Origin of the sequence: Pseudomonas sp. MH10 (assembly GCF_034353045.1) — a bacterium.
GTDB lineage: Bacteria > Pseudomonadota > Gammaproteobacteria > Pseudomonadales > Pseudomonadaceae > Aquipseudomonas.
The window spans coordinates 3,219,526-3,277,196 of sequence record NZ_CP133783.1 but is presented as its reverse complement, the minus strand read 5'-3'; the positions used below and the strand labels follow the sequence as shown (position 1 = coordinate 3,277,196).

Annotated in this window: 38 protein-coding genes and 1 pseudogene (2 of these 39 only partly in view); 17 read left to right on the top strand and 22 right to left on the bottom strand. The window is 56.6% G+C overall.

Annotated features, from left to right (window positions below; all coding sequences use genetic code 11):
* Window positions 1-2,740 (bottom strand): annotated as a pseudogene (gene mscK / locus RHM59_RS14500) (mechanosensitive channel MscK) (its annotated part extends 527 nt beyond the left edge of the window); the annotation flags it as partial.
* 35 nt (window positions 2,741-2,775) lie between these two features.
* A complete protein-coding gene (locus tag RHM59_RS14495) occupies window positions 2,776-4,518 on the bottom strand; it encodes a potassium/proton antiporter (protein ID WP_322167282.1) in 1,743 nt (580 codons plus the stop codon).
* 271 nt (window positions 4,519-4,789) lie between these two features.
* On the opposite strand from RHM59_RS14495, the gene RHM59_RS14490 reads away from it, so the two are divergent.
* Window positions 4,790-8,062: a glycosyltransferase family 32 protein gene (locus tag RHM59_RS14490; RefSeq protein ID WP_322224502.1), complete on the top strand. Its 3,273-nt coding sequence runs from the start codon at window positions 4,790-4,792 to the stop codon at window positions 8,060-8,062.
* 39 nt (window positions 8,063-8,101) lie between these two features.
* Here RHM59_RS14490 and RHM59_RS14485 read toward each other — a convergent pair whose 3' ends face one another.
* The 3 genes from RHM59_RS14485 to putA all read right to left on the bottom strand — a co-directional run bounded on the left by RHM59_RS14485 (window position 8,102) and on the right by putA (window position 16,729).
* A complete protein-coding gene (locus RHM59_RS14485) occupies window positions 8,102-9,904 on the bottom strand; it encodes an acyl-CoA dehydrogenase (protein ID WP_322167284.1) in 1,803 nt (600 codons plus the stop codon).
* Between the two features lie 329 nt (window positions 9,905-10,233).
* Window positions 10,234-12,198 carry a putative bifunctional diguanylate cyclase/phosphodiesterase gene (locus RHM59_RS14480; protein ID WP_416195096.1) on the bottom strand — a complete coding sequence of 655 codons (1,965 nt, stop codon included), beginning with the start codon at window positions 12,196-12,198 and terminating at the stop codon, window positions 10,234-10,236.
* A gap of 577 nt (window positions 12,199-12,775) precedes the next feature.
* Complete coding sequence (putA, locus tag RHM59_RS14475; protein ID WP_322167286.1) at window positions 12,776-16,729, bottom strand: trifunctional transcriptional regulator/proline dehydrogenase/L-glutamate gamma-semialdehyde dehydrogenase; 3,954 nt, start codon at window positions 16,727-16,729, stop codon at window positions 12,776-12,778.
* A 449-nt stretch (window positions 16,730-17,178) separates the two neighbouring features.
* Here putA and putP point away from each other — a divergent pair, with 449 nt between their 5' ends.
* Window positions 17,179-18,669 carry a sodium/proline symporter PutP gene (putP, locus tag RHM59_RS14470; RefSeq protein WP_322224500.1) on the top strand — a complete coding sequence of 497 codons (1,491 nt, stop codon included), beginning with the start codon at window positions 17,179-17,181 and terminating at the stop codon, window positions 18,667-18,669.
* Between the two features lie 54 nt (window positions 18,670-18,723).
* Here putP and RHM59_RS14465 read toward each other — a convergent pair whose 3' ends face one another.
* On the bottom strand, window positions 18,724-19,395 hold the full coding sequence (locus tag RHM59_RS14465) for a polysaccharide lyase family 7 protein (protein WP_322167288.1): 672 nt from the start codon (window positions 19,393-19,395) through the stop codon (window positions 18,724-18,726).
* Window positions 19,396-19,712: 317 nt separating this feature from the next.
* Between RHM59_RS14465 and RHM59_RS14460 the strand changes: the two genes are divergently transcribed.
* Genes RHM59_RS14460 through RHM59_RS14450 form a run of 3 tightly spaced genes read left to right on the top strand, consistent with a single transcriptional unit; the run spans window position 19,713 to window position 22,720 of the window.
* The gene (locus tag RHM59_RS14460; RefSeq protein WP_322224499.1) at window positions 19,713-21,842 is read left to right on the top strand and encodes a putative bifunctional diguanylate cyclase/phosphodiesterase; all 2,130 of its coding nucleotides are present in this window, start codon (window positions 19,713-19,715) and stop codon (window positions 21,840-21,842) included.
* Window positions 21,843-21,881: 39 nt separating this feature from the next.
* Window positions 21,882-22,403 carry a M48 family metallopeptidase gene (locus RHM59_RS14455; protein WP_322224497.1) on the top strand — a complete coding sequence of 174 codons (522 nt, stop codon included), beginning with the start codon at window positions 21,882-21,884 and terminating at the stop codon, window positions 22,401-22,403.
* Window positions 22,404-22,423: 20 nt separating this feature from the next.
* Complete coding sequence (locus RHM59_RS14450; protein ID WP_322170675.1) at window positions 22,424-22,720, top strand: winged helix-turn-helix domain-containing protein; 297 nt, start codon at window positions 22,424-22,426, stop codon at window positions 22,718-22,720.
* A gap of 7 nt (window positions 22,721-22,727) precedes the next feature.
* On the opposite strand, the gene RHM59_RS14445 is transcribed toward RHM59_RS14450, so the two are convergent.
* The gene (locus RHM59_RS14445; protein WP_322224495.1) at window positions 22,728-23,186 is read right to left on the bottom strand and encodes a GNAT family N-acetyltransferase; all 459 of its coding nucleotides are present in this window, start codon (window positions 23,184-23,186) and stop codon (window positions 22,728-22,730) included.
* Between the two features lie 285 nt (window positions 23,187-23,471).
* Between RHM59_RS14445 and RHM59_RS14440 the strand changes: the two genes are divergently transcribed.
* Window positions 23,472-24,209: a substrate-binding periplasmic protein gene (locus tag RHM59_RS14440; protein ID WP_322224493.1), complete on the top strand. Its 738-nt coding sequence runs from the start codon at window positions 23,472-23,474 to the stop codon at window positions 24,207-24,209.
* 18 nt (window positions 24,210-24,227) lie between these two features.
* Here the strand turns inward: RHM59_RS14440 and yccS are convergent, their stop codons facing one another.
* From yccS to RHM59_RS14405, 7 genes are all read right to left on the bottom strand, one after another.
* Window positions 24,228-26,411, bottom strand: a complete 2,184-nt coding sequence (yccS, locus tag RHM59_RS14435) for a YccS family putative transporter (RefSeq protein ID WP_322167294.1) — start codon at window positions 26,409-26,411, stop codon at window positions 24,228-24,230.
* 255 nt (window positions 26,412-26,666) lie between these two features.
* Complete coding sequence (locus RHM59_RS14430; RefSeq protein ID WP_322167295.1) at window positions 26,667-27,845, bottom strand: NAD(P)/FAD-dependent oxidoreductase; 1,179 nt, start codon at window positions 27,843-27,845, stop codon at window positions 26,667-26,669.
* 107 nt (window positions 27,846-27,952) lie between these two features.
* A complete protein-coding gene (gene dbpA, locus RHM59_RS14425) occupies window positions 27,953-29,332 on the bottom strand; it encodes an ATP-dependent RNA helicase DbpA (RefSeq protein ID WP_322167297.1) in 1,380 nt (459 codons plus the stop codon).
* Between the two features lie 54 nt (window positions 29,333-29,386).
* Entirely contained in the window at window positions 29,387-30,817 is a 1,431-nt protein-coding gene (gene mdtD, locus RHM59_RS14420) for a multidrug transporter subunit MdtD (RefSeq protein ID WP_322224491.1), read from the bottom strand.
* A gap of 7 nt (window positions 30,818-30,824) precedes the next feature.
* Complete coding sequence (locus RHM59_RS14415; RefSeq protein WP_322224490.1) at window positions 30,825-32,159, bottom strand: TldD/PmbA family protein; 1,335 nt, start codon at window positions 32,157-32,159, stop codon at window positions 30,825-30,827.
* A complete protein-coding gene (locus RHM59_RS14410; protein WP_322224489.1) occupies window positions 32,159-33,601 on the bottom strand; it encodes a TldD/PmbA family protein in 1,443 nt (480 codons plus the stop codon). The genes RHM59_RS14415 and RHM59_RS14410 overlap by 1 nt, the downstream gene beginning before the upstream one ends.
* Before the next feature lie 220 nt (window positions 33,602-33,821).
* Window positions 33,822-34,517, bottom strand: coding sequence for an RraA family protein (locus RHM59_RS14405; protein ID WP_322167301.1), 696 nt, complete (start codon window positions 34,515-34,517; stop codon window positions 33,822-33,824).
* Window positions 34,518-34,827: 310 nt separating this feature from the next.
* Here RHM59_RS14405 and RHM59_RS14400 point away from each other — a divergent pair, with 310 nt between their 5' ends.
* The 8 genes from RHM59_RS14400 to RHM59_RS14365 all read left to right on the top strand — a co-directional run bounded on the left by RHM59_RS14400 (window position 34,828) and on the right by RHM59_RS14365 (window position 44,288).
* Complete coding sequence (locus RHM59_RS14400) at window positions 34,828-35,649, top strand: hypothetical protein (RefSeq protein WP_322224487.1); 822 nt, start codon at window positions 34,828-34,830, stop codon at window positions 35,647-35,649.
* The gene (locus RHM59_RS14395; RefSeq protein ID WP_322224485.1) at window positions 35,646-38,960 is read left to right on the top strand and encodes a LysM peptidoglycan-binding domain-containing protein; all 3,315 of its coding nucleotides are present in this window, start codon (window positions 35,646-35,648) and stop codon (window positions 38,958-38,960) included. Before RHM59_RS14400 ends, RHM59_RS14395 begins: the two co-directional genes overlap by 4 nt.
* Window positions 38,945-39,937, top strand: a complete 993-nt coding sequence (locus RHM59_RS14390) for a sel1 repeat family protein (RefSeq protein WP_322224483.1) — start codon at window positions 38,945-38,947, stop codon at window positions 39,935-39,937. Before RHM59_RS14395 ends, RHM59_RS14390 begins: the two co-directional genes overlap by 16 nt.
* 56 nt (window positions 39,938-39,993) lie before the next feature.
* On the top strand, window positions 39,994-40,986 hold the full coding sequence (locus tag RHM59_RS14385) for a sel1 repeat family protein (RefSeq protein WP_322224481.1): 993 nt from the start codon (window positions 39,994-39,996) through the stop codon (window positions 40,984-40,986).
* Between the two features lie 57 nt (window positions 40,987-41,043).
* A complete protein-coding gene (locus tag RHM59_RS14380) occupies window positions 41,044-42,036 on the top strand; it encodes a sel1 repeat family protein (protein WP_322224479.1) in 993 nt (330 codons plus the stop codon).
* A gap of 58 nt (window positions 42,037-42,094) precedes the next feature.
* Entirely contained in the window at window positions 42,095-42,364 is a 270-nt protein-coding gene (locus RHM59_RS14375) for a hypothetical protein (RefSeq protein WP_322224477.1), read from the top strand.
* Window positions 42,365-42,383: 19 nt separating this feature from the next.
* Complete coding sequence (locus RHM59_RS14370) at window positions 42,384-43,376, top strand: IS5 family transposase (protein WP_322165339.1); 993 nt, start codon at window positions 42,384-42,386, stop codon at window positions 43,374-43,376.
* Window positions 43,377-43,589: 213 nt separating this feature from the next.
* The gene (locus RHM59_RS14365) at window positions 43,590-44,288 is read left to right on the top strand and encodes a sel1 repeat family protein (protein ID WP_322224475.1); all 699 of its coding nucleotides are present in this window, start codon (window positions 43,590-43,592) and stop codon (window positions 44,286-44,288) included.
* A gap of 711 nt (window positions 44,289-44,999) precedes the next feature.
* Here RHM59_RS14365 and betA read toward each other — a convergent pair.
* The 6 genes from betA to RHM59_RS14335 form a co-directional block, all read right to left on the bottom strand.
* Window positions 45,000-46,694, bottom strand: coding sequence for a choline dehydrogenase (gene betA / locus RHM59_RS14360; protein ID WP_322224473.1), 1,695 nt, complete (start codon window positions 46,692-46,694; stop codon window positions 45,000-45,002).
* A 63-nt stretch (window positions 46,695-46,757) separates the two neighbouring features.
* On the bottom strand, window positions 46,758-48,230 hold the full coding sequence (gene betB / locus RHM59_RS14355; protein WP_322167308.1) for a betaine-aldehyde dehydrogenase: 1,473 nt from the start codon (window positions 48,228-48,230) through the stop codon (window positions 46,758-46,760).
* 63 nt (window positions 48,231-48,293) lie between these two features.
* The gene (gene betI, locus RHM59_RS14350; protein ID WP_322167309.1) at window positions 48,294-48,887 is read right to left on the bottom strand and encodes a transcriptional regulator BetI; all 594 of its coding nucleotides are present in this window, start codon (window positions 48,885-48,887) and stop codon (window positions 48,294-48,296) included.
* Between the two features lie 273 nt (window positions 48,888-49,160).
* A complete protein-coding gene (choV, locus tag RHM59_RS14345; RefSeq protein WP_322167310.1) occupies window positions 49,161-50,339 on the bottom strand; it encodes a choline ABC transporter ATP-binding protein in 1,179 nt (392 codons plus the stop codon).
* On the bottom strand, window positions 50,336-51,181 hold the full coding sequence (gene choW / locus RHM59_RS14340) for a choline ABC transporter permease subunit (protein WP_322167312.1): 846 nt from the start codon (window positions 51,179-51,181) through the stop codon (window positions 50,336-50,338). Before choW ends, choV begins: the two co-directional genes overlap by 4 nt.
* Window positions 51,182-51,248: 67 nt before the next feature.
* Window positions 51,249-52,196 (bottom strand): choline ABC transporter substrate-binding protein, encoded by a 948-nt coding sequence (locus tag RHM59_RS14335; protein WP_322224471.1) that lies wholly within the window; start codon window positions 52,194-52,196, stop codon window positions 51,249-51,251.
* Between the two features lie 486 nt (window positions 52,197-52,682).
* On the opposite strand from RHM59_RS14335, the gene RHM59_RS14330 reads away from it, so the two are divergent.
* Both RHM59_RS14330 and RHM59_RS14325 read left to right on the top strand, forming a co-directional pair.
* On the top strand, window positions 52,683-54,059 hold the full coding sequence (locus RHM59_RS14330) for an L-serine ammonia-lyase (RefSeq protein WP_322167314.1): 1,377 nt from the start codon (window positions 52,683-52,685) through the stop codon (window positions 54,057-54,059).
* Between the two features lie 476 nt (window positions 54,060-54,535).
* Window positions 54,536-55,645, top strand: coding sequence for a GlxA family transcriptional regulator (locus RHM59_RS14325; RefSeq protein WP_322167315.1), 1,110 nt, complete (start codon window positions 54,536-54,538; stop codon window positions 55,643-55,645).
* 109 nt (window positions 55,646-55,754) lie between these two features.
* Here RHM59_RS14325 and RHM59_RS14320 read toward each other — a convergent pair whose 3' ends face one another.
* On the bottom strand, window positions 55,755-56,015 hold the full coding sequence (locus RHM59_RS14320; protein WP_322167316.1) for a hypothetical protein: 261 nt from the start codon (window positions 56,013-56,015) through the stop codon (window positions 55,755-55,757).
* Window positions 56,016-56,195: 180 nt separating this feature from the next.
* On the opposite strand from RHM59_RS14320, the gene RHM59_RS14315 reads away from it, so the two are divergent.
* Window positions 56,196-57,032 (top strand): 23S rRNA (adenine(2030)-N(6))-methyltransferase RlmJ, encoded by an 837-nt coding sequence (locus RHM59_RS14315; protein WP_322224468.1) that lies wholly within the window; start codon window positions 56,196-56,198, stop codon window positions 57,030-57,032.
* A 118-nt stretch (window positions 57,033-57,150) separates the two neighbouring features.
* Here the strand turns inward: RHM59_RS14315 and msrA are convergent, their stop codons facing one another.
* On the bottom strand, window positions 57,151-57,671 hold the 3' portion of the coding sequence (gene msrA, locus RHM59_RS14310; protein WP_322167318.1) for a peptide-methionine (S)-S-oxide reductase MsrA. Its footprint extends 127 nt past the window's final position; the window shows 521 of its 648 coding nt (coding positions 128-648); the start codon falls outside the window, past its right edge; the stop codon is at window positions 57,151-57,153.

Here is a 57,671-nt window from a genome sequence, read left to right as displayed (position 1 = left end):
CGAAGATTTCCTGCATGCCGAAGCCCAAGCCGACCGACAGAGCAGCCACCAGCCACTGCAACTTGTCCCAACTGACGCCTAGCGCCGACAACGTGGAAACAAAGCCGACGCCTGCAATGGTGTACGAAAGCAACGTGGTGGTCGCGTAGGAGCTACCTTGTGCAAGGTTCAGCCGCGACAGCACCAGCACTTCCAGCAGCCCGGGCAAGTTGCCAGCCAACACTGCCGTGGTGCCGATGATGATCAGCGCACCCATCAGGTCGCCGAGGCTGAGGGGCACCATGCTCATGGTGGCGCCAGTGCCACTGGTGTATTCGTAGAGCGTGATGTTATCCAGGTAAGAAAACACGCTAATCAGGTCCGACCAGACCCAATACAGCGCGCCGATAAAGCCGGCAAGCAGCGCCAGCCGAATCAGACGCAATGATTGGTCGTTGACCTTTTCGATGTCCAGCGCAGGTTCTTCCACCGCGTCGCCATCGCCGTTTTCCTTGGCGGCCTGACGTCTGCTTTGGGCTCGTTGGTAAGCCAGTCGCCGTGCGGCAACGCTTAGCCCGCGAACGAAGGCGGCTTCGATTACCAGCCACAACATCATCAAATACAGGGTGTCGATCAATCGATCACTCAGTTTCAGCGCGGTGTAGTAGTAGCCGAAGCACACCGCGAGGAAGAGCGCGATCGGTAATGCTGTGAACAGCAAGCCAATGGCTTTGCGAAAAAATGAGGCGCTGTGTTGCGTCGGACTGCGGATTAGCAAGCGACTCAGTAGCCACGTCATCAAGGCATAGCAGGTCAATACCACCGCGATGCCCAGCACGTCATCGGCCAGCGCAGCCGGTTGGTGTTCGGCCACGGCCACCACGGCCACCAAGGCCAGCACCACCAGACCCAAGCGACGAATCCAGCCCTGAAGAAATTCAACCTGCGGCTTTTCCCAGCGGAAGTGCAGTTGGGCAACCCCGCCCGGCGCCAGAACGCGATAGGCGGTGTAAAACATTAGCCACGCCAAGGCAATTTGCAGCAAGGCCGAACCGAGGTTGACGTTTTGGCCTCGGGCGTCAATCTGCAGCGCGTACCCACACAGTGCCAACCCGAGTGCAACCGGTACGGCTAGCAAGATATTGATCAGAATCGCCAGCGGCGTATGCCATTGGCTGTCACGCTTGAAGTGGCCGATGTCCGAATGCAGTCGGTTGAGCTTGTCGTACAGCGCTTTACGTTTCCATACCAAAGCACCAATCAGCACCAGCAGTGGCAAGAACAACAGGGGCCGTTGAGTCAGGCCGTCGGTTAGCTCACTGACGCTGGAGGCCCAAGGCAGGGTGGTGATTTGTTTGGTGAGGCGCGGTGGAATGCCTTCTATCCAGTCTAGATCCAGGGGCTTGTTGCTCGGGATCCAGAACATCTGCTCATCAAGGGTGGAGCGTAGGCCGACGGCAGTGCCGACCAATTGCTTTTGATTGAGCTGCAACGTGATGGATTCATTGAGCAGCGAACTCAGTTCGTGATTCAAGCGTTCAAGCAAATCGGTGCGAGTTACTGCGAGATCGAGCAACGTTTTGCGCAGCGCCGGGGTCACGTCTTCGGGCGGTTGGGTGGCGAGGAGTTTGTCGACATAGGCGCCAGGGCTGCTCATCACTTCCCGTTGTTGGTTGACCTCAAATTGATACAAGCGAATGTCAGCAATTTCATCCGCCAGTCCTTTGTCGAGGGTCAGCAACGGCAGGGCCTGTTTCTGTTTATAGAGAATTTTGGACAGCAACAAACTGCCGCGAAGGACGTTGATTTGCTCGTCGAGCGCCTGATCGCTTTGGGTCAGGCTGTCCAGTTGCTGCTTGGTCTTGAGGTTTTGTTGGGTCAGTTCGTTCAGTCGGTCGGTGCCGCGCAACAGATAATCGGAGAGCTTGAGATTGGCCGCGCTCTCTGTGGCCAGCAGGCTGCTGCTGCCGGCTTTCTGGGCTTCCAGGGACAACTGCGTCACAGTCTGTTGCGATTGGGCGCGACGCTTGTCGTTGATCAGCGTTTGCAGGTCCTGGATGTCCTGTTCCTGCCGGCTGACTTTTTCGGTGAGCAAGTCACGCTGGCTATTGCCCAAGTCTTGTAACTGACTGTTGCCTGCCAATTCCTGGCGCCGCAGCAGGGTCAACACATTCAGCGAAGCCAGCTCGGCGTTAAGTTGGTCGCGTTGATCGGCACTGATGCTTTTACCGCTGTCTTTACCGCTTTTCAGCAGGTTATTGATCTGCTGACTGCGCGTCTGATTGGCGCTGATTTCTGCTTGCGCCCGCTCAGGCCGAGTCTGAGCGGTAATAGTCAGGCTGTTGGCATCATTGAGTGTTTTTTGCAGATCCGCTAGCTGAGTGCTGCGCTCAGTGAGCAGTTGCTCCAACTGCGCCACGTCGAGGTTGGCGAAGCGCTGGGCAATGGGAACGACCTTGCTGGCTTTCAATCGCGTCAGTTCGCGTTGATTGTCGGTGGTCTGGCGCGGTGCCTGGCTCAGTTGCTGCTTGAGGTCGACCAGTCGCTTGTCGCTGTCTTCTTTGCTCGAAATAAAAGAAAGGGTCTGCTCCAAGACCTGCTGCAAGGCCTTTTGATCAGCGTCCGGCAGTTTGCGGTCAGCAATTTTAGCCAAGCTTTGCTGCACAGCGGCGCTGGTAGGTGGGTCGGCGGCCTGAACGGCGGAAATGGAGAGGCAAAGTCCAAGGAGGGCGGCAGTAAAAAAAGGTCGCAAGGTCAACATAAATACCGGTCGAACTGATTGAAGAAAAAGGAAGTTTAGAGGAACAACCCAGGACCTGGGCGGCTACCTTCGGGGAATTTGACGCCGACTTTGAGGATCTTGTTCCCGTCCATCACCGCGACGGTCCACAGGGTGCCATTCCACTCGATCTGGTCGCCCACGACGGGCTCGCCACGATTCTTCTGAATGATGAATTGGCTGAGCGGCATATTTGCATCCAGACCGTCGAGTTTCAAACCGTACAAGGCCGCGACAGCACCGAGCTGAGCGTCTCCCTGCAGAACGAAATCGCCAAAAAATCGCAAATCAAGACCACGTTGCGGGGCCTGGCTGAACAGTTTTCCTAGGGCTGACAAGTTGTGTTCATGGCCGATCACGCAGAGTAAATCGTCCACTTCCAGCTTCGTACTACCCGACGGATGGAGCAGTTCCTGGCCACGAAACAGGGCTGCGATTCGAGTGCCCTCGGGCATTTTCAGTTCCCGGAGCGCCGCACCGATGCACCATTTTTCAGCGCCCAGGCGATAAACGAACAGTTCCCACTCACTGGTGACATGCACCTCCAGCGCGGAGCGGGATATCGGCGCGGGCTCGGGAGGGACGGTAACTTTCAGCAGTTTGGCAATCCACGGCAGGCTCGTGCCTTGCACCAGTAGCGACACCAAAACGATAAAGAACGCCAGGTTGAAATACAGCTGCGCATGGGGAAGACCAGCCATGAGCGGGAACACCGCAAGAATGATCGGCACCGCGCCACGCAGCCCGACCCAGGCAATAAAGGCTTTTTCTCGGGTGTGGAACGCCTTGAAAGGCAACAGTCCAACCAGAACCGACAGCGGCCGTGCCACGAGAATCATCCACAGTGCCAAGCCCAGCGCGGGCAACGCGATAGGCAACAAATCATGGGGCGTAACCAGTAGACCCAGCACCAAAAACATGCCGATTTGCGCCAGCCAGGCCATGCCGTCGAGCATGTGCAGAATCCCGTGGCGGCTACGAATGGGTTGGTTACCCAACACGAGCCCGCACAGGTAGACCGCGAGGAAGCCGCTGCCGTGAATGGCGTTGGTCAACGCAAACACCACCAGCCCGCCCGCCACCACCAAAATTGAATACAAGCCGGTCGCCAGGTTAATGCGGTTGACCAGTTGCAGCATGATCCATCCGCCGCCCAAGCCAATAATTGCGCCGATGCCGAACTCTTGAATCAAATGGCCCAGTAGGCTCCAGTGCAAACCGGTCTCGCCGCTGTGCAGCATATCGATCAGGGTCACGGTCAAAAACACCGCCATGGGGTCGTTGCTGCCGGACTCGATTTCCAGGCTGGCGGTGACGCGCTCATTGAGGCCTTTGCCACCCAGCAGTGAGAACACCGCAGCGGCATCGGTGGAACCGACAATGGCGCCAATCAACAAACCTTGAATCAAATTCAGGTTGAACAACCAGGCAGCGACCATGCCGGTCAGCGCCGTGGTGATCAATACGCCAACCGTGGCCAATGACAGTGCAGGCCATAACGCCACCCGAAAACTGGCGACTCGGGTGCGCAACCCGCCGTCGAGCAGGATCACTGCCAGTGCGAGGTTGCCGACCAAATAAGCGGTGGGGTAGTTATCGAAAACGATGCCGGCACCATCAACTCCGGCCGTCATACCGACCGCGAGGATGATTACCAAAATAGGGATGCCGAGGCGCGAGGACAGGGAGCTGACCAGAATACTTGCACTCACCAGCAACGCGCCGATCAAGAACAGGCTGTTGATGGTGTTTGCATCCAAAGGGCGTACTCCAGAATCAAAATCGAAAAGCGAGGCGCTGACTGACCATGCAGTCCGCGTGCCAAGCGATTCTAACCTGTTGAATTGGATGGCTGTCAAAGCTTTGTCTGTTTGTTACGAATTGAAGGCGCCGATTAGGCCCAGCCATTCGGTTGCTTAACCCCGGTAGGTTGCTTACCGCTTTTAAACCTTATGGGGTAATTAATTAAGCTTTTTGCTGTCGTTGATTGATTATTTTCTGCGCTCTTATCATTGACAGGACGTCAGCATCATGGAAATCACGGAAGAACAACGATTGGCCTTCAATAAAAGGGCCGCCGAACTTAGAGCAAAATATCCCGGTTTGGATTTGAGCACGGGTTATGGGTGGGACCCTGGTTCGGCCGCAGACGTGGGCGCCGAGAAACTTTTCGAGGAGTTCCCGGTGACGCAGGAGCCCCTCCAGAAAATCTCCCTTGAGCAGGCACGGGGTATGCCTGATCTCCTTGCTGAAACATTTTTCAAAACCTTGCAAATCAACTATGAATCGCCAGAGCAATACGCGACGGAAACGGTGCGTACCTACGCGCAAAAGAAGTGGGGCATTGATTTAGACCCTAGTGAAATGGTCATCGCCACGCTTTATATCGAAACGGCAGGTAGACACGCCCCGTTCAACGCCAGCGTTGCGTTCTCCATGACGCTCACCCAGGCGATGCTGCGAAACTGGCAGCAAAACGGTAATGGCGATTTTTTTGACCACCTCAGCAGGCTTGAGGGTTACCGGTCAGGGGGCTTTGAAGTCAATGTCGTACACAGTCCGCTACCGCTTTGGAACTGCGCCGCCTATGAGGCTGTTTACCGCAAAACCACTCCGCAGCGGTACGACGCCACCACGCACTTGCACATGCGAGCTGACGAATTCAAACAGTACGTGTGGGACTGCAATCTCCAGGCGCATTATCAAGCGCGACTTGGCGAGTTTTGGAAGGAGCACGGGTCTTATTACAACTTGCTCATCAAAGGTTCGTTTCTAAAGGCCGTCTATAGGCAGGCGGCGGCGGGGTCGTTGACGGCTGAAGACAAGGGGTTTTTGTTGAGCGCGTTGGGGTTGGATGCCAGCCAGCCATGGGAAACCCTAACGTGGGAGCGTTTCGTCAATGCCCCGCTTTTAAGAACCGTCACCTTCCGTGAACTCATTGTTTACCGTTATACCGCCACCGACATCTTGGCTATCAGAAACGAGTTAACGGGCCGGGTCACTCTCTACATTCCGGGTAATTCATCTCCTTTTCATGGTTTTGATTCTGAACCCTTAGCCGCAGAGTGGTTGGGGCAGCAATGCCGGGACCCTCGAAAAAGGAAAGCGTTAGAAAGCCATTTCAGAATGGAAGACGACGGTGACGGCCCCTTTTTAAGTGGGTTGCATGCGGCGCTGGCAGGCTTGGCGGTTTATCCGAAATTCCTGAACCAGGCAACCGGCTACTGGCCCCCTCGCTCCACCATCAAGTTTGGTGCTGCCATTGAATGGCCCTTTACGCATTTTCAACAAGCGCTCAAAGAGCGTTTGGACTCTGACGCCGCACAGACGATACATACCCAGAGCGATTATTGGAAAGCTGCGGCGGCCGAGGGCGTAACGGACGCGATTCTGGTCTTGGGCGCGGTGGTAATGGTCGCGCCAGAAGTCAGCCCATTACTCGCTGCGCTGTCGCTTGCATTAGTAGGTTTGGGTGTAGACGAGACGGTTGAGGGCAAAGATAAGGCGGAAAAAGAGCAAGGGCTTGCACACATCCAGTTTGGGGTGTTGAACGCTTTGCCAATCATTGCCGAGGTCGTTGCTGGCGCAATCGATGCTGGCCGAGTTGTGCGCGAAGATGCTGCATCCTCTACTTGGGAAACTGATACAGGTGTCGAAACTCAGGCGGATGCAACCCCTGAAAGCCTGGCTGCAGAAGAACAACAAGCCCGACTCGCGGAGCAGGCACGGCATAAAAGAATTGACGATACTGAGCGTGGCTTCGGTATTGAGCCTGAGGGTTTGCGCTCGTTGCGTGCGGCCATACGGGCTAAGTTAAGGACGCTTGAGTACACGTCACCGCTGAAGAACGGTGCATGGACATTGGCTAGCGGCGCTAACGAGACCTATCAAGTATTCGACAACCTGACTAACACCTATGAGTCCTTCATTCGGTTGCACTCAAAGGTCTATCGGGTTGAGTGGGTGGAGGCGGCAAGCCAGTTTCGTATTTTTGCGCCATATGAGGCCGGCCCCCCTGGTCCGTTTGTAAAAGAGCTGAGTCTTGGGCGCTGGGACCTGGATTTGAAACCCGGCTTGCGCGGTGGTGAAAGTTTTGATGGCTCCGCATCAGCCCCTATTGATACGGGTGCTGTTCCGGTAGCGCCATACCCGCCTATCGTCCTCCAACCGGACATTCCCAAGATTCAAATTGAAATCCCCATGGATGGGGTTGAAATGGCAGACGACAGTTATTTCATCCATCGGGACGGTAAAAGAACGCGCGTGTACTACGACGCCAATCCTGAGTTGCCGGGCTGGACAAACAGTCGCGGTGACTATGTATGGAGAGACAGGGCTGGTGAGTGGCATAGTGCAGGCGCCGCCGATTACAAAAAAATCGAAAGCAGGATTGCTCAAAGTAAGGACTATCGGATTTACACCTTTCCAAGGTTGCCGGAGCTTCCTGCTAATGCCACGGCCATTCCACGCGAAGTCCACTACATCTGGATGGGGAATCGGATACCCGGAGAGCAGCTGTTAACTAACCTGTCGAAAAATGCAGCGAAAAGCCCTGATCTGGCCTTTACCCTGCATATCGATATTGATAATGAACTGGCCTTTCATGACCTGTCATCGCGGTTCATCAATCACCCCAATGTTCATCTTTCACGGCTAAAAGATGAGGCTTTTTATTCAGATTTTCTGAAAAGTGAAAGTGCACCGATGTTTGATTATTTCCGCTATGGGGATTATCAAAATCTCGCGGCGGCCTCCGATGTTCTTCGCTATCGGTTGATTTATGAATATGGCGGGATTTACATGGATTGTGACGACATCATCATGAGTTCTTTCGAGGGGGTCAGTCTCGACGCGGGGCCTTGCGATGTGTTGATGGGGAACGAAGTCAGCGCACCGTCGTTTAATTATGTCGGCCCGAACACGAGTCATTTCGCCAGCCTTCCTCGAAACCCGGTATTAAAGGAACTGTTGCGGGAGATGCAAAGGCGCTATGTAAGCGAAGATCCTGTGTTTTTCACAACACCGCGTCCTCATTTAGACACCTCAACGCAAGCGCTGAGTGCTGCGTCCAAAGCGGCGATGGCTCCCTACATGATCAAGATCTTTGAATTGACGGGCCCAAGCGTATTTTCTGATGTCATGAGAAAACTGCGTCCTGACTATTTCGATCTGTTGGCGCGAAGCCTTGAACCCGAGGTGATTATTTCTGCCGCTTATACCGAACAAATGGAGGCTGCGCGGGACTTCTACTTCCCCTTCAAGCGAAAAACTCGAATTCTGCCAGGGAGCGCAAACGAATGGTGAATGGTCATTCTATTTGAGCCCCATGTTCAGACTCGCGGGCTAGAACCAGTCGGCCCGCATCGACAAGCAGGTGTCGTCCCGAGCTTCCAGGATCGCTAGTTCATGATGGCAACCCGGTACTTCCCATGTCAGGAAGTACCGGGCGGCCTGCAGCTTGCCTTTATAAAAGCTCTCGTCGGCTTCGTTACCCTTTGCTAACCCTTCCTCTGCACGAATTGCTTGTTCCAGCCAGCGCCAGCCGATGACGGTGTGGCCGAAGACTTTCAGGTACAGCGCTGAATTCGCCAAACTGCTATTTATTTTTCCTTGGGCCAGATCGGTCAGTAAGCCAAGGGTGACGATTTGCAGGCGAGCGATCAGTTGCTCCAGCGGCTGACGGAGCGGGGTCAAACCTTCGTAAGCCTGTGATCGAGCCGCCGTGTCGGTGATCAACCGAATAAGTTGCTTGAGCCCGGCACCGCCGTTTTGTGCGAGCTTGCGCCCCAGCAAGTCCAAAGATTGAATGCCGTGGGTGCCTTCATGAATCGGGTTCAGACGGTTGTCGCGGTAGTACTGTTCCACCGGATATTCACGGGTGTAGCCGTGGCCGCCAAGTATCTGTATCGCCAGTTCGTTGGCCTTGAGGCAAAACTCCGAAGGCCATGACTTGACGATAGGTGTCAGTAAATCCAGCAACTCATGAGCCTGTTTTCGAACCTCTTCGGTTTCGCCGGTGTTCGTGTCGTCGAACAAGCGCGCGGCGTACAGGCCTAGATCAAAGGCGCCTTCGACGTAAGCTTTTTGCGTCAACAGCATGCGTTTGACGTCGGCGTGCTGGATGATCGAAACCGGCGCAGTGTCCGGATTTTTGCTGTCTGGCAGGCGACCCTGCGGTCGTTCGCGGGCGTAGTCCAGTGAATACAAATAACCGGCGTAGCCGAGCATCACAGCGCCCATGCCGACGCCGATTCGGGCCTCGTTCATCATCTGAAACATGTAGCTCAGGCCTTGATGCGGTTTCCCCACCAAGTAACCGATGCACTCACCGTTGTCGCCAAAATTCAGAGCCGTTGACGTTGTACCGCGCCAGCCCATCTTGTGAAATAACCCGGCCAGCAACACGTCATTACGCTTGCCCAGGCTGCCGTCATCGTTGACCAGGAATTTGGGCACGATGAACAAAGAAATACCCTTCACCCCGGACGGCGCATCTGGCAGTTTTGCCAACACCATGTGCACGATGTTTTCAGACAGCGGATGGTCGCCACCCGAGATGAAAATCTTGTTGCCGCGCAGTCGATAAGTGCCGTCAGCGGCAGGTTCTGCTTTGGTGCGAATATCCGACAGTGACGAGCCCGCGTGAGGTTCTGTCAGCGCCATGGTGCCGAAAAAACGGCCGTCGATCATCGGCTGCAGAAAGCGCTGCTTCTGCTCATCGTTGCCGAAGCTTTCAATTAGATTCGCCGCGCCCATGGTCAAAAACGGGTATGACGTCGACGCCGCGTTAGCCGACTGGAAGTGTGCGAAACAGGCTTGTGACAACAACGTCGGCAGCTGCATCCCGCCCGCTTCAAAACTGCGCGCGGCGTTCAGAAAACCCGCCTCAAGAAACGCATCCACCGCCGGTTTTACTTCTGGAATCAACACCGCTTCGCCATTTTCATAACGCGGCTCGTTCTCGTCACCCTTACGGTTATGCGGCGCGAAAAACTTTTCGGCGATGGTCCGTGCAGTTCCGATGGCAGCGTCAAAGGTTTCGCGATTGTGCTCGGCAAAACGCTCGCGCTGGGTCAAGGCTTCGGCGTCCAACACTTCATACAGCTCGAAGGCCAGGTTGCGTGAACTCAGAAGCATCTCGGACATGGCGGCCTACCTTTTTTTGGAATGGCCGAAGTCTAGGCCCAGACGCGAGAGGCTGAATAGCAAGATTGATGTGGGTGATGGAGGGGTAAAACGTGACAGAGCACTGCCTCAGCCATCTGTAGGAGCCAACTTGTTGGCGAAGGTCCTTCGGACTGATCGCAGCCTTCGGCAGCTCCTACAGTTTGTGCAGCGCCAGAAACCCGTGGGACCGAATTCATTCGGGAAGGCTTCCGTCCTGACACGCTGCAACCTCAATCCACACAAAGTGCCACTCAGTTTGCAGCGCGACAGCGCGGTGTAGAGGTGCCGCAGAACGCCGCGCTAAACCCTCAACGCTGCGCAGCCAACAACTCAGCCAGTTGGTCCGGCGGCATCGGGTACGCGAGCAGATAACCTTGAGCCGAAGGGCAGCGCAGTTCTTTCAGGCGTTCCAATTGCTCGGTGGTTTCGATGCCCTCAGCCGTGATGTCGAATCCGAGTTTTCGACCCAGCCACAAGATGCTTTGCACAATGGCCAAGGTCCGGTTGTGGGTCATCATCCGTGAGACAAAAGAACGGTCGATTTTTATTGCATCGATAGGGTAACGGTCGATGTACGCCAATGAGCTGTACCCGGTGCCAAAGTCATCCAGCGCAACGCGAACGCCCATTTCACGCACTTTCTCGAGTATCAGACCGATGGCTTCGGGTTCATGCAGGAAAATGTTCTCGGTGACTTCTATTTGTAGGCGGTCGGCTGGAAAGTGGGTGCTGGTCAGAAAGTGCTCCAGTTGTGCGACGAACCCGGAATACTTGAGCTCTCTTCCGGAGACATTCACGTTCAGCTGTAAATCCATTTCCGGGTATTTGTTTCTCCATTCTTGAAGCTGCCTGCATGCTTCGCTCATGACCCAATAACCGATCTGCTGAATGGCGCCGATTTCTTCGGCGAAGGGGATGAACAGGTCAGGTCTAACCAGGCCGCGCTGGGGGTTATTCCAGCGAATCAGCGCTTCGACCGCTTTCAGGTTGCCTGTTTGCAGGTCATAGATCGGTTGGTAATGCAGCACAAATTCGTTGCGGGCGATGGCTTGTTTGAGCGCGCTCTGTAGCGACAGGGCTTCTATTGCTTTTTCACGCATTGAATGGTCAAAAAGCGCGTACTGGCCACCGCCTTTGGACTTCGCGGTGTACATGGCGACGTCGGCGTCGCGCAGTAGCTCTTCAGGTGTTTCGTGACTTTTATTGATGCTAACGATGCCGATGCTGCACGCGGTAAAGATATCCTGTCCGCTGACGTGGAGAGGCGCTTGTAATTGGTCGATGATGCGCATCGCCAGTGCGGCAGCATCTGCGGCGGCTAATTCGCCCTCGACTAGCAAAACGAACTCATCGCCGCCAAATCTCGAGAGGATTTCGGATGGCCTCAAGCACTGCTCAAGCCGGCGAGCCACGGCCGAGAGCAGAAGGTCTCCGGTCCGATGGCCAAGGCTGTCATTGACCAACTTGAAGCGATCCAGATCCATGAACAAGACAGTGGCGTGAGGCTGTCCATTAAGGTACCGCTGCTCAAAGACCTGACTGAGCCGCGCCATGATGAAGGCCCGATTGTTCAGCTGTGTCAGGGCATCATGTGACGCAGCGTAGGACAATTCTTTTTCGATCTGTTGGCGCTCAACCAGCCGGATCTCCAGCGCATTTTTTTCGGCCAATATCACATGCGCTTGATAAGCGAGTTTCTCGGCCTCCTTTCGTTCGCTGATGTCGCGTTGCACCGAGATCCAGTGGGTGAACCAGCCGCGCTCGTTGGCCACCGGAACGATGCTCAGTTGAACCCAGAACTCACTGCCGTCGCGCCGTTTGTTCAGCAGCTCGACTTCGACGGGTTGCCAGCCTTCAAGCGCTGTTCTTATCTGGTCCAGCGTCTCGCGATTTGTGTTATCGCAGTGAAGTATCCGAGGCGTTAGTCCGAGCACTTCTGCTTCGCTGTAACCCGTGGTGGCGGTAAAAGCGGCGTTGCAATAGACAATGCGCGGCCCCGGCGTGTCTAAAGGTTCCGCTTCAGTGATCAGAATCGCATCCTTGGCATGAACCACCACGGACTCCAACAGTCGCAGTCGCTCCATGAGGTGGCCACTTGTTCGTTCAAGCGTCCCGTCGCCGTTAGTGGGGTAGAGTTCGTGAGCGAGTTGAACCGCGTGGGTCTGCAGTACATATTTTTGCGCCGAACTTAACCCAGCCTGGGTCAGATGATGCGCCACCAATAAGGCGCCAAGCAGTTTTCCGTCGGGCCCTTTAATCGGCACCCAAATCATCAGTTTGATGGGTTTTCCAGCGAGCACTTCAAAATCATGCAGCCCGTCTGCTGTCACCTTGGACGCATCGTCCAGTACCAGAAGGTCAGTTTGCCGAAATGCGTTTTGTAGCCAGGATTGATGGGCTTCTTCCAAAGCGAGAGGGCTGGCGGCCTCAAAGCTCACGATCGATTCCCATCTTTTTGCGCAGCCCGCATAGAGTACGGCCGAACTACAGCTCGCCGAGTGCGCGGCACTGCGCACCAATCTGTCCAGGCGCTCGAGGCTTTGATCATCAAGGTATGAGTGCGTCACGATAGACCTCTTGTGCGGGGGGGCTGGGTCAAAGTTCAGGACCGCACACGGTTCTCGACATCGAGTCTCGTTACGACAGGGCCACATGGACTGGAAAGCGCTGTGTCGCTGGTAGCACTTTGATACGATCGTATACTAATTTGTACGTAGTTAAACAAAAAAACCTATACATAAATAATCATTCGTACAACTTATGCATAAATAAAGCTGGCGACTGTGGAAAGCGTGGGTACTCAACACAAAAAAAGGGGAGCCGAAGCTCCCCTTTTCTGCGTATCAGCGATCAGCCAATGGTCATTAAGCTTGCATTGCCTCCCGCGGCGGCGGTGTTCACACTCAGCGCCCGCTCAATTACCAGGCGTTCAAGGGCTATATTGGTTTCCCCGTGGGACAGCCCGTGAACCCCGACGATGGCGCCTTCGCGTTTGGCGATGTGCTGGCAGACGGCCTGGAGTTGATCCGAGTCGCCATGATGCAGAACCGCATCAATGACCACCTCGTCTTTATTCCAGTCCGCCACCGGTTGTATGCGCCCTTGCACTTCCTTGGGCAGGCGCGTGCGCAAGGTTTTGCTCAGGTCCGAGTCGGGCCAGACCGCAGTACTACCCACGGCCAAAACGGCTGCCAATTGAGTGAGCAGGTCAGCTTCGTTTTCGGCCAGGCACAGCACATGCTCGCGTGGCAGAAGACTGTAGCTGTTGCGTTCACCTGTCGGCCCCGTCAATACCCGAGTGATGCCGCTTTGTGATTGCTCTGCGAACTTATTGCAAAGTATGCCGAGCGATTCTTGCCGCTGGCTGTCGGCCCAGGTTTTCAACGCCTTGAGCGGTTTGCTCATGGCATCTCGCATTTGGGTGTTGGGCGCAGTCAGCGCATCGCCACGGGCGAACGATTGTTCAATGGCATCCACCGGACGCGTCGACAGCAGACGGTACAAGTACAGCGGGCCACCGGCTTTCGGCCCGGTGCCAGACAGGCCTTCACCGCCGAAGGGCTGAACACCGACCACGGCGCCAACAATGTTACGGTTCACGTAAACATTGCCCGCGTTGACGTTATCGATGACTTTGGCGATGGTTTCGTCGATGCGCGTGTGAACGCCCAAGGTCAACCCATAACCGGACGCGTTGATCTGACCAATCAGTAGGTCCAGCTCTTTGCGCTTGTAGCGAACGACGTGCAGCACCGGACCGAAAATCTCGCGCTGCAGTTCGTCGAAGCTTTCCAGTTCAATCAAGGTGGGCGTGACGTAGGTGCCGCGTTTGATTTCATCGCTGTCGGCAATGGCTACCTGATAAACGCTGCGGCCTTTGTCGCGCATGGCCTGGATGTGTTTCTCGATACCGTCCTTGGCTTCTGCGTCGATCACCGGGCCAATGTCTACGGACAAGCGCTCTGGATTGCCCAGACGGCATTCGGCCATGGCGCCCTTGAGCATTTCGATCACGCGATCGGCGGAGTCTTCTTGCAAGCACAGGACGCGCAACGCCGAGCAGCGTTGGCCTGCGCTGTCGAACGCCGAAGACACGACGTCGGTAACCACTTGTTCGGTCAGCGCCGAGGAATCAACGATCATCGCGTTTTGTCCGCCAGTCTCGGCGATCAGCGGGATAGGTCTGCCTTGTGCATCCAGTCGCCCGGCAATATTGCGTTGCAGTAGGCGGGCGACCTCGGTGGAGCCGGTGAACATCACGCCTTTGATTCGGTCATCACCCACCAGTCGCGCACCGACTGTCTCGCCGCGACCTGGAAGCAATTGCACGACGCCTTCTGGAATACCCGCTTCCAGCAGTAAACGAACAGCTTGCGCAGCAATCAGCGGTGTTTGCTCGGCAGGCTTGGCCAACACCGGATTCCCGGCGGCCAACGCGGCGGCGACTTGACCACTGAAAATAGCCAGCGGGAAGTTCCATGGGCTGATGCAAACCACTGGACCCAGCGGGCGGTGGGCGTCGTTGGTGAAGTCGTTACGTGCCTGGACGGCGTAATACCGAAGGAAATCTACGGCTTCCCGGACCTCGGCAATCGCGTTGGCGAAGGTCTTCCCTGCCTCGCGGGCCAGCAGACCCATCAGCGGTTGAATTTCACCTTCCATTAAATCAGCGGCACGTTCGAGGATCGCGGCGCGCTCGGCAGGCGGGGTCGCTTGCCAGATAGGCGCGGCGTTCAAGGCGCACTGAATCGCGTTGTCGACGTCTTCCAGATCAGCTTCCTGAACGTGGCCAACGACGTCACGCAGGTCAGATGGATTAAGTACCGGAGCAAAGGTACCGATACTCGCAGGGCTGCCCAGCATTGGGCCGGCTTTCCAATCGTTATGGGCGGTGGCCAGCAATGCAGAAGACAGCGATGCCAGCCGGTGTTCGTTGGCCAGGTCGATGCCGCTGGAGTTGGCGCGGTCCGGGCCATACAGATCGCGAGGCAGAGGGATGCGCGGGTGTGGCAAGCCGAACCCGCCTTCCTGCGTCGCCATCTGCTCGATGCTGTTCACTGGATCGGCCACCAGTTCCTGTATGGAAATAGATTGGTCGGCGATGCGGTTGACGAATGAAGTGTTGGCGCCGTTCTCAAGCAGGCGGCGTACAAGATAAGCCAGCAGTGTTTCGTGCGTACCCACCGGCGCGTAGACCCGGCACGGTCGATTCAACTTGCCGTCGGCAACGGTGCCCACTACCTGCTCGTACAGCGGTTCGCCCATGCCATGCAGGCATTGGAACTCGTACTGGCCAGGGTAGTAGTTTTGGCCCGCGATGTGATAAATCGCGGCCAGAGTGTGGGCGTTGTGGGTGGCAAACTGCGGATAAATAACCTCGGGTACTGACAGCAGCTTCCTCGCACACGCAATGTAGGAAACGTCGGTGTAAACCTTGCGGGTGTACACCGGGTAGCCTTCCAGGCCATCAACCTGGGCGCGTTTGATTTCGCTGTCCCAATACGCGCCCTTGACCAGGCGAATCATCAAGCGATGACGGCTGCGGCGCGCTAAGTCAATCACGTAATCGATGACATACGGGCAACGCTTCTGGTACGCCTGAATCACAAAGCCGATGCCGTTCCAGCCGGTCAACTGTGGTTCGAAACACAAGCGCTCCAAGAGATCCAGCGACAGCTCAAGGCGGTCGGCTTCTTCGGCGTCGATGTTCAGGCCGATGTCATAGTGCTTGGCCAGCAGGGTTAGCGATAACAGTCGCGGGTACAACTCGTCCATCACGCGTTCGTATTGCGCGCGGCTATAGCGCGGATGCAAGGCGGAAAGCTTGATCGAGATGCCTGGGCCTTCATAAATGCCACGACCATGGGACGCTTTGCCAATGGAGTGGATGGCCTGCTCGTAGGAAGCCAGGTACTTCTGCGCGTCGCGTTCGGTCAGCGCCGCTTCACCGAGCATGTCGTAGGAATAGCGGAAGCCCTTGGCTTCGAAGCGACTGGCGTTGGCCAAGGCTTCGGCGATGGTTTCGCCGGTGACGAACTGCTCGCCCATCAAGCGCATGGCCATGTCCACGCCCTTGCGGATCATGGGTTCGCCACTTTTGCCGATGATGCGGCTCAGGGACGAGGTCAATCCGGCTTCGTTGTGGGTGGCGACCAGTTTTCCGGTCAGCAGCAGGCCCCACGTAGCGGCGTTGACGAACAGTGACGGGCTATTTCCCAAATGCGGGTGCCAATTGCCGGTGCTGATCTTGTCGCGAATAAGTGCGTCGCGAGTGCCTTTGTCCGGGATGCGTAGCAGTGCCTCGGCCAGGCACATCAGGGCGACGCCTTCTTGGGACGACAGTGAGAACTCTTGCAGCAAACCTTGCACGATGCCCGCACGGCCGGTGGCGCTTTTTTGATTGCGTAGCTTCTCGGCGATGCTCGCGGCAAGCTTCTGGGTGGCTTCAGCCATGGCCGCAGGCAGACGCGCCTGCTCCAACAGCATCGGCACTACTTCAGGTTCGGGGCGGCGATAAGCAGACGTGATCGCGGCGCGCAGGACCGATTGCGGAAGAATGCTTTCGGCGAATTCGAGGAAACATTGATGGGTGACATCGGCGTGCAGATCGACCAGTTCGTCGGGCTCCTTTCCGGTCAAACCGTTCAGTTCCATGAGGGTCGCACCGCCCTCAAGTTTTTCAAGGTAATTGAAAATGGCCTGCTTGATCAGCCAGTGGGGGGTTCGGTCGATAGACTGCGCGGCGGCTTTCAAGCGCTCGCGGGTCGCGTCGTCGAGCTTGACGCCCAGGGTGGTTGTCGCCATTTCTCATCCTCGTAATCGCCACCACGGTGTGGCTTAGCCGACGCTCAGGTTAATCTCGAAGTACTGCGGGTGCAACCTAGTGCAACCCGTTTTCGCGGAAATAATTATTAGCTCGATATTGCGGCACTTAGCCAGCTGTCAGGCGCGCAGCGATGGTGCTTTGTAGCCGGCAAACAGTAGGCTTTGCTCCGAAAAGAAGCAAAAAACATGCAGACACTAAAAAGGCACCATGGGTGCAACTTGATAAGAAAAAGGGGTTGCACCTCATTTGTATTGTTGACTAGGATTCCCGCCCCCGAGGTGATGCGTGTTCATTCTCGGTCTATCAGCTGACGTTTTCCTGGGGAAACTTCAGTCTAGCGTGCGGTTAGTTATTCATCCTGTGGAGCGGTTTGATCGTTGCGCACAGATTGATGGCCGTGCAAATAATAACGCCAGGGCGCAATTTTATGACTGTCAGCAATCCTACTTTGATCACCTTCGTGATCTACATCGCAGCAATGGTACTAATTGGCCTGATGGCCTATCGCTCCACCAATAACCTTTCTGACTATATTCTAGGCGGCCGCAGCCTCGGCTCCGTCGTTACTGCCTTATCGGCCGGTGCGTCGGACATGAGCGGCTGGCTATTGATGGGCCTCCCGGGCGCCATCTATATGTCGGGTCTTTCCGAAAGCTGGATCGCTATCGGCTTGGTCGCCGGTGCTTATCTGAACTGGCTGTTTGTCGCCGGGCGCCTTCGCGTGCAGACCGAACACAACGGCGACGCGTTGACCTTGCCGGATTATTTCACCAGCCGATTCGACGACAAAAGCGGCGTGCTGCGGATCGTTTCGGCTGTGGTGATTCTGGTGTTCTTCACTATTTACTGTGCGTCGGGCATTGTTGCCGGTGCCCGTTTGTTCGAAAGCACGTTTGGCCTGTCTTATGAAACTGCGCTGTGGGCCGGGGCAGCTGCAACAATCGCCTACACCTTTGTGGGCGGTTTCCTTGCAGTAAGCTGGACCGACACGGTGCAGGCCACCCTGATGATCTTCGCGCTGATCCTCACGCCCATCATCGTGTTACTGGCAACGGGCGGCATCGACGCCACGTTGCTGGCCATCGAAGCGAAAGACCCCACCCATTTCGACATGCTCAAGAACACCTCGTTGATCGGCATCATCTCGCTGATGGGCTGGGGCTTGGGCTATTTTGGCCAGCCGCATATTCTGGCGCGCTTCATGGCAGCGGATTCGGTTAAGTCGATTGCCAAGGCGCGTCGCATTTCCATGACCTGGATGATCTTGTGTCTTGGCGGCACAGTTGCGGTGGGCTTCTTTGGGATTGCCTACTTCTCAGCGCACCCCGAGTTTGCCGCGCCAGTAACGGAAAACCCTGAGCGGGTGTTCATCGAACTGGCTAAGTTGCTGTTCAACCCCTGGATCGCCGGTGTGCTGTTATCGGCCATTTTGGCGGCGGTGATGAGCACGCTGAGCTGCCAATTGTTGGTGTGCTCCAGTGCGCTGACCGAAGACTTCTACAAAGCCTTCTTCCGCAAAAAGGCATCAGACTCAGAGCTGGTGTGGGTGGGTCGCGGTATGGTTCTGTTGATTGCCGTGATCGCGATAGTCATCGCGTCGAACCCGGATAATCGGGTATTGGGTCTGGTGAGTTACGCGTGGGCAGGCTTCGGTGCTGCGTTCGGCCCTGTGGTGCTGATTTCCGTACTGTGGAAAGGCATGACGCGCAACGGCGCACTCGCGGGTGTTCTGGTCGGCACCATTACGGTGGTTGTCTGGAAACACTTCGCACTGCTGGGGTTGTACGAAATCATTCCAGGCTTCCTCTTCGCCAGCATCGCCATCGTGGTATTCAGTCTGCTGGGCAAAGCGCCGACGCCGGACATGCTGACACGCTTCGACGCTGCCGAAAAAGAGTTCAAGGCTGCCTCTCTCTGAATGATTGAAACCCCGGAACGGCCCACGCGATGGGCCGTTTTCAGCGCAGACCCTTCAGCCTTTTACGTGATTGATGTCCAGTTTGTAGAACGTCGCTTTGCCGCCTTCGCTGGTGTAACCCGTGTTGTCCTGGGTGTAGACCCCAGCCTTGAAGTACAGCGGCTTATCACGCCAGGTTGCGCTGATCGGGCTGCTCCAGTTTGAATCGCGCACGCTCACGCTCAGTTGTCCGCCGGGGCTGAGGTGGATGATGTATTTAAACGGCTCATTGAGGGGCACGTTTTCAGCAACGATGATCACGCGGCCTTCTTTGTCATCAAACCGGTTGCGCACCTTGGCGACGACCGTGCCGCTTTTTGTACTTTCCTTATATTGGTATTCGACCTTCAGCAGGGGGTCGGTGCTTTCGTACGCGTGAATTTGGCCGATGACGATTCGCCCGGACGATGGCACCTGATTGACCGCAACGGTGGCGCGTAAAAAATTGTCGGTGCTAGGGTACAACCAGTTGTGCAATGAACCATCGGAGTAGGTTTCTCGTAGTTCGCTGCGGGGGTAGATCGCGTTAGCGGTGCGTGAGCCAGTAACCGGAGACCAGAAAAAAATCGCGCCACTGTCGGATTGGAAATATTTTCCGCTGTAACCGTCGACCAACTGGGGAGTGTTGATGGTCGCAGGTGGGGAGCCTTCGGGGATGCTTAGGTTCCACGTTGCCAGGTCAATCATTTTTTAGCCTTCGATGTGTCTCATGGCCAGTAGAGAGGTGTCTGGCTCAAGGGTTTCCAAGTACCGTTTATAAACTTGTAAGAGAAAGTATTAGCGTTTTTCCGTCGAGCGGTTGGCGTCAATTTTTCGTGATGGCACTTAAAAGGTCTCTAATGGCCTTCTGATGGTGTATACCATTAGTCGGACGACCGGCATTTAGCCACTAGATGAAGCGTCCCTTGCTTCTGCTTTTGTTTTCCCAAGACTAGAGTAAGCGGCTAGTAGAATTCGGGCCTCGCCCTACGCCCTGGCGTACGGGCCACAGGAAGAGAAGCAGCATGGAATGCCTGCAATCAAAGCCATCGGAAGCTACCTCGGTCCTCTTGGTCGTTGATGATTACCCTGAAAATCTGATCACCATGCGTGCCGTCTTGCAGCGGCAAGATTGGCACGTCGTCACGGCCGGCTCCGGGGTCGAAGCGCTGAATGTGCTGCTGGAAATGGAAGTCGATCTAGTGTTGCTCGACGTCCACATGCCGGGCATGGATGGTTTTGAGGTTGCTCGGCTCATGCGCGGCAGCCAGCGCACCCGGCTGACGCCGATTATTTTCCTGACCGCCAGCGAACAGTCCCAGGCCTCGGTGCACAAAGGCTACGCTAGCGGCGCTGTGGATTATTTGTTCAAACCCTTCGATCCTCAGGTCCTGAAACCAAAAGTCCAGGCGTTACTGGAACATCAGCGTAACCGCCGCGCCTTGCAAACCCTGAGTCATGAACTGGAAGCTGCCCGCGCCTTCAACGCATCGGTGCTGTCGAACGTCGCCGAAGGCATCCTGGTCGTCGACGAGGCGGGCGTGATCAGTTTTGCCAATCCGGCGATTTGTCGTTTGCTCAATGCAACTGTCGATGAATTGCAGGGCACTGAAGTGATCGATTACCTGAGCAAGCCCCACGTGTTGCAATGGTCGGAGTCGGATTTTTATCGCAGCTACCGCAATGCGGATACGTACCGCATGCACGATGCCGTTTTGCGCACGGCTGACGGCCCTCAGGTGCCGGTCGCGTTGTCCTGTGCGCCGTTGCCCGCCGAGCAGCGGTCGATGGTGTTGAGTATTCTCGACATGTCGGTGGTGCGCGACTTGTGCCAGCAACTTGAGCAGCAGGCGGTGACCGACTCGCTCACCGGGCTGCTCAACCGCCGCGGTTTTTATCAAACGGTCGAAAACACCTTGGCGCGCTCCGACCGTGCCGACAAATCACTGGTGGTGTTGTACCTGGACCTTGATGGGTTCAAGCGTGTCAACGACTCGCTGGGTCACGATGCGGGTGATCGGGTGTTGCTATGGGTTGCTGAGCAGTTAAGGGAGTGTCTGCGGCCTTACGACATACTGGCGCGCATGGGCGGTGATGAGTTTACCGCTGTGATTGACGGTCTGGATTATCCGGAACAAGCGGCGATCATCGCTGAAAAATTAATTGAGCGCGTGTCTGTGCGACAGCAGATCGACGGTCTGGATGTCACGCTGGGCGCCAGCATTGGCATTGCGACCTACCCCGATTGTGGCGCCGACCTGGATGGCTTGCTGCGCGCCGCCGACATTGCCATGTACGAGGCCAAGCGCGCGGGGCGTCAGCAATATCGTTTTTATGACCATGAAATGAATGGTCGCGCCCGCTCGCGGTTGATGCTCGAAGAGAGCGTGCGAACGGCCATCGAGGGGAATGATTTCTCGTTGGTTTATCAGCCTCAGGTCTCTATTGAACACGGTCGCGTGCGCGGTTTTGAGGCTTTGTTGCACTGGCAACACCCTGACGTTGGGGATGTGCCGCCGGGGCTGTTTATCCCGCTGCTCGAAGAGACGCGTCTGATCAATAGGCTAAGCAGCTGGATTTTCGAGCAGGCCGCCGAACAGCGCCTGGCCTGGAACGGCATTTTTCCTCAGGAGTTGGTGCTGGCGGTGAGCGTCAGTGCTGCGCAGTTCAGCCTTCCCAATCTGGCCTCGGAACTTCACCTCGCCATCAACCGCTACGGGCTGCGACCGCATCAGCTAGAGGTCGAAATTTCCGAAGGTTCGCTGGCGCAGAGCCTTATTCACTCACGCAAGCAATTACAGGCCCTTCGTGAGGTCGGCGTGCGTATTGCGATGGATGATTTCGGTGTGGGTGAATGCTCACTTTCGCTCCTGCACACGCTTGAGCTGGATACGCTGAAAATTGATCGCCAGTTTGTCGCTCGGCTACTCGACTCACCGCGTGATGCGGCGGTGGCGCGCAGTGTCATTCAGCTCTGTCGTGAGTTGGGCATGCTAGTGATTGCCGAAGGTGTCGACAAGGCCGAGCACTATCAGTGGCTGGCCGAAAACGGTTGTCACTTGGTTCAGGGGGCTTTGATCACGCCGCCGCTGACCGCGGACGGTGCCCTACAGTTTTTAAAACCGTTCGACTGGGACAGGTCCAAAGGGATTTGAATTCGGTACACTGGGACTTTCAAACCTTCGTTGCCCCTTATGATCGCGCCTGCTTTCCCTCCGTTGAAATACCTGCAAGCTTATCCGCCGGCTCTCCAGGAGCAGGTGCAGCAATTGATTTCGCAGAATCGGCTGGAGGCTTATTTGAAACAACGCTATCCCGAGCGCCACGCGGTGCAGAGCGATAAAGCGTTGTACGTCTATGCGCTGGCGTTAAAGCAAGAGTACCTGCGCAACGCACCCAATATCGACAAAGTGCTGTTCGATAATCGTCTTGACCTGACCCACCGAGCGCTAGGGTTGCACACGACAATTTCCCGAGTCCAAGGCGGGAAGCTCAAGTCCAAGAAAGAAATCCGCATTGCCTCATTGTTCAAGGACGCCGCGCCAGAATTTTTAAAGATGATCGTGGTTCACGAGCTGGCGCACTTCAAAGAGTCAGACCATAACAAAGCGTTTTATCAGCTGTGTGAACACATGCAGCCCGGCTATCACCAGTTAGAGTTCGATCTGCGCATTTACCTGACGTACCGTGACCTGCAAGGAAAAGCCGCCGAATGAATCTCGACAAGGCCCCGACGATGGATGTCAGCAAGACTAAAAGCAGTTTTTATCGCCGTTTGTACGTGGCGTATTTGATTGATAGCGGCACCGCCGCGAGCGTTCCTGCGCTGTGTGATGCAACCGGTATGCCGCGCCGCACGGCACAAGACACCATCGCCGCGTTGGCCGATCTGGACATTGTGTGCGAGTTCCAACAGCAGGACGGTGCGCGTAATCATGCAGGCAGCTATCAGATCAGAGAGTGGGGTGCACTCGACAAAATCTGGATCGCTCAGCATCTGCCGCACATAAAAGCAGTGTTGGGCTACCCATGAAGAAGCACTAGTCCAGGTCGCGACGCATACCTATGTGGGGGATATCGTCCTCTAGGTACACCTCGCCAACAGGCTTGAAGCCATAGCGGCCGTAGTAGCCTTGTAAGTGGGCTTGAGCCGAGAGATAGATCGGTTGGTCAGGCCACTTTTGTTCGGCGTGCACCAATGCCTGCACTATCAAGGAATGCCCCATGCCGCGTTTGCGCGCAACCAGTGCAGTGACAACGCGGCCGATGACGACATCACCGCCTTGCTGGATCGGATCAAGCAGGCGCAAATAGGCCACCAGCACGTCGTTTTCCCAAGCCATCAGGTGACAGGTGTCACCCTCCAGATCCTGACCGTCGACGTCCTGATACCAGCACTTTTGCTCGACCACAAAAACTTCGGCACGCAACCGCAATATAGCGTAGAGCTGTTCTTTGCTGAGGTCGGTGTGGTGTTTGCAAACCCAATTGATCGACATGTGACAGGCCTGAAAAAGAATTCTGGGGCGGATACTAAAGCCAGTGTCCGATTGGATGCCAGATAGAACTGTAGCGTTTTAACGCAAAAGGCTACGGGTGCAGGTGAAAAGAAAAAAGTTTTTGATTCGGCGATGGGCCATCAGGACTGTTGGTCGCAAGGTTCGCGATTGTGTAATCTGCATGCCATCTCTGGATTTCGATTGTGTATGAGCGAGTATTAATCCGGGTCGTGATCCAACGCGTCCCCCGTATGGCGGCCAGCTGTCCGCCTTAGGATCTTGAGCATGCCACGATTGCTTCGAGCCATGGGTTTGCTGGGATTGTTGTTGATGGCGCACGGCGCCGAAGCGCAAACGTTGCGTTTGGTCGGCGATGCATGGCCACCTTTTACTGACGTCAATCTGGCTAACGGTGGATTGGCTACAGACCTCGTCAGCACGGCCTTAAAGCGTGCCGGTTACACCACTGAATTTGAGCAAGTGCCTTGGGCGCGTGCGTTGTTTGGGTTAGGAGAAGGGCGCTATGACGTGTTGGTCGATGCCTGGTTTAATCACGATCGCACGCTGTTAGGAGAGTTTTCGAACGAGTACCTGCTTAACCGCGTTCGCTTTCTCAAGCGCAAAGATTCCCCTATCGTTTTCGATAATTTACAGCAGCTTCATCCGTTTCCCATCGCTGTGGTGCGAGGCTATGCCTATTCATTAGCGTTTGATAATGATGCCGAGCTGCAAAAAGTCCCGGTCCACAGTTTTTCCATGGCGCTGCAAATGCTGGAGGCAGGGCGGGTTGCGCTGACCGTGGAGGATGAATATGTCGCCCGTTATAACCTGAATAACGAGTCGCAACAGGTCCGTGACAGCGTTGAATTTCTTCCCAAGTCACTGAGCGAGAACAGCCTGCATATTCTGGTCAGCCTGAAGAATCCCGATCACGCGCAAATTGTTGCCAACTTTGATCGGGAGATAGCTGCAATGAAAGCCGATGGGACCTATGACCGTCTATTTCGTGAGCACGGCCTGTAACTGGAACTGACCGCTGTGTCAGGCGGCAATGGGTTCTTTGATCAAGTGCGCGGCCAACGTCCGCAATGGTCCTAACTGACGGCCAATCAACGCGAGCTGGGTTTGCACCAGCCGCTGGCTGTCGTCTATCTCGTCAGGAATCTGTTCAAGGTCAGTGGCCAGCGCTTCTTCGGCATCACTCTGGATCGCCACGGGCTTTTTGTTGGCCAGGCTTTGCGCGATTTCATCGATGCTCGCTGCCAAGCTGGCACCCGCACCATCGATCAAATGCTCCCGCGCCTCGGCGGGTAACTGGGTTTCCCGGTGCGCCCCCAGCCCCGATAAATAACTGAGCAGCGTGTGAGACAACACCAAAAATCTGAAACCGACGTCGGCGTCTTTGCGAAAGTGTCCCGGCTCCATCAGCATGTTGGCCAAGGTGGTCGATAGCGCCGCGTCGGCATTGTGGGCGTTGCGGCGGGCCAAGCGGTAAGCCAAGTCGTCATTCTTGCCGTGTGCATACTGCTGCATGATTTGCCGCAGATAAATGCTATTGCAGGTGAGGGTATTGGCCAGCACTTTGTTCAGCCGCCGCCCTTGCCAGTCCGGCAAGAACAGGAACACCGCAAGGCCCGCAATCAGGCTGCCCAGCAAGGTATCGAACAGGCGCGGCAGGAACAGCCCGTAACTGTCGCCGGTCTGATTGAAGCAGAACAAAATCATCAGAGTCATCGCGGCGGTGGCCAAGGTATAGCGCGAGGTCCGGTTGACGAAGAATACGATGCCTGCCGCAATGGCGAATGTTGATTGAATCAGCGGGCTGGGAAACAGATCGAACAAGGCCCATCCCGCGGTCAAGCCAATCGCCGTTCCGCTGATTCGCTGCACCAGCTTGCGCCGCGTCGCGCCGTAGTTAGGCTGGCAGACGAACAGTGTGGTCAAAATAATCCAGTAACCCTGGGACGGATGCACCAAATGCACCATGCCATAACCGACGCTCAACGCCAGCGGTAGCCGCAAGGCATGGCGGAACAGCAGCGACGTTGGCGTCAGTTGCAGCCGGACGCGATTCCATACGTCCTTCAGACCGCTCGGCGACCGGTCAAGCAAAGTACTATCGGTGGCATCGGCCAAGCTGTCGGGGTTGCTGGCGTCTCTGAGCAGGCGGTCCAGGGTTCCCAGGTTGGCAGCCAACGCGCGCAACGAGCGCAACAGCCCGCGCCACGCTGGATTGCTCTGAATGCGCAGGTGCTCCAACGAGGCATGCAAGTCCTCCAAGGCATGGGCAAAACCTTCGTCATACACAAAGGGCTGACGCAGTTGGATGGTTTCCGACAGTCGACGGCACGCGACCCCTTGCTGGCGCAGCAGTCGCAGACAACGGAACAGCACATCGCTGTGGAAGAATGCTTCGGCCAGCGCGTTATATGGGTAGTGGGAGGAACTGGCGCGTTCGTGGATGTCCTGAGCGAGAAAGTACAGCTTGAGGTAGCGATTGACCTTGGCCCCAGGCCGGCCATCGCCCACGCGGTGCAGAATAATTTCCTTCGCGGCATTGAGCGCCGCAACGACTCGGCCATTTTGCTGCGCCAACGCCAGGCGGCGACCTTCAAGGTCCAGTTGGCGGATGGGCTCAAACAGCGTCGACTTGAGTTCCAGGTAGCGACCCAGTTCGCTAAAAAGCTTCGCCAGGCTTTGTTGCACCGGTTGATTGGAAAACAGCATCTGCCACAGCACCGACAATAAGCCGTACCAGGCAGCGCCCGCGACCAGCAACATCGGCTCATGCCAAACGTCTGCCACCTCGCCGCCACGCTGATCAACGCCAATCATGGTGTACACCGACAATATGAGGGTGGCCGAGGCGATGGCGCCATAGCGTCCGCCCAGCGCACCCAACATGGTCAGGCAAAACGCCGCGACGGCCAGAGCGCAGACAAAAATCAGCGGGTAGGGAAAGAGTAATTCAACCGAGAGAGAGGCGATGCTGAAACACACCAAGGTCACGGCCAATGCGTTGAGGCGTCCTTGCCAGCTGTCATCAGTCTCGGCCAGCGCGCTGGCGATAATCCCCAAAAACACCGGGATCAGCAGGGCCATTTCGTTCTGGTACCAACACAGCGCCATCGTCCCAGTCAGGGCGATGAACACGCGCAAGCTGTAGCTGAACTTATCCAGCGCCCACAAACGGCGGAGCGTATGACGAAAAGAAGGTGATGGCATAAGGGCTTACGGCCTTGTTCGCTATTGATCCAGATCAGCTAAGTATCTACAGCGCTAAGTGTCAGCTGTACATAAGGTTTAGCAAAAATGTTTTTGCAGCCGCCGGTTCACCGCCCCCCCTGTCGGAGCCAACTTGTTGGCGAAGGGCATGACGTGGGGGGTAGGTGTAACGCTTCCCGAATGAATTCGGTCCCACAGGGGGATGCGGATTCGGCGTGGGACCGAATTTATTCGGTCAGGGCGCGACGCGGTAATTCAGACAAACTGCGCAGCCGCGTACGCCGAGGCCCAGGCCCATTGGAAGTTGAAGCCGCCTAGATGGCCGCTGACGTCCAGCACTTCACCGATGAAATACAGCCCCGGTGATTTCAGCGACTCCATGGTCTTGGACGACACCTCCCTGGTGTCGATGCCGCCGAGGGTGACTTCCGCCGTGCGATAGCCTTCGGTGCCCGCAGGCACCACCTGCCAGCTGGCGAGTTTTTCAGCGATCTCATTGAGTTCGCTCGGCGTGTATTGCTTCATCGGTTTGGAAACGAACCAATGCTCGGCAATCAGGTTGGCCATCTTCTTGGTGAAGAGTTCACCCAGCAGGGTTTTCAGTTCGCTGTTAGGCCGTTCGGCTTGTTGTTGCACTAACCATTCAAGGGCATCGTGGTCCGGCAGCAGGTTGATTTCGACGGCTTCGCCGGGGTGCCAGAACGAAGATATCTGCAGAATCGCCGGCCCGCTCAGACCCCGGTGAGTGAACAAGATGTTTTCGCGAAAGCTCATGTCGTTACAGCTGACCAGGCAATCCACCGAAGTACCGGACAGTTCGGTACACAGTTCTTTAAGCTGGTCGGTGATGGTAAACGGCACCAGTCCGGCGCGGGTCGGCAGCAGGGTATGACCGAACTGTTTGCCGACTTGATAACCAAAACCGGTCGCGCCCAGGGTCGGGATCGAAAGTCCGCCGGTGGCGATGACCAGCGATTGGCAATTTAACGTGCCCATTGTCGTGCCGAGGCTGTAGCCGTCGTCGGTCTTTTCGATGTTTTGTACCGATGTGTCCAGATGCAGGCTGACACCGGCTTGTTCGCATTCGTTAAGCAGCAGCTCAAGGATGTCGCTGGATTTGTTATCGCAAAACAACTGGCCGAGTTTCTTCTCGTGGTACGGCACGCCGTGCTTGGCGACCAGCGCAATGAAATCCCACTGGGTATAACGCGCCAGTGCCGATTTGCAGAAGTGCGGGTTTTGCGAAAGGAAATTTCCGGGTTCGGTGTACATGTTGGTGAAGTTGCAACGTCCACCGCCGGACATGAGGATTTTTTTGCCGGCTTTGTTCGCGTGATCAATCAGCATCACCGTACGGCCGCGATTGGCCGCCGTGAGGGCGCACATCAAACCTGCGGCGCCAGCGCCGATGATCACAACGTCAGTAACGGGCAAAGCGAAATCCTCGGGTAACGGTTAAATCTTTATGGTCTGACATGACCCCTTCCCGAATTCAATCGCCCCCTGTAGGACCGAATTTATTCGGGAAGCTTTTTGGGGTCTTACAAAATCCGAACCCGCAACGAGCGGCCTTTGATTTTGCCGTTGTTCAAACGCTCCAGCGCTTGCATGGCCACGACGCTTTCGACGGCGACATAGGCCTGGAAATCGAAAATGGCGATTTTGCCAACCTGGGTGCCTGGAATGCCGGCATCACCGGTCAAGGCGCCAAGAATATCGCCAGGGCGAACCTTGTCTTTACGGCCTGCGCCGATCACCAGCGTGGTCATGGTCGGTTGCAGCGGTGCGCCGCCTTTGCTTTTCAAATCGTCCAGCTGTTCCCACTTCAGCGGGGCTTTCTGCACGTCTTCGATGGCTCGGGCGCGGTGCGCTTCAGACGGAGCAACCAGGCTGATGGCCAGACCTTTCTCACCAGCGCGACCGGTACGGCCTACACGGTGGATGTGCATTTCCGAATCACGGGCCAGCTCAACGTTGAGCACCATGTCCAGCGCATCGATGTCCAGACCACGAGCAGCGACGTCGGTGGCAACCAATACCGAGGTGCTGCGGTTGGAGAACATCGCCAGCACTTGGTCACGGTCACGCTGTTCCAGATCGCCGTGCAGGCCGACTGCGGAAATGCCTTTGGCGGTCAGGTGGTCGACCACTTCTTGGCACTGCTGCTTGGTGAAGCAGAACGCAACGCAGGACTGTGGACGGAAATGCCCAAGCACTTTAACCACAGCGTTGAGACGGTCTTCCGGGGTGATTTCATAGAAGTGCTGCTCGATCTGGCTGTCGGCATGCAGCGCCTCAACCTTGACCGTTTGCGGGTCCTTCATGAACTTCGAAGACAGTTGCTTGATGCCGGCCGGGTAGGTCGCCGAGAACAGCAAGGTCTGACGCTTTTTCGGCGTCTGATCAATGATGTTTTCGATGGCGTCGTAGAAACCCATGTCGAGCATGCGGTCAGCTTCGTCGAGGATCAGCGTGTTCAGGCCGTCCAATACCAGCGAGCCTTTGCGCAAGTGCTGCTGAATACGCCCTGGCGTGCCGACGATGATGTGCGCGCCGTGCTCCAATGAGCCGATTTGCGGCCCGAAGGAGACGCCGCCGCACAAGGTCAGGACCTTGATGTTGTCTTCCGAACGCGCCAGGCGACGAATTTCTTTGGCCACTTGGTCAGCCAATTCACGGGTCGGACACAGCACCAACGCCTGGCAACCGAAGAAGCGCGGGTTGATCGGGTTGAGCAAGCCGATGCCGAACGCGGCGGTTTTGCCACTGCCGGTCTTGGCCTGAGCAATCAGGTCCATCCCCTTGAGAATCACCGGCAGGCTCTGCGCCTGAATCGGCGTCATCTCGGCGTAACCAAGGGACTCCAGGTTAGCCAACATGGGGGCGGAAAGAGGCAGTGAGTTAAAAGCGGTGCTAGTCACGGGACGGGCCTGCAAAACAAAATGTCGCGCAGTGTATCAGGTCGCGGCCCCGTCCTAGTCGTGGATCTCGGGTTCCTGACGAGGAACACTTCGTCCGCCTTGAGGGGGGAGCTGTAGAAAAATCCCCGCAGCCAGCATCGACAGCACCCCAACGCTAAGGAACGTCTTTTGGAACGCCCCCAATAAGCCGCTCACTGCACCGCCGGTTATGTCGTCTGTAAAACCGCCGAGCAAGGCTGCCGCACAGGCCACGCCCAGGCTCAAGGACAATTGCGCCACCACCGACAGCAGGCTGTTACCGCTGGCGGCACTGGAATCGTCAAGGTCAATCAGGGTCACGGCGTTCATGGCGGAGAATTGCAGCGAGTTCACCGCGCCCATAAAGCCGAGGTGGATCAGCAGCAACCAATACGGGGTTTGTGCATCGACCAGACCCAGACTCGCCAGCAGCAAGCCCAGCAAAAATGTATTGCCGGTAAGTACGATGCGAAAACCCAGGCGCTCAATGAGTGGCCGCGCCAATGATTTGGAAATCATCGCGGCAACCGCCAGCGGGATCATGCTCATCCCCGCTTGGGACGGCGAATAGCCCAGCGCCACTTGCAACAACAGCGGCACCAGAAACGGCAGGGCGCCGCTGCCCAGGCGCGAGAACAAATTGCCGAAAATACCCACGGCAAACGATCGAGTACGGAACAGCGCGGGGGCGAACAAGGGATAGCTGATATTGCCGGCCCGCAACCAATACGCCGCCAGACACGCCATCCCGCCAAACAACAGCAGCACCACGCGCATATGCGGCAGGTGCAATTCGCCCAAGCCTTCAAGCGCGATAGTAATCAGGACCATTGAGGCGCCGAACAATAGAAAACCAACCCCATCAAAACGCGTGCGACCGCCGCCCGGCAAATTGGGCACCAGTGCGTTGATCGCGTAGCAACCGATCAGGCCCACCGGGATATTGATCAGAAAGATCCAGTGCCAACTCAGGTACTCAACCATCCAGCCACCCACGGTCGGGCCCATCAGCGGGCCAAGCAAGCCGGGCACGGTGATGAAACTCATGATCCGCACCAGCTCTGATCGCGGGTAGGCCCGCAACACGATCAAGCGCCCAATGGGCACCATCAATGCGCCGCCCAAGCCTTGAACCACCCGCGCCGCGACCAGCATGCCCAAGGAACTGGACAGCGCACACAGCAGTGAGCCGAGGCTGAACAGCAAGATTGCGCCAAAGAAAATCCGCTTGATGCCAAACCGGTCGGCAATCCAGCCCGAGGCCGGAATCAACAGTGCCACGGTGAGCATGTAAGCAATGACCACCGACTGCATGCGCAAGGGGTCTTCATTGAGCGAACGGGCCATGGCCGGCAGGGCGGTATTGAGAATCGTACCGTCGAGACTCTGCATGAAAAACGCGATGGCGACGACCCATGGCAACCAGCGCAGGGTTCGGGCATCCAGAATCGGTGTGCTGGTTGGCATACGTCCCTTAGAGCGTGAGGGTCAAGCGACTGATCAACGCGCCTGGCAGCAGGCTTGAAGCGGTTTGACGTTGACTATAGGTGCTGGCGGACAGAATCAGTTCCCTTTCGCGGGTCAATTGTTCGAGGGCGCTGCCCAGCAGGCTGTAGACGCTGTCGTCGAAACGCATGGTATTGACCGGCGCTTGTATTTCGCCGTTTTCGACCCAGAACGTGGCAAAGCGGGTCATGCCGGTCAAGCGTGCGGCGGATTGATCCGAGAAGTTCAAGTACCACAGGTTGCTGATGTACAGCCCGGTGCCGAGTTGCTTGAGGATGTCTTTCAGCGCCAGGGTTCCGCCAGCCATGCTGAGGGCGCTGGGTGATTCACCGCCGCCCGCACCGTTAGCGGTCAGGCCATATTCCGCCGCGCTGCGCGAACCGACCAGTTGTTCGTGGGCGCGGCCGCCGCTGATTAGCGACAAGTCACTGCGCGGATAGCCTTCGCCGGAGAACGCGGGCGACAACGAGCCGGTGACCTGTTCGTTCAGGCTCACCAACGGGCTGAGGTGCGCGTCGCCGTTGTACAGCCGCTGTAACGGGCTGGTTTTACTGGCGATGGCGTCGGCGGAAAAGCCGCCCCAGCAGAGCATGCCCATCACTTCTTCAAGTGCCGCAGGAGCCAGGTACGCGCGGTATTCGCCGGGCGCTAAGGCGTGCAAGGGTCGACCGAGAAACTCGAGTTGTTCCCGGGCTTGCTGAAAGCGCTGAGCGAACGCCTCGTCGTCCCAGTGATCCCCGGCATAGCTCGCTTTGACTGCCTGACCGTTGGCGTGAAACAGGCTCCAGTCGAAGTTGAAACTGTTCGCCTGATGCCAACCCAGTGCGCCCCATGAACTGGCGAAACCCCGGTACAACGGGCCTGCGGCATAAAATCCCACCAGGTCCAGGCCTTCGGCCAATTCGTTGATTTGCGCCAGCACCCGCGCGCTGTCTGGCAGGGGTTGATGCTGAGCGTTGCTGATCTGCCAATCGTCAATGTTGGGCAGCAAATACGGGTCTTGCGGCAGCAGCACCAGGGTTTCACGCAACTGCTGCAGGGCCGCTGCCAAGCGGCTTTGATCCACCTCGGCGTCCCCTGACAGCGTCAAGCACAAGTCGGCATGACGGCCATCGTTGATCAGTTTGACGTTCAAAGCGGCCTGCTGCACATGCCCGGCCTGACGCACCTTGGCATGGTTGAAACGAATGAATTCTGAGGCTTCGGCGTTGTAGCCCAAGGTGAACGCTTCGGGGGCGGCAATCGCATCGCGCAGCCAATCGACCAGCGCGGCGAACTGTTGTTGCTGAGTGAGGTGTTCCATCAAGCGTCCCCTCCGAATACATCAACCTGCGAGAACACGCAGGCGGGTGAGGCGTGACCGACGCGCACTACTTGATTGGGTTCACCTTTGCCGCAATTGGGCGTGCCCAGGACCTTGAAGGTGCGGGCATCGCCCACGGCTGCGAGGTTGCGCCAGAAATGTGCGGAGATCGCCCGGTAGTTAGGGTTCTTCACCACGCCTTTGAGTTCGCCGTTCTCGATCAGTTGGCCCCACTCGCAACCGAACTGGAACTTGTTGCGTGCGTCATCGATGGACCATGAGCGATTGGTCGACATCATGATGCCGTGCTCAATGTTACCGATCAGTTGGTCGAGGGACGTGTCGCCGGGTTCGATGTTCAAGTTGGCCATGCGGTCGATGGGCGGGCGGTTCCAGCTGCATGCGCGACTGTTGGCGACGCCTTCCATGCCGGATCGAAATTGCGACAGCGCGCCACCCAAGGGCCGGACCAGCACGCCGTCGCGGATCAGAAATTGTTTGCTGGCGGGGGTGCCGTCATCGTCGTGACTGTAACTCGCCAGCTGTTCGGGGATGTCTGGGTTGAAGGTCACATTGAGCAGCTCGGAACCGTATTGCAGACTGCCAAAGTCACTGGTTTTTACGAAGCTGGTGCCAGCGTAATTGCGCTCATCACCGAGAATCCGGTCCAGCTCCAGGGGGTGACCAATGGATTCGTGGATTTGCAGGATCATCTGGTCAGGCGTCAACAGCAAGTCCCGCGGCCCGGACGGGGTGTTTGGCGCCATGATCAGTTGCAATGCCTGATCGGCGACCTGCGCAGCGGCACCGATCAATCCGCAATTGCTGATGACCTCCGCGCCGCCTTGTTGGCCGAAGTTATCGCGACCGAGGCTTCGGGTCTGGCTGTCGCTGCCGTCGTACGCCGTGACGCTCATGCCCGGATAGACGTAGCGCTGCGCCTGACGAATCTCGGCACCGGCAGTGTTCAAGTAGATTTGCTCGACGTTTTCCAACCCGAGACTGGCTTGCCAACTTACCAGGCGTTTGTCGCTGGGCACCGCTGACGATTCAGTTGAAAGGAGTTGGTAGCAATCGCCCAATGATGGAAACACATCGGCCAGGTGCGGCGACAGGTAATCGGCGCGACTGGTGGACACTGGCTGATCGCGCAGGTCGAGCAGGGCATAAGGCGCCAAACGCCGGGCGTGTTGCTCGGCCTGTTCAAGCGCTGCTTGCAGCCCGCGTTGCGAGAGATCGTTGGTGGCGGCGTAGGCCTCGACGCCGTTGACCCGCACCGTCAGCATCGCACCTTCGTCGGTGCTCAGGTGCGGCGGCTCGGCGACGTTCTTGCGCACGGACAAGTGTTGGCTGGTTTGTCGGACGTAACGCAGGGAGAAAAATTCGGCAGGGCTGCGCAGCGCGCTAAACCGCTGCTTGAGCTGAACGGAGAAATCGAACATTGCACAATGGCTCCGTCAAATGGGCTGATGCCGTCGCGGATGAATTGGCTTCACAGGGGCTTACGCGGATCTGTGGGAGCGAATTCATTCGCGAAGGCCGCGACGCGGAGTATCAGATACACCGCGTTGACCGCTTCCCGAATAAATTCGGTCCTACAGTGTCCCCCGCAATTGCGCGAATCTACTGTGGGAATGAGTTCATTCGCGAAAGCCTGATCGCTTAAACCGGGCAACCCTTGCTGCGCAGGATCGCGTCAAAACGATCCGGGTCCAGCGTGCCTGATTCGATGGCCGCCAAGGTCGCTTGTTCCCGCGCCAGCAAATCTTTGCAGCGCTCCAGCAACTCAGGCAACTCGGCACGGGCGGCAGCAACCACACCATCGCCGTCACCAATCATCAAATCACCGGGCATGACCAGCATGCCTGCGCAGGAAATAGGTACGTTGATTTCGCCGCCGCCGTCGGTGCTCGGACCCCGATGCACGCCGCCGATGGCATAGGCCGGAAGCTCGCCGGTTTGCCATTCGTCCAGGTCACGCAGAGCGCCGTTGATGACCACGCCGACGATCCCTGCCTTGAGCGCCATGGCGCGCATGATGCCGCCGAACACTGCACGGGTCAGGTCGGCACTGCCGTCGATGACCAATACGTCGCCAGGACGAGCCATTTGCATGGCTTTGAGGATCATCAAGTTGTCGCCGGGACGAACACGAACAGTCAAGGCGCTGCCCAGCATCGGCGCATTGCCGTGGAACGCTTTGAGTCCCAGGCCGCCTACGTTGCGGCCCAAGCAGTCACTGACGGCGGCGGCGGGGATTTTGCTAAAAGCTTGAAGCCACATCGGATCGAGGGGTTCAGCGTTTGGGTTGATCAGATAGCCCGTGGGCCATGTGCTCGAAGACACTACATCAAACATGGAGAAAGCCTCGTGGCCAGTCATTGCCGGCTTGTCGATTAGAGCGGGGGGTGATCGTTTGCGTAGCGATAGATTAGGCCTGCGCACCCGTCGGGATCAAGCTTGACTCGTTTGTTGCGCGCCAACCGGGCCTGCGAAATCCTAGCGAGCAGCCCATACGCTGTGGGTGCGCTGTCTTTTCTTTATCTTTGTAAGACTAATCCTCAAGCCTTACAGGAAACGTCTCTTTCGTGTCCCCCTGCATTGAAGTGGCGCTTTATTCACGGCATGTTTCGCCCTTTCTGACACTTCATAAGGACGAACCGTTTTTATGCCTGACGCGATCCCCCGGTTTCTTAACCGCCCCACCCTGAACAGTCCTCGCCTGGAACATGGGCAGAAGATAGCGTTCCTTATCGAAGCCGCCCACGCGCCTGCTGCATGGACGGTACTGATGCAAAAAGGTGCGCAGTTCAAGGTTGACCTCCTCTGGTCCGGCACGCCGTTTCAGGCGCAGATGGCCCAAGGGCCTTCCTGGTTTGTGGTCAATGCGCAGTGCGTCGATGGGCTGGCGCAGGTGTGTCATCAACGCCCGGCTGGCATGGCCCTGACCTGCACCGACCCGTTGCAGGCATTGGCGCATGCCCGAACATTGCTGAGCATGACCCCGCCGAAACTATTGGCCATTCACGACCCGGTTATCTGGGCCGCGCTGGCCATGGAAAACGTTGGGCAACATGCCTGCCTGTTTGGTCCGTGGCATGAGGTCTACACCCCGGTCCCTGGCGTTGATCCCACCGCCCATCAGTGGCATGTCTGGAAAGCCGAAACGCCGGCCACCGGGCCTTGCCAATACCCCCTCGCTTTCCCTGACACCCTGTACTCGACCTACACCGATATCCGCTGGTTGCACTGGCTGCGGCAGCACCCGCAGCACTTTGCTCAGGTGCCAGACCCCGAGCTGCCTCGCGTTGTCAGCAACCTCGATTTTTTCGTGAAGCACGGCATCGGTGCCGACCGTGATCTGTTGCGGCTGTCTGCGCTGGTCACCCACGGCGATCTGCGTGAGCGCGAAGACCTGCTCCCCATCCTCACCTCGCACGAACGACCACACCATCGGGTCGAGCAATTGCTTCAGGAGTTACAGCCATGACCACGCCTCTTTATACCGTCCAGCAAGGGGACACCCTCAGCGGCCTCGCGCAGCGATTAGGCAGCAGCGTTAACGAATTACGGCGCCTCAACCCCTTTATCAACAACCCGAACTACCTCCGCACGGGGTGGACGCTGAACGTGCCGGACGCCACCGACGTGCCCGTGGCGCCTGTGGCGGACAGCCCACCGCCCGCAGCAGATACCAACGCCCAGGGGGTGTTGCACCTCGACCCCATTGCCGCGGCGCCTGAACAGTGCAGCATCAATTTCTGTGGCGAGCAGGCGTGTAAAAGCCCCGGGCACTACGCGGATATTATTTATGAGGTTGGCCAGGAGCGCTTCTGGCTGCTGCGCGAACACACGTTAAATACGCTGGTCGAAGCCGCCGATGACCTGAAAAAGAAACTGCTGACCAGTGATCCGGATTCGCGGGTTAGTGCGTTGAATAGCGCGGACTTGCTGGAACCTTTTCTGGAGCCCAAAACCAGTAGCTTTCTGGATGCGCAGGACAGCCAGCGGTATTTGCAGATCGACCATGAGTTGGAGCAGATAGGGCAAGACCTCGGGCGTTTCGGGGTCCGCGAAGAAGGCTTGCAGGACGTCAAGCACGTACCGAATCTCACGGTTGAGCAGCTCAAGCACGTCAACCAACAGCAACAGGCCGCCTTGCCGTTACGCCGCGAGCGGGCCGTACTCGACGCCCGGGGCCATAAAATCGCCCTCGAACGCGGCTACAGTTTTGAAGGCGGTCATCTGTACAGCGCCGAAGCGATGAGGGCTCGCGAGATTATTCAACGCTACCTCAAGCAGCGCCAAGTCTTCGTCGATCAGGGCAAAGCGATTTTTAGTCCCGCAGAACTGGAGAAGTATCAACAGGAATACACGGAAATCATTGCTGAGTTGCAGTACGCAAATGCCCACCGCACCGAGCCGCGACGGGACGTTGAGCTGTGGCTTCTACAGTCTAGAGGCCAATTCCACTATTCCGAATTGGTCAAAACCCTTCTCCAGGCCGCCGCTTACGGCCTGGTCTTGCCCGAATACGCCCTGCAAGGCGACCACGGGAATATTGAGCAAGGGTTCGAAGCGTACGAGAAATACCACGCGTTGCTCAGGCAAAAAGCAGCCCTGAATCAACACGTGGAAAAATCCTTCGACAATTGGGTCGACGTCGCCAAACAACAGCCTCCGAGCAGCCTGTTCACCACCGAAGCCGTGCAGTGGCAGGCGCTTGACGCCCAGGAACAGGCGCTGAAGAAACAGGCCCAAGCATTCGTCAAACACTCCAGCCCCCAACGCCACCTGCTCTGGAACCCCGAGAGCTTCACACCACAACCGCAACAACGGCTGGTGCGCACAAACTTCCCGCTGCGAGAAATCAGCGTCCCCACCGAGCGCACGCGCCTGCGCCACTTGAGCCTCACCGACGTATTCAAACACCTCAATCAACGCACCCGGGACCTGCTCAAGGAAGACCTGAAAAAAACACTGGCCCAAGCCAAAGATCCTAACTTAAAACTGGCGGCGGGCACTGCCTCTGCCGACCCGGACCTGTTCACCTCGTGGCTGAGAATGAACGACGCTCGGCCCCTTGACATCCAGGACGGCTGGTTCGACCGCAACGGCTTCTTTCAGCCTGAAACGTTCAAGCGTTACATCAACACCGAAAAAATCTACATCGAAAACCTGCGCGACGACGCCACCTTCGACGCGTGGGGTAAAGACCTGCGGCAAATGCTTTTCAAACAAAGCACCCTCGGCCCCCTGCGCCTGTACGACAACAGCCCGCAAGCGCGCTTGATCCGGTGCTTGACCCAGGGCCAGAGCGACGTGCAACTTGCCAGCCAAGTACTGGCCCCCAGCGTCAGCATGAAAAAAGGCCTGGGCGCGTCGGCCAACGTGACGCTGGACGTCAACCTGGCGCAGGGCGAAATCGAGGTGGCGTCGTTTGAGCTGCCAAGCCGGGCCGAGGCGAAACCGTTAACGCTGAGTTACACAAACGAGAACGACGACCAGGGCCAGAAAGTCGCGAACGGCACTGTCTCGATCGGGGCGTTTTGCCTGAGCGGCAGCCTCAAAGCCTGGGGCTTCGCCGGCGCTTCAATGATGCTCAGCGCCAACCTGCGCGTGGGCCCGAACAAACAGGAAAACGACGAACTCGGCCTCGACACCGGGCGTGATGCGGAACGCCGTCTCAGTCGCGCAGAATCCGGCCTGAGGCCCCACATCCGCCACGACGAGGTGCTTGGTGGACAGTTCAACCTGTTCGCCGGCGCGCAAGCCGGGATCAAAATCAACGGCTCACTGCTTTGGACCCCGCCCGACGACTTGCTGACCCTGCGTCACCCGGTCTTCAAAAAGCACGTAGACAACGACGGTTGGCTGGAACTCGCCACCCTCGGCATTGACGCCTCCGCCGCCTTGGGTGTCGGCACCAATGCCGGGCTAACCCTGTCCCTGCAAAACGGCTACGTGATCCTGCGCATGAACGCCACCATCATCGCCGGCCCCGGCGTGCAGGGCGCCTTCAACTTCATCGTGGGCTACAAGGCAATTATCCAGATCCTGGACATCTTCAATAAGGCACTGGTTGAAAACAACTATAAAAAAATGGCCTGGGTGCAACCGGAAGCTTTCGCTTACTTCAGCAAACTGCAACTGCTCAGCGCGCTGGGCGTGGACATACAGTGGGTGTTCTTGAGGGGGTATAACATTGTTAATCGTATGTATGACGCGATAAAGGCCGGGGGGCGGGCGGGGCCGATGGCTCATGAGATCTTTGATAAACGAGATAATCAGGAATTAAGAGGGTGGTATTCAAGCTTGACGCCGGAAGGATTGGGGTCGTTGCTGGATACGCTGCTTAGCACACCGACAGCCTTTACTGTCGAACAGGGAGGGTACAAAAAAGAATACAACCGTCGAGAGGCTCACTTAGTTCAGCAGCAAGCGATCGAAATCATTTTAACGTCCATCTATGAGAACGCCACGGTAAACGCACACAACAAGATCGGCTATGAAAGCCTGGCGTCGGCGCAGGAGCGGTTTGGCAAAGCAGTATTGCGTTTTGCATCTTTTGACAAACCTGTTCGCTCCGATCGGATTTATTGTCGGAATGTATACCGAATGAGTAATTTTATGGCGGCAAATGCTGGTGAAAAAATAGAAGATAGAGGTATGCAGGAACGTTATGGAAAAGTGCGGCGTCGATTGGGTGAGGCGATGGATAATACCTGTGGATTTTCAACAACGACACAATTTTGGAAACCAGAGGCAGGGTCGGAGCTGGCACCATGGCCAAAGTATTGATTGTTGCAGTGAAAATTACCGGGTTATTACTTCTATTAAGTAATTGTGCTTGGGCTCAGTTAACAACAGAGCAAGAAGAGGCACGCAGCCAGGGTCTATTTTTCTTGAATATGATCAGTAGTGCAAAGGCAAGCCCTTTCCTTGAAATATCAGCCGGAGCTGGGGACACGGAATCGCAGTATTACTTAGCTGAAATTCTTAGGCGGAACAACAAATTCATAACGCCTAAGGCACAAGCGCTGTACGAAGCTGCCGCCGAAAAAGGCGATATTTACGCCATGATGCGGTTGGCCGAAAAAAAAGATGACCTTTGTCACATTATGGAGAACTGCCCGCCTGATATAAAAACACCTCAACAGTGGTCGAAAACTGCCCTTGAACTTGCTAAGGAGCGGGCAAGTCGAGGCAATGCTGAAGCGATATACCAGCTTTTTTTGCTGACCGGTAAAATCGACTGGCTAACCCAAGCAGCAGAGGTGGGTTTTCCAAGAGCTCAATACAGGCTCGGGGCTATATACGAAGATGGGTTTGGCACTTTCCTGATCCCCGGCAACCGGGAAAAAGAAATTGAGAAATGGTACAAGGCCTCGGCGGAAGGTGGCTATGTTCCAGGGATGAGTAGTTATGCCGACAGGCTAAAAAAGCTTAAAGATCTTCAAGGCACTGGTTACTGGACGGAAAAAGCAGCGGAGGCCGGTCACTTTGGCTCCATGTCCGACTATGCCGCGTGGACCGCGCATATGCCCGACGAAGTCGGCTACCCGCTTGATCTGGTAAAAGCCTATGGCCTGACACTGCTCATGGCAGAAGCTGACCCCGGAAGAGGGCCGTCATCGCCAGGCTACGGAGGGCAGGCACTGCCAAAGGTCGCCGCTAAAATGACCCCCGAACAAATCGAAGCCGGCAAAGCCTACGCCAAAGAATGGGCAAAAACCCATCCGCCGCTGTCGAGATTTCCACCTAAGTTCGGGTTTTAATAGTCGCTGGGCGCTTCACTGAAAGTGAAGCGCCTATTACTATGGAGGGCAACTGCATGTATAAAATGTTTGTTTATTTAATAAAGTCGATCTTTACGCTGTTTATTGTCTGCAACAGTGCTTGGGCTGAATTAACGCCAGAGCAAGAGGCGGCTCGGGTTAAGGGCGTCTTTCTTTACAATATGGATGATGGCTATACATCGAAGCCTTTTCTTGAAATAGCAGCCGGGGCTGGCGATGGAGAGTCGCAATATTATTTGGCAGAACTTATACGGCTCCGAAAAAAATATATCACCGCCGAGGCACAAGCGCTGTACGAAGCGGCCGCCGAAAAAGGCGATATTTACGCCATGATGCGATTGGCCAGTAAAAAAGATGACCTTTGTCACATTATGGAGAATTGTCCGCCCGATATAAAAACACCTCAACAGTGGTCGGAAGCCGCTCGGGCACTGGCTACAGAGCGTGCTAGTCAAGGTGATGCCGAGGCGGTATATCAGCTTTTTTTACTCACCGGTAAATTCGACTGGCTAACCCAAGCAGCAGAGTTGGGTTTCCCAAGAGCTCAATACAGGCTCGGGGGTATATACGGAGAAGGGTTTGGTACATTTCTGATCCCCGGCAACCGGGAAAAAGAAATCGCTAAATGGTACAAGGCCTCGGCGGAAGGCGGTTATCCACCGGGTATGAACCGTTACGCCGATCTGCTGAAAAAGCACGGAGACCGCCAAGGGTTTGCTTATTGGATTGAGAAATCGGCCAAAGCCGGTGACTTTGGCGCCATGTCCGACTATGCCGCATGGGCCGCGCATATGCCCGACGAAGTCGGCTACCCGCTTGATCTGGTAAAAGCCTACGGTCTAACACTGCTCATGGCAGAGGCGAACCCCGGCAGGGGGCCGTTATCGCCAGGCTACGGAGGTCGGGAACTGCCAAAGGTCGCCGCCAAAATGACCCCCGAGCAAATCGAAGCCGGCAAGGCCTACGCCAAAGAGTGGGCGAAAACCCATCCGCCGCTGTCGAAATTTCCACCTAAGTTCGGGTTTTAATAGTTGCTGGGCGCTTCATTCAAAAATGAAGCGTCCATTACTATGGAGGGCAACTGCATGCATAAAGTGTTTGTTTATTTAATAAAGTCGATCTTTACGCTGTTCATTGTCTGCAACAGTGCATGGGCTGAATTAACGCCAGAGCAAGAGGAGGCACGGGTTAAGGGTGTCTTTCTTTACAATATGGATGACGGCTATACATCGAAGCCTTTTCTTGAAATAGCAGCCGGGGCTGGCGATGGAGAGTCGCAATATTATTTGGCAGAACTTATACGGATCCGAAAAAAATATATCACCGCCGAGGCACAAGCGCTGTACGAAGCTGCCGCCGAAAAAGGCGATATTTACGCCATGATGCGATTGGCCAATAAAAAAGATGACCTTTGCCACATTATGGAGAATTGTCCGCCCGATATAAAAACCCCTAAGCAATGGTCGGAAACCGCTCGCTCACTGGCCAAAGAGCGAGCCGCTCAGGGGAATGGTGAAGCAATGCAGCAGCTTTTCTTGATGACCACTCATCTTGATTGGTTAATCACAGCAGCGGAGGCTGGTTTCCCTGAAGCGCAGGAGTTTCTCGGTTCTTTATACAAAGAAGGTGTAGGCACTTTTCTAATCCCCGGCAACCGAGAAAAAGAAATCGAGAAATGGTACAAGGCCTCGGCAGAAGGCGGCTATCCACCTGGCATGAACAGTTACGCTGATTTGCTGCATAAGCGCGGAGACCGTCAAGGGTATGGTTACTGGATCGAGCGGTCGGCTAAAGCCGGCCACTTTGGTGCAATGTCCGGCTACGCTGCGTGGACCGCGCACATGCCCGACGAAGTCGGCTACCCGCTTGATCTGGTAAAAGCCTATGGCCTGACACTGCTAATGGCAGAAGCTGACCCCGGAAGAGGGCCGTCATCGCCAGGCTACGGAGGGGAGGTACTGCCGGAGGTCGCCGCTAAAATGACCCCCGAACAAATCGAAGCCGGCAAAGCCTACGCCAAAGAATGGGCAAAAACCCATCCGCCGCTGTCGAGATTTCCACCTAAGTTCGGGTTTTAATAGTTGCTGGGCGTTTCATTTAAAAAATGAAGCGCCCATTACTATGGAGGGCAACTGCATGTATAAAATGTTTGTTTATTTAATAAAGTCGATCTTTACGCTGTTCATTGTCTGCAACAGTGCTTGGGCTGAATTAACGCCAGAGCAAGAAGATGCGCGCAACCAAGGTCTATTTTTCTTAAATATGATCAGTAGTGCAAAGGCAAGCCCGTTCCTTGAAATATCAGCCGGAGCTGGGGACACGGAATCACAGTATTACTTGGCTGAAATTCTTAGGGAAACTCTGAAAAAGGTTTTCAAATCTGGTGAAATGTCCCCCATCACATGAGCCGAGCGGTTGCCCCCCCATGAAGCAAATTTCTTTCGCCGATGCCGAGTACGCCGGTAAACGTAAGCGAACCCGCCGTGAGATTTTCCTGAGCGAGATGGACAAGGTCGTCCCCTGGAAGGGGTTGATCGCTTTGATCGAGCCGCATTATCCAAAAGGCGAAGGGGGCCGCCCGGCGTATCCCTTGATGGCCATGTTGCGTGTGCACCTGATGCAGAACTGGTTCGGCTATAGCGATCCAGCAATGGAAGAGTCTCTTTATGAGACCACGATTCTGCGCCAGTTCGCGGGGTTGAATCTGGAACGCATTCCCGACGAAACCACGATTCTCAACTTCCGTCGCCTGCTGGAGAAAAACCATCTTGCCGGGGGAATCCTGGAGGTCATTAATGGCTACCTGGGAGACCGAGGTTTGATGCTTCGTCAGGGCACAATTGTTGATGCCACGATCATTCATGCGCCGACGTCGACCAAGAATAAAGAGGGTAAACGCGACCCCGAAATGCATCAGACCAAGAAAGGTAATCAATATTTTTTCGGGATGAAAGCGCACATCGGAGTAGACGCTGATACGGGTCTGACGCACAGCGTGGTGGGCACGGCAGCCAATGTCGCGGACGTCACTCAAGTCGATCAGTTGCTGCACGGCGAAGAGACCCATCTCTGTGGCGACGCGGGCTACACCGGCGTAGAAAAGCGGCTTGAACATGAGGGGCGCGAGATGATCTGGTCGATCTCCGCCAGGCCCAGCAGCCGCCGCAAACATGGAGAAAAAAGCGTCATTGGCCGTGCGTTGCGCAAGATTGAATACGCCAAATCGCAAACTCGGGCCAAGGTTGAGCACCCGTTTCGGGTGATCAAGCGCCAGTTTGGTTACACCAAGGTGCGGTTTCGCGGGTTGGTAAAGAACACGGCGCAGTTGGTGACACTGTTTGCACTGTCGAATCTGTGGATGGCGCGCCGACATTTGATGGAGCCTATAGGACAGGTGCGTCCGCAGTATGGAAATTAAGGGTTAATAAGTGCTTAAAACCGGCTTATTCATCAATAAAAGCCGATATTTTCGAAATTTCAGTGAAGTACTTTCTTTCGGAGCGCTTGACGCCCGATTTGCCAGAAAAAGAAGGTCTTATTTCAGACCTTCCTTAGGTGGAACAACAAATTCATAACGCCGAAGGCACAAGCGCTGTACGAAGCTACCGCCGAAAAAGGCGATATTTACGCCATGATGCGGTTGGCCGAAAAAGGTGATGACCTTTGTCACATTATGGAGAACTGCCCGCCTGATATAAAAACACCTCAACAGTGGTCGAAAACTGCTCTTGAACTTGCTAAGGAGCGGGCAAGTCGAGGCAATGCCGAAGCGATATACCAGCTTTTTTTGCTGACCGGTAAAATCGACTGGCTAACCCAAGCAGCAGAGGTGGGTTTTCCAAGAGCTCAATACAGGCTCGGGGGTATATACGAAGATGGGTTTGGCACTTTCCTGATTCCCGGTGACCGGGAAAAAGAAATCGAGAAATGGTACAAGGCCTCGGCGGAAGGTGGCTATGCGCCAGGGATGAGTAGTTATGCCGACAGGCTAAAAAAGCTTAAAGATTTTCAAGGTGCTGGTTACTGGACGGAAAAAGCAGCAGAGGCCGGTCACTTTGGCTCCATGTCCGACTATGCCGCGTGGACCGCGCATATGCCCGACGAAGTCGGCTACCCGCTTGATCTGGTAAAAGCCTATGGCCTGACACTGCTCATGGCAGAAGCTGACCCCGGAAGAGGGCCGTCATCGCCAGGCTACGGAGGGGAGGTACTGCCAGAGGGCGCCGCCAAAATGACTCCCGAACAAATCGAAGCCGGCAAAGCCTACGCCAAAGAATGGGTAAAAACCCATCCGCCGCTGTCGAGATTTCCACCTAAGTTCGGGTTTTAAGGCCGGCTGACGGATCGCTTCCGTGCGCGAAGGCTTGACGCGGTGTGCGTGGCTCGCCGCATCAAGCCTGTCGCCAACACGTTGGCTCTTATAAAACTACTTTTAATCCTTTAAAAACAATGGGTTGGTGCTTGGTTTGGCGTGTATATCCGGCCTTTGTGGTTGCTGAGCTTATGGTTTCGTTTTTACAGCGAGGCACCTTTTTCAAACGTCGGGGCGCCGAACCGCAAAAAGGTCCCCCAAAACGCTTGCCCCACCATGCAGGCCCTCGCTTAGGCTCGGTCTTCCCTCGCTCTTTCCGCAATTCGATATTCAATTCACAGACGATCTATAGGCGGGCGGCCATCTGTAGGAGCCAACTTGTTGGCGAAGGTCCTTCGGACCTGATCGCAGCCTTCGGCAGCTCTTATCAAACACCGGATAACCTTTTGAATTCAGAAGATAATTTTTAAGAGCTGTCGAAGGCCGCGAAGAATGTCAGGTGTTTACTATTCCAAATCCGTCGAAGTCCCCTGTGGGAGTTGGCTTGCCAACGAAAGCGTCATTGCAGGCGACCCAGGTTTCAAGTCGACATCAGCTGCGTGAGTACGGGCCTCTTCGCAGGCAAGCCTGCTCCCACAGGATGGGCAGTCTCCGGCCGCTCCTACAGTCGTCCAGTGTTTGCTGCGCGACAGCGCGGCGTCGAAGACGTGGCGGACCCTCCTACAGAGGTTAGCGGCTCACTTCCCGCAGCGGTTTGCCACGGGCGGGCGCATTGCCGGCCACGTAGTAATCCGCTGTGCTGCGCGGCAAGGGTGTACGACCGCGGATGTTGTCGGCGATTTTCTCGGCGATCATGATCGTCGGTGCATTGAGGTTGCCAGTCGTGATCAGCGGCATGATCGAGGCATCGACCACGCGTAATCCTTGCAGCCCATGCACACGGCCTTCGCCATCGACCACGGCCATGTCATCGCTGCCCATTTTGCACGAGCACGACGGATGGAACGCGGTTTCGGCGTGTTCGCGCACGAACTGATCAAGCTGTTCGTCAGTCTGCACCTCAAGCCCCGGACTGATTTCGCGACCCCGGTACGGGTCCAGTGCCGGTTGCTGCATGATTTCCCGGGTCAAGCGGATGCCGTCACGAAATTCCTGCCAGTCCTGTTCGGTGGCCATGTAATTGAACAGGATGCTCGGGTACTCGCGTGGGTCCTTGGATTTCACCTGAACCCGGCCACGGCTGGGCGAACGCATCGAGCCGACGTGCGCCTGGAAGCCGTGCTCTTTCACCCCATTGCTGCCGTTGTAGTTAATCGCCACTGGCAGGAAGTGGTATTGAATGTTCGGCCACTCGAATTCACTGCTCGAACGAATGAAGCCGCCCGCTTCGAATTGGTTGCTGGCGCCGATGCCCTTGCCGAGGAACATCCAGTTCGCGCCGATGGTCGGCTGGTTCCACCACAGCAGCGAGGGGTACAGCGAGACCGGTTGGGTGCAGGCGTATTGCAGGTACATTTCCAAGTGGTCTTGAAGGTTCTGACCCACACCGGGCAGGTCATGAACCACCGGAATGTCCAGTTTGCGCAGCACTTCAGCTGCGCCTACGCCAGAGCGTTGCAGGATTTGCGGCGAAGCAATCGCGCCGCCACACAGCAACACTTCTTTGCGCGCGGTGGCTTCGATGCGCGTATCGCTGTCGCCCACCAGGTAAGCCACGCCCACCGCGCGTTTACCGTCGAACAGGATTCGGTCGGTCAAGGCGTGGGTGACGATTGTCAATGTCGAGCGTTGCTTGGCTTGATCAAGGTAACCGCGAGCGGTGCTGGCACGCCGGCCCTCGGGGGTCACGGTGCGGTCCATCGGGCCGAAGCCTTCTTGCTGATAACCGTTGAGGTCGTCAGTGCGCGGGTAACCGGCTTGTACGCCGGCTTCAATCATGGCTTTGAATAACGGATTGTTGCCGGCTTTCGGCGTGGTCACGCTTATTGGGCCATCGCCGCCGTGGAAGTCATTTGGGCCGACGTCGCGGGTTTCGGCTTTTCGGAAATACGGCAGGCAATCGAGGTAGCTCCAGCTTTCGAGGCCCGGGGTTTTCGCCCAGCCGTCGTAGTCCATCGCGTTGCCACGGATGTAGCACATGCCATTGATCAGCGACGAGCCGCCGAGACCTTTGCCACGGCCACATTCCATGCGCCGGTTATCCATGTGCGGTTCTGGATCGGTTTCGTAGGCCCAGTTGTAGCGACGACCTTGCAGCGGGAAGGCCAGTGCAGCTGGCATTTGCGTACGGAAATCCAAGCGGTAATCCGGGCCGCCGGCTTCAAGCAGCAACACGGTGACGCCGTGATCTTCAGTCAGGCGCGTCGCCAGGGTATTACCGGCAGAGCCTGCGCCGATGATGATGTAGTCGAATTCTTGGGACATTAAATGCACCCTCAATGAATGGGTGGGGTCGCGGGCCGCTTCTACAGGGATCTATTTGAGCTATCAGAACACCGAAACGTATTCGCCCAGCTCTACCTGCACCGACTTGATCCGGGTGTACTGGGCCAACGAGCTGATTCCGTTTTCACGGCCGACGCCCGATTGCTTGTATCCCCCGACCGGCATTTCTGCCGCTGACTCGCCCCAGGCGTTGATCCAGCAGATGCCGGCTTCAAGCTGGTGAATCACGCGGTGGGCGCGATTCAGGTCTTTGGTGACGACGCCAGCGGCTAAACCGAACTCGGTGTCGTTGGCGCGGCGGATAACTTCTTCTTCGGTGTCGTAGCTGAGGATGCTCATGACCGGCCCGAAGATTTCTTCGCGAACGATGGTCATGTCGTCGGTGCAATCGGTAAATACGGTGGCTGAGACGAATGCGCCTTTGGCGAACTCACCGTCAGTCAGCCGTTCGCCGCCGCACAGCAGGCGGGCGCCTTCTTCTTTGCCTTTGGCGATGTAGCCCAGCACACTTTCCATGTGCGCAAAACTCACCAGCGGGCCGAAGTTGGTGTTTTCGTCCTGGGGGCTACCGACTCGGATGCGCTTGACGCGCTCGAGAATTTTGGCCTCGAAAGCCGCCTTCAACGTGCTCGGTACGAACACTCGGGTGCCGTTGGTGCAGACTTGGCCGGAGCTGTAGAAGTTGGCCATCATTGCTGTGTCGGCGGCGCGGTCGAGGTCGGCGTCGTCGAAAATGATCAGTGGGGACTTGCCGCCCAACTCCATGGTCACGTCTTTGAGCGAAGAACTCGACGCGCTGGCCATGACTTTCTTGCCGGTGTCGGTGCCGCCAGTGAACGAAATTTTTTCGATGCGCGGGTGCTCGGTCAACCAGGTGCCGACTTCACGGCCGCTGCCGGTCAGCACGTTGAACACGCCATCTGGAACGCCGGCTGCGGTGTAGATTTCGGCCAGTTTCAGGGTAGTCAGTGACGTGACTTCGCTGGGTTTGAAGATCATCGCGTTGCCCGCCGCCAGCGCCGGTGCGGATTTCCACAGGGCGATCTGGATTGGGTAGTTCCAGGCACCGATCCCGGCCACTACGCCCAACGGCTCGCGGCGGGTATAGACGAACGAAGTGCTACGCAGTGGGATTTGCTCGCCTTCGATGGCGGGCACCAGGCCAGCGTAATATTCCAGCACGTCAGCACCGGTCACGATGTCGACGTAGCGGGTTTCGGAAATCGCTTTGCCAGTGTCGAGGGTCTCCAGGTCGGCCAGCTCATCGTTGCGCTCACGCAAGATGTCCACGGCGCGACGCAAGATGCGCGAACGCTGCATGGCGGTCATGGCGGCCCAGATTTTCTGACCTTTTTCGGCACTGACCACAGCGCGTTCGACGTCATCTTTGCCCGCGCGCTGCACCGAAGCCAACACTTCGCCGTTCGCCGGGTTGATGGCGTCGAAGGTAGCGTCGCTACTGGAATCGACGTAACCGCCGTCGATGTAGAGTTTTTGCAGTTCGAATCGGGCCATGGTGTCCTCGCAAGTGCAGTGTGTGTGGGATTCAGGGCAAATCTGCTGGTGCGCTTGAATGCGCTAGCTCGCCTGTTTCGCCAGTTGGAAGTCCATATATTCGTAAGCGATCTGTTGCGCTTGCTCGGTGTCGAATGCATCGCCCGACAGCGCACCGCGCAACCACAAACCGTCAATCAATGCCGCTAGGCCGCGAGCAGCGCTGCGGGCTTCACTCAACGACAGCACTCGGCGGAATTGGCAGCACAGGTTTGAGTACAGGCGGTGATCGTTGATCCGCTGAAGCCTGTGCAATGAGGGCTGGTGCATGCTGGTGGCCCAAAAGGCCAGCCAGGTTTTCATCGCCGGGCCGTTGACCTGGCTGGCGTCGAAGTTACCTTCGATGATGACTTGAAGATGAGCCCGTGGGCTGTCGTCGCCCAGCGCCAGGCGGCGGTCGTGAACGCTCTGGCTCAGGGCATTCATCAAATGGCGCATGGTCGCTGCGATCAGGCCGTTCTTGTCCTGAAAGTAGTGACTGATGATTCCGTTGGACACACCCGCCAGCCGAGCGATCAGTGCAATGCTGGCGTCTCCCATCCCAACCTGATCGACCGCCTCTAACGTGGCGTGAATCAGCTGTTGACGGCGGATAGGTTGCATACCGACCTTGGGCATATCAAGGGTCTCCTCTGAATCGTCGAAGGGTCATGAAGTGATCATTTCGGCGATGGTCAGTCTATTTAGTTTTAATTGAACGTTCAATCAATAAAAACCAATGGGCGGATATTTGAGCTGCTTTTGCGGGGCTAAATAAGGGGGGAGGTGGGCGCAAACACTCCGGTAAACGCTGGAACTGTCTGTGGGAGCAGGCTTGCCTGCGAAGGGTCACGCGGTAGTTGTGATGCACCGCTTCATTCGCAGGCAAGCCTGCTCCCACAGGATGGTGTTTCAGCCTAGGTTTTTACCTAGCAACGCGTGGTACAGCTCGGTGTCGCCGAGAATACCCACCACTTTGTTGCCTTCTTGCAAGACCAGTTTATTGCCGGTCTGGTAGCGGATTTGCAGCGCATCGCGCATGCCGATGTCGGAATGCACCAGTGTCGGAAGGCGGCCCAGGGTTTCCACCGCTTGTCCCGGTGCCCAGTTTTGCAGGTCGAAATTGGCTGCGCCCTGACGAGCACTCGTGACGGTATTGCCTTCGCCCAGGCCAATCCACGAATCGCCGCCCGGATCGAGGCACACTTCACCGTTGACGCGGGTGCAGTTGTCCAGCGTGCGCATCAGGCTGCGTCCGCACAACACGTTGAGCGGGTTGGTGTGTGCTACGAAGGTCCGCACGTAATCATCGGCCGGGTTGAGGACGATTTCTTCAGGCTTGCTGTACTGAATGATCCGACCGTCTTTCATGATCGCAATACGGCTGCCAAGCTTGAGTGCTTCATCAAGGTCGTGGCTAACGAACACGATGGTTTTGTTCAGTTTGCGTTGCAACTCCAGCAGTTCGTCTTGCAGGCCTTGGCGGATCAGCGGGTCGAGGGCCGAAAACGGTTCGTCCATCAACAGAATGTCGGCGTCCATTGCCAGCGCACGTGCCAAGCCTACACGCTGTTGCATGCCGCCAGACAGCTCGTCGGGTTTCTTGTTGCGCCATTGGGCCAAGCCCACTAGCTCAAGTTTTTCATCCACCAACTTGCGCCGCTCTTCAGGCGGACGGTGCTGCATTTCGAGGCCGAAGCTGATGTTCTCGCGAACGGTCAGCCAAGGCATCAAGGCGAACTTTTGGAAAACCATGGCAATACGCTTGGTGCGCATCAACTTCAATTCGGCCGGTGTGCACGAAGCGATATTGATTTGCGCGCCTTCGTGCTCAACAAACAGCTTGCCGCGGCTGACGGTGTTCAAGCCGTTGATGCAACGCAACAGGCTGGATTTGCCGGAGCCGGAAAGGCCCATCAAGACGCAGATTTCGCCTTTTTCGATGTCTAGGCTAGCGTTTTCAACGCCGATGATCTGCCCTGTCTGTTTCAGGATCTGGTCGCGTTTCTGGCCCTTGTCGAGGAGTTTAAGCGCTTCGCGTGGGTCTTTGGCGAAGACAACGTCTACGTTCTCAAAGCGGATTATGCTCATGCGTCACCCCCTATTTTGGCGTCAGGTTGTTTGCAGATACGGTCGAGCATGATCGCCAACAATACGATTGCCAGACCCGCTTCGAAGCCCAAGGCGATGTCTGCTGTGTTCAGTGCGTTGACCACGGGTTTGCCTAGACCGTCCGCGCCCACCAGCGCCGCGATGACCACCATCGACAATGACAACATGATGCATTGGGTAATGCCCGCCGCGATGCTCGGCATGGCGTGGGGTAATTCGATACGCGAAAGCAGTTGGCGACGGGAACAGCCGAAGGCTTTGCCTGCGTCCAGCAACTCTTGCGGTACGTCGCGAATACCCAGGTAAGTCAGACGGATCGGCGCGGCAATCGCGAACACCACTGTCGAGATCAGGCCAGGTACTACGCCCAGACCGAACAGGGTCAGGGTAGGAATGAGGTAGACGAACGTCGGTACGGTTTGCATCAGGTCGAGGACCGGGCGCATGAGGGTATAAAACATCGGTTTGTGTGCAGCGACGATGCCTAATGGCACCCCGATGATGACGCAGACAAAGGTCGCGAACAGCACCTGTGCCAGGGTCTCCATGGTTTCTTGCCAATAGCCCAGGTTCAGGATCAGCAGGAAGGAAAGGATCACGAAAACGGTCAGGCCCCATTTGCGCTGAATGTAATGCGCGAGCAGCGCGATCAAGCCAATCAATGCCAGCGGATTGAACCACGTCAGTGCGAACGTCACCCCGTGGATCAATGATTCCAAGGTCGAGGAAATGAGGTCGAAATAGTTGGCGCCGTGTTTCGTCAGCCATTCAACAAAGGCGGCGATGTATTGACCCAGAGGGATTTTGTGATCAGTCAGCATGGTATTGAATGTCCGCATGCGGGGAAATAATTACAACAGCAGACGGGCGAACCCGTCTGCACACGAGTTACTTGGCCAGCTTGGCTTTAACGGCCTCCAGGCCTGGTTTACCGTCTACGGTGGTTACGCCCGCCAACCAGGTATCAAGTACGGCTGGGTTTTTCTTGAGCCAAGCGGTCGCCGCTGCATCCGGCTTCATCTTGTCGTCCAAGACGTTGCCCATCAGCGTGCTTTCCATGTTCAACGTGAACTGCAGGTTTTTCAGCAACTGACCGACGTTGCTGCATTCCTGTGTGTAGCCCTTGCGGGTGTTGGTGTAGATGGTTGCCTGGCCGAAGTTCGGGCCGAAATAGTCGTCACCGCCAGTCAGGTACTTCATTTTGAAGCGGGTGTTCATTGGGTGCGGTTCCCAACCCAGGAACACCACGGCGGTGTTGCGGCGCTGGGCGCGATCCACTTGCGACAGCATGCCGGCTTCGCTGGATTCGACCACCTTGAAGCCGGCGTCTTTCAGGCCGAAAGCGTTCTTGTCGATCATGCTCTGGATCAGGCGGTTACCGTCGTTACCCGGTTCGATGCCGTAAATCTTGCCGTCGAGTTCTTTCTTGAATTTGGCGATGTCGGCGAAGTCATGCAGGCCCTTGTCGTACAGCTCCTGAGGAACGGCCAAGGTGTATTTGGCATTTTCCAGGTTGGCGCGAACGGTATCTACAGTGCCCGCGTCGCGGTAGGCCTTGATGTCGTTCTCCATCGTTGGCATCCAGTTACCAAGGAACACGTCCATGTTTTTGCCGTCGGCCAGCGACTTGTAGGTCACTGGTACGGAAATCATCGTGGTCTTGGTTTTGTAGCCTAGAGCGTCGAGGATCACACTGGTGGTCGCGGTGGTGACGGTGATGTCCGTCCAGCCGACATCTGAAAAGTTGACGGTGTCGCACTGGGCGGGTTCTGCAGCTTGCGCCAACAGGGGAAGACTCAGTGCAGCGGCCAACAGCAACGTTTGAGAACCTTTCATCGATGCACTCCTGGGTATTTTCTTCTCGTCATCAGCCTGTAACGACTGACGCTGTTCATGTGGTTTAGCGTGTTACAGCTGAATGGCGAGGCGTTTACGCAACAGCTCTACCACTGCGCCTGGCAATCGAGTCGAGACTGATCATGTAACAGTGAAAAACAAACGCCTACAGGGGTAGTCGTATCCAGTACATAGGGGGTCGTATCCAGTGTCGGCAAGGTCGCTTACAGCTTTATTAGCGGGCGCAAAGACACTTTTCAAGCGTCATCGCGGTACCCGAGTCGCCCAAGTAGCCGCAAAACCTGTTGTGTGGGGGCTCCCGATCAATACGACGTTGGTGGGCATGGGTGAGTCGGTGTCAGACGTCGTGCGTCTGGGCAAAAGCCCGATGATGCGCCCATCTCGGCGGATAGCAGCTTCAGCGTAGCAGCTCCGTCACCGGGCGCTTTGGGCGTCGGGGGTCTCGACTACAGAGGGTTTGCGGTAATGGCTATCAGCGTGTTCGACCTGTTCAAGATCGGTATCGGCCCCTCCAGCTCTCACACCGTAGGGCCTATGCGTGCCGCCGCACTGTTCAACCAAGGGCTGCGCGAACGCGGCGAGTTGGACCAAGTGCGCCGCATTGAAGTTCGCTTGTACGGCTCGCTGTCCGCCACCGGTATCGGCCACGGCAGCGACAACGCCGTGATCATGGGCCTGATGAACCAATGGCCAGACTCGATTGACCCGTCGCAGATTGGCGTGAGCATCGAGACGCTGAAAGAAACCGAAACGCTGTTGCTCGATGGCTACCTGCCCATCCCGTTTCAGTGGCAGCGCGACATGCTGCTCATCGATGAAAACCTGCCGTTCCACCCCAACGCCATGACCTTGATAGCCGAGGGCGAGAACGGCGAAGTGCATCGCGATACGTATTACTCGGTCGGTGGAGGTTTCGTTGTCGATGAAGCCCAGGCCGCCAGCGGCGTGTTGGACATGGATCGCACCGTATTGCCTTACGACTTCTCCAGCGCGGACGAGCTGCTTCGACTCTGCAATCAACACGGCTTACGTGTGTCGCAACTGATGATGGCCAACGAAAGGGTCTGGCGCAGCGAAGAAGAAATCCGCAGCAGCCTGATGCGTTTGTGGAGCGCCATGCAGGACTGTGTTGAGCAGGGCCTCAAGCACGAAGGTATTTTGCCCGGCGGTTTGAACGTCCGGCGCCGAGCGGCGCGTTTGCACCGCAGTTTGTTAGAACTGGGTAAACCCAACGTGATCGGCTCGACACTCAGCGCCATGGAATGGGTGAACCTGTTTGCGTTGGCGGTCAACGAAGAGAACGCCGCGGGTGGGCGAATGGTGACGGCACCGACCAATGGCGCCGCGGGAATTATCCCGGCAGTGCTGCATTACTTCGTCAAGTTCAGTGAAGAAGTCAGCGAAGCGAACGTGGTCGATTACCTGCTGGCGGCGGCCGCGATTGGCATTCTGTGCAAGAAAAACGCTTCGATTTCCGGTGCAGAAGTGGGTTGTCAGGGCGAAGTGGGTTCGGCCTGCGCCATGGCTGCGGCGGGGCTGGCGGATATATTGGGCGCGACGCCGGAGCAGCTGTGCAACGCGGCGGAAATCGGCCTTGAGCACAACCTGGGCCTGACGTGCGACCCCGTAGGCGGTCTGGTTCAAGTGCCGTGCATCGAACGCAATGCGATTGCTGCGGTAAAAGCGATCAATGCCGCGCAGATGGCCTTGCGAGGCGACGGTCAGCACTTTATCTCGTTGGACCGGGTGATCCGCACCATGCGTGATACCGGCGCCGATATGCACGATAAATACAAAGAAACCTCGCGCGGAGGGTTGGCGGTAAGTGCGGTCGAGTGTTGAGCCCTCGCTGACGCCTTCGCGAATGAATTCGCTCCCACGGTTGATCGCATCCTCTGTGGGAGCGAATTCATTCGCGAATAGAGATTGTTTGATAGCACCGGCTGCCCGGTTATCGATCATTGGCGGACACCTGCGCCACCTTTTGGCGCGCAATACCTCGAACGCTGACCGCTTGGCCGTTCGTGCAGGGCAGTGACACTCCTTTAGTCGGACTCGGAACGCGCTTCACACAAGTGATACCGAACTGCTCAACCTCCCCAAACCCCTGCTGTACCCGGCGTCCGCGGCCTTATAACCCGTTGAGTTGAACCTCCTTATATAGACGCATCACGACGTCGTTTTCAGGTTTTATTGAATGCGCATTCAACTTAGGCATGGCAATTGCGTTGTCATACCTAAAATCCTCCCACGCATGGAGGAGATAACAAGAGCCTCCGCCTGAGGCCATCAACCGCCTAGTGTGAGGAGATACCGCGATGACTTCGTTCAACTCTGGTGCCCAGCCCCAGCCCCAGAACCGCACGCCTCAATCCATCGGCTTTTTGCTGCTGGACAACTTCACGCTGATCTCGCTGGCATCCGCCGTCGAGCCGCTGCGGATGGCTAACCAACTGTCGGGTCGCGAGCTGTATCGCTGGTCCACGTTGAGCGCTGATGGTTCACAAGTGTGGGCCAGTGATGGTTTGCAGATCACCCCCGACGCTTCCATGCATAAGGCCCCTGTCCTCGACACCGTGATTGTCTGCGGTGGCGTTGGTATCCAGCGCACGGTCACCCGCGAACACGTGAGCTGGCTGCAAAGCCAGGCACGCCAATCCCGCCGCCTCGGTGCGGTCTGCACCGGCAGTTGGGCGCTGGCCTGCGCGGGTCTGCTGGACGGTTTTGATTGCAGCGTGCATTGGGAATGCTTGGCGTCGATGCAGGAAGCGTTTCCGCGCGTTTCCATGAGCACCCGCTTGTTCACTCTCGACCGTAATCGCTTTACCAGTTCAGGCGGTACCGCACCGCTGGACATGATGCTTCACTTGATCAGCCGCGATCACGGCCGTGAACTGTCGGCTGCTATTTCTGAGATGTTCGTCTACGAGCGCATTCGCAATGAGCAAGATCACCAACGTGTGCCGCTGAAGCACATGCTCGGCACCAATCAGCCGAAGTTGCAGGAAATCGTCGCGCTGATGGAGGCTAACCTCGAAGAGCCGATTGATCTGGATGAGCTGGCGGTGTACGTCGCGGTGTCCCGCCGTCAGTTGGAGCGCCTGTTCCAGAAATACCTGCACTGCTCGCCGTCGCGTTATTACCTCAAACTGCGCTTGATCCGCGCCCGGCAACTGCTCAAACAAACGCCAATGTCGATCATCGAAGTGGCGTCGGTGTGTGGGTTCGTGTCAACGCCACACTTCTCAAAGTGCTACCGCGAATACTTCGGCATTCCACCCCGCGACGAACGTGTAGGCTCCAATACCGCACAGCAAGTGGCGATGATCCCGATTCCACAATCATTGGTGCTGACACCGTTATCAGGACCGCTATCGGCACTGAGCCAAGCACGTAATGAATCGACGTTTGCGAGTGTGAGGTTGTAGTTGATGTAACGACAAACTCACACTGTGGGACCGAATTCATTCGGGAAAGCGGTGTTTCAGGTAAGACCCTTTCCCGAATGAATTCGGTTCTACAGGTTTGCCAATGCGTTTACCCTCGGCTCTGTTTATAGACCGCCAACGCCGGTAATAACTGCTGATCAATCGCTTGGCGCACGGCCGGTAAAATCATTGCGCTGCCTGTCAGCATTTGCTCGATCATTCGGCGTAATGCCGTGGCGCGGGCCTCTGTCAGGCCGCACACCGCTTGGGCGCACGCTTGTTCAGCGGTGGCGCCAGGGGGCATATCGAAGCCTAATGCCCTGAGTTGGCCGAGCAGGTCTTCTTGGTCAATTAAATCCGCATGCATCATGTGATCTGCTCCTTTATTCGGTATGAGTCGATTCTGGTTCTGCTCGTGCTCGGCGGCAAGGCCCAGTGAGTGCAATGGCCGGTATACCTATAAACAGGTCGTTTTCAGCTGGCTCGTGCCTTTTGCGTTTTTTTGTCTGGGGCAAACTCATGTAAACTTCGCGGCCTTTCAGGAGCCGCCATGAATTACCGCCACGCTTTCCACGCCGGCAACCACGCCGATGTGTTCAAACACTTGACCCTGACTCGCTTGATCGCCCTCATGGCGCGCAAGGAGCAGCCGTTCGCCTATATCGACAGCCACGCCGGGATTGGTCTGTATGACCTCAAGGGCGATCAGGCCACTCGCACCGGTGAATGGCTTGAGGGCGTCGGTCGTTTGTGGGGCGCGTCGGATTTGCCTGCGCTCACGGCAGATTACATGCAGGTGTTGCACGACATGAACCCGGATGGCGAATTACGCTATTACCCCGGTTCCCCGGAAATCGCCCGCCGCCTGACCCGTGAGCGCGAGCGCATTTTGCTTAACGAGAAGCACCCGCAAGACGGTCGGTTGCTCAAAGAGAACATGCGCGGTGATCGGCGTGTGGCCGTGCACTTGGGCGAAGGCTGGCATGTGCCGCGTGCGCTGCTGCCGGTTGCGGAAAAGCGTGGTTTGCTGCTGATCGATCCGCCGTTCGAGCAATTGGACGAGATGAAGCGCTGCGCGGTGGCATTGAAAGAAACCATCGGTCGCATGCGTCAGACCGTGGCGGCGATCTGGTATCCGATTAAGGACACGCGTCTGCTGCGTCGTTTCTATCAGGACTTGGCCGAGACTGGCGCACCCAAGCTGTTGCGGGTTGAGCTGTTCGTGCATCCGCTGAACACGCCGCAGAGTTTGAACGGTTCGGGTCTGGTTATTGCCAACCCGCCGTGGGGGCTGGAGGAAGAGTTGCGCGAATTAATGCCGTGGCTAGCCAAGGCCCTGGGGCAAACCCAGGGTGGCTGGCAGATGGATTGGTTGATTGCGGAGTAGCAGGTAACCAGAAATACTTTGGAGCTTATTCTGGCCGTTTTCGCAGGCAAGCCTGCTCCCACAGGTTTGGTGGGAGTCGGCTTGCCGACGAATGCGGTCTATTGGACGCCGCTGGCTTTCAAGCCGGCAAACAAACCCCAGTCCCACCAAGCCCGCAATAACCGGCCGGGTTCTTGGCCAAATATTGCTGGTGGTAGGCTTCGGCGTAGTAAAACGTCGGGGCTTCTTCGATTTCAGTCGTGATCTGGCCCAGGCCTGCTTTGTCGAGTTCGGCCTGGAACGCAGCCTTGCTGGCCAGCGCCGCTTCCAACTGTGATTCGTTGGTGCAGTAGATGACCGAACGGTATTGCGTGCCGATGTCATTGCCTTGGCGCATGCCTTGGGTTGGGTTGTGGGCTTCCCAGAACACTTTCAACAACGCTTCATAAGTGGTTTGTTCGGTGTCGTAAACCACCAGTACCACTTCGCTGTGGCCGGTCAGGCCGGAGCAGGTTTCTTCGTACGTTGGGTTATGCGTAATGCCGCCCGCGTAACCGACCGAAGTGCTGTAAACGCCAGGTTGCTGCCACAGGCGACGTTCGGCGCCCCAGAAGCAGCCCAGACCAAAGATCGCAAAATCGACACTGCCGGGAAACGGAC

What these genes read in the sequence shown, in the direction of transcription:
- RHM59_RS14415 (WP_322224490.1), bottom strand. Translation starts at nt 32,159, where the DNA reads ATGGAACACCTCACTCAGCAACAACAGTTCGCCGCGCTGGTCGATTGG.
- RHM59_RS14375 (WP_322224477.1), top strand. Translation starts at nt 42,095, where the DNA reads ATGTATAAAATGTTTGTTTATTTAATAAAGTCGATCTTTACGCTGTTC.
- RHM59_RS14395 (WP_322224485.1), top strand. Translation starts at nt 35,646, where the DNA reads ATGACCACGCCTCTTTATACCGTCCAGCAAGGGGACACCCTCAGCGGC.
- putA (WP_322167286.1), bottom strand. Translation starts at nt 16,729, where the DNA reads ATGGCGACAACCACCCTGGGCGTCAAGCTCGACGACGCGACCCGCGAG.
- mdtD (WP_322224491.1), bottom strand. Translation starts at nt 30,817, where the DNA reads ATGCCAACCAGCACACCGATTCTGGATGCCCGAACCCTGCGCTGGTTG.
- RHM59_RS14450 (WP_322170675.1), top strand. Translation starts at nt 22,424, where the DNA reads ATGGATGTCAGCAAGACTAAAAGCAGTTTTTATCGCCGTTTGTACGTG.
- yccS (WP_322167294.1), bottom strand. Translation starts at nt 26,411, where the DNA reads ATGCCATCACCTTCTTTTCGTCATACGCTCCGCCGTTTGTGGGCGCTG.
- RHM59_RS14335 (WP_322224471.1), bottom strand. Translation starts at nt 52,196, where the DNA reads ATGAAAGGTTCTCAAACGTTGCTGTTGGCCGCTGCACTGAGTCTTCCC.
- RHM59_RS14480 (WP_416195096.1), bottom strand. Translation starts at nt 12,198, where the DNA reads ATGATTTGGGTGCCGATTAAAGGGCCCGACGGAAAACTGCTTGGCGCC.
- RHM59_RS14325 (WP_322167315.1), top strand. Translation starts at nt 54,536, where the DNA reads ATGACTTCGTTCAACTCTGGTGCCCAGCCCCAGCCCCAGAACCGCACG.
- RHM59_RS14465 (WP_322167288.1), bottom strand. Translation starts at nt 19,395, where the DNA reads ATGATTGACCTGGCAACGTGGAACCTAAGCATCCCCGAAGGCTCCCCA.
- RHM59_RS14365 (WP_322224475.1), top strand. Translation starts at nt 43,590, where the DNA reads ATGATGCGGTTGGCCGAAAAAGGTGATGACCTTTGTCACATTATGGAG.
- RHM59_RS14460 (WP_322224499.1), top strand. Translation starts at nt 19,713, where the DNA reads ATGGAATGCCTGCAATCAAAGCCATCGGAAGCTACCTCGGTCCTCTTG.
- RHM59_RS14385 (WP_322224481.1), top strand. Translation starts at nt 39,994, where the DNA reads ATGTATAAAATGTTTGTTTATTTAATAAAGTCGATCTTTACGCTGTTT.
- RHM59_RS14315 (WP_322224468.1), top strand. Translation starts at nt 56,196, where the DNA reads ATGAATTACCGCCACGCTTTCCACGCCGGCAACCACGCCGATGTGTTC.
- RHM59_RS14445 (WP_322224495.1), bottom strand. Translation starts at nt 23,186, where the DNA reads ATGTCGATCAATTGGGTTTGCAAACACCACACCGACCTCAGCAAAGAA.
- RHM59_RS14485 (WP_322167284.1), bottom strand. Translation starts at nt 9,904, where the DNA reads ATGTCCGAGATGCTTCTGAGTTCACGCAACCTGGCCTTCGAGCTGTAT.
- RHM59_RS14390 (WP_322224483.1), top strand. Translation starts at nt 38,945, where the DNA reads ATGGCCAAAGTATTGATTGTTGCAGTGAAAATTACCGGGTTATTACTT.
- betA (WP_322224473.1), bottom strand. Translation starts at nt 46,694, where the DNA reads ATGTCCCAAGAATTCGACTACATCATCATCGGCGCAGGCTCTGCCGGT.
- RHM59_RS14455 (WP_322224497.1), top strand. Translation starts at nt 21,882, where the DNA reads ATGATCGCGCCTGCTTTCCCTCCGTTGAAATACCTGCAAGCTTATCCG.
- betB (WP_322167308.1), bottom strand. Translation starts at nt 48,230, where the DNA reads ATGGCCCGATTCGAACTGCAAAAACTCTACATCGACGGCGGTTACGTC.
- RHM59_RS14400 (WP_322224487.1), top strand. Translation starts at nt 34,828, where the DNA reads ATGCCTGACGCGATCCCCCGGTTTCTTAACCGCCCCACCCTGAACAGT.
- RHM59_RS14320 (WP_322167316.1), bottom strand. Translation starts at nt 56,015, where the DNA reads ATGATGCATGCGGATTTAATTGACCAAGAAGACCTGCTCGGCCAACTC.
- putP (WP_322224500.1), top strand. Translation starts at nt 17,179, where the DNA reads ATGACTGTCAGCAATCCTACTTTGATCACCTTCGTGATCTACATCGCA.
- RHM59_RS14410 (WP_322224489.1), bottom strand. Translation starts at nt 33,601, where the DNA reads ATGTTCGATTTCTCCGTTCAGCTCAAGCAGCGGTTTAGCGCGCTGCGC.
- RHM59_RS14405 (WP_322167301.1), bottom strand. Translation starts at nt 34,517, where the DNA reads ATGTTTGATGTAGTGTCTTCGAGCACATGGCCCACGGGCTATCTGATC.
- RHM59_RS14330 (WP_322167314.1), top strand. Translation starts at nt 52,683, where the DNA reads ATGGCTATCAGCGTGTTCGACCTGTTCAAGATCGGTATCGGCCCCTCC.
- RHM59_RS14380 (WP_322224479.1), top strand. Translation starts at nt 41,044, where the DNA reads ATGCATAAAGTGTTTGTTTATTTAATAAAGTCGATCTTTACGCTGTTC.
- choW (WP_322167312.1), bottom strand. Translation starts at nt 51,181, where the DNA reads ATGCTGACTGATCACAAAATCCCTCTGGGTCAATACATCGCCGCCTTT.
- choV (WP_322167310.1), bottom strand. Translation starts at nt 50,339, where the DNA reads ATGAGCATAATCCGCTTTGAGAACGTAGACGTTGTCTTCGCCAAAGAC.
- RHM59_RS14440 (WP_322224493.1), top strand. Translation starts at nt 23,472, where the DNA reads ATGCCACGATTGCTTCGAGCCATGGGTTTGCTGGGATTGTTGTTGATG.
- RHM59_RS14370 (WP_322165339.1), top strand. Translation starts at nt 42,384, where the DNA reads ATGAAGCAAATTTCTTTCGCCGATGCCGAGTACGCCGGTAAACGTAAG.
- betI (WP_322167309.1), bottom strand. Translation starts at nt 48,887, where the DNA reads ATGCCCAAGGTCGGTATGCAACCTATCCGCCGTCAACAGCTGATTCAC.
- RHM59_RS14490 (WP_322224502.1), top strand. Translation starts at nt 4,790, where the DNA reads ATGGAAATCACGGAAGAACAACGATTGGCCTTCAATAAAAGGGCCGCC.